The sequence below is a fragment of the Virgibacillus dokdonensis genome (assembly GCF_900166595.1).
In the GTDB taxonomy this organism is placed as follows: Bacteria; Bacillota; Bacilli; order Bacillales; family Amphibacillaceae; genus Virgibacillus; species Virgibacillus dokdonensis.
Genome location: NZ_LT745763.1, coordinates 1,153,430 through 1,211,100 on the forward strand (window position 1 = coordinate 1,153,430; position 57,671 = coordinate 1,211,100).

General features: G+C 36.9%; 40 protein-coding genes, 1 tRNA gene and 2 pseudogenes (2 of these 43 running past the window's edge). 35 read left to right on the forward strand and 8 right to left on the reverse strand.

The window, feature by feature from the left end; translation table 11 throughout:
• The 3 genes from B2C77_RS06935 to B2C77_RS06945 all read left to right on the forward strand — a co-directional run.
• Positions 1–155 carry the 3' end of a nucleobase:cation symporter-2 family protein gene (locus tag B2C77_RS06935; RefSeq protein WP_077702966.1) on the forward strand. The gene continues 1,138 nt to the left of window position 1, outside the view, so 155 of the gene's 1,293 nt are visible here — the last part of the coding sequence; its start codon lies off the left edge, out of view; it ends in the stop codon at positions 153–155.
• A 242-nt stretch (positions 156–397) separates the two neighbouring features.
• Entirely contained in the window at positions 398–1,828 is a 1,431-nt protein-coding gene (locus B2C77_RS06940) for a DHA2 family efflux MFS transporter permease subunit (protein WP_077702967.1), read from the forward strand.
• 256 nt (positions 1,829–2,084) lie between these two features.
• Positions 2,085–2,480: a hypothetical protein gene (locus tag B2C77_RS06945; RefSeq protein ID WP_141130701.1), complete on the forward strand. Its 396-nt coding sequence runs from the start codon at positions 2,085–2,087 to the stop codon at positions 2,478–2,480.
• 72 nt (positions 2,481–2,552) lie between these two features.
• Here the strand turns inward: B2C77_RS06945 and B2C77_RS06950 are convergent, their stop codons facing one another.
• Complete coding sequence (locus tag B2C77_RS06950; RefSeq protein ID WP_077702969.1) at positions 2,553–3,488, reverse strand: NADP-dependent oxidoreductase; 936 nt, start codon at positions 3,486–3,488, stop codon at positions 2,553–2,555.
• Between the two features lie 76 nt (positions 3,489–3,564).
• On the opposite strand from B2C77_RS06950, the gene B2C77_RS06955 reads away from it, so the two are divergent.
• The 13 genes and pseudogenes from B2C77_RS06955 to carB all read left to right on the forward strand — a co-directional run bounded on the left by B2C77_RS06955 (position 3,565) and on the right by carB (position 21,644).
• On the forward strand, positions 3,565–4,065 hold the full coding sequence (locus B2C77_RS06955) for a DNA-deoxyinosine glycosylase (RefSeq protein WP_077702970.1): 501 nt from the start codon (positions 3,565–3,567) through the stop codon (positions 4,063–4,065).
• A gap of 1,243 nt (positions 4,066–5,308) precedes the next feature.
• Entirely contained in the window at positions 5,309–6,154 is an 846-nt protein-coding gene (locus B2C77_RS06960) for an SAM hydrolase/SAM-dependent halogenase family protein (protein WP_077702971.1), read from the forward strand.
• A gap of 201 nt (positions 6,155–6,355) precedes the next feature.
• Positions 6,356–7,474 carry a sensor histidine kinase gene (locus tag B2C77_RS06965; protein ID WP_077702972.1) on the forward strand — a complete coding sequence of 373 codons (1,119 nt, stop codon included), beginning with the start codon at positions 6,356–6,358 and terminating at the stop codon, positions 7,472–7,474.
• Positions 7,452–8,093 (forward strand): response regulator transcription factor, encoded by a 642-nt coding sequence (locus B2C77_RS06970; RefSeq protein ID WP_073005962.1) that lies wholly within the window; start codon positions 7,452–7,454, stop codon positions 8,091–8,093. The genes B2C77_RS06965 and B2C77_RS06970 overlap by 23 nt, the downstream gene beginning before the upstream one ends.
• 192 nt (positions 8,094–8,285) lie before the next feature.
• Positions 8,286–9,217 (forward strand): annotated as a pseudogene (locus B2C77_RS06975) (ABC transporter ATP-binding protein).
• 11 nt (positions 9,218–9,228) lie between these two features.
• On the forward strand, positions 9,229–10,485 hold the full coding sequence (locus B2C77_RS06980; RefSeq protein ID WP_077702973.1) for an ABC-2 transporter permease: 1,257 nt from the start codon (positions 9,229–9,231) through the stop codon (positions 10,483–10,485).
• On the forward strand, positions 10,482–11,279 hold the full coding sequence (locus B2C77_RS06985) for an ABC transporter permease (protein ID WP_077702974.1): 798 nt from the start codon (positions 10,482–10,484) through the stop codon (positions 11,277–11,279). Before B2C77_RS06980 ends, B2C77_RS06985 begins: the two co-directional genes overlap by 4 nt.
• Positions 11,280–11,357: 78 nt before the next feature.
• Positions 11,358–12,551 carry an IS256 family transposase gene (locus B2C77_RS06990; protein WP_077701822.1) on the forward strand — a complete coding sequence of 398 codons (1,194 nt, stop codon included), beginning with the start codon at positions 11,358–11,360 and terminating at the stop codon, positions 12,549–12,551.
• A 303-nt stretch (positions 12,552–12,854) separates the two neighbouring features.
• A pseudogene (locus tag B2C77_RS06995) lies at positions 12,855–13,199 on the forward strand (ABC transporter permease); the annotation flags it as partial.
• 351 nt (positions 13,200–13,550) lie between these two features.
• Positions 13,551–15,746 carry a YhgE/Pip domain-containing protein gene (locus B2C77_RS07000; RefSeq protein ID WP_077702976.1) on the forward strand — a complete coding sequence of 732 codons (2,196 nt, stop codon included), beginning with the start codon at positions 13,551–13,553 and terminating at the stop codon, positions 15,744–15,746.
• 251 nt (positions 15,747–15,997) lie between these two features.
• A complete protein-coding gene (locus B2C77_RS07005) occupies positions 15,998–16,954 on the forward strand; it encodes an alpha/beta hydrolase (RefSeq protein ID WP_438272956.1) in 957 nt (318 codons plus the stop codon).
• Positions 16,955–17,325: 371 nt separating this feature from the next.
• A complete protein-coding gene (locus B2C77_RS07010; RefSeq protein WP_077702978.1) occupies positions 17,326–18,417 on the forward strand; it encodes a carbamoyl phosphate synthase small subunit in 1,092 nt (363 codons plus the stop codon).
• Positions 18,396–21,644 carry a carbamoyl-phosphate synthase (glutamine-hydrolyzing) large subunit gene (gene carB / locus B2C77_RS07015; protein ID WP_217697398.1) on the forward strand — a complete coding sequence of 1,083 codons (3,249 nt, stop codon included), beginning with the start codon at positions 18,396–18,398 and terminating at the stop codon, positions 21,642–21,644. Before B2C77_RS07010 ends, carB begins: the two co-directional genes overlap by 22 nt.
• 25 nt (positions 21,645–21,669) lie before the next feature.
• Here the strand turns inward: carB and B2C77_RS07020 are convergent, their stop codons facing one another.
• The 3 genes from B2C77_RS07020 to dat all read right to left on the reverse strand — a co-directional run bounded on the left by B2C77_RS07020 (position 21,670) and on the right by dat (position 25,261).
• Complete coding sequence (locus B2C77_RS07020) at positions 21,670–23,670, reverse strand: S9 family peptidase (protein ID WP_077702980.1); 2,001 nt, start codon at positions 23,668–23,670, stop codon at positions 21,670–21,672.
• Positions 23,671–23,935: 265 nt separating this feature from the next.
• The gene (locus B2C77_RS22010) at positions 23,936–24,130 is read right to left on the reverse strand and encodes a P-loop NTPase family protein (protein WP_237342714.1); all 195 of its coding nucleotides are present in this window, start codon (positions 24,128–24,130) and stop codon (positions 23,936–23,938) included.
• Positions 24,131–24,388: 258 nt separating this feature from the next.
• The gene (gene dat / locus B2C77_RS07030) at positions 24,389–25,261 is read right to left on the reverse strand and encodes a D-amino-acid transaminase (protein WP_077702981.1); all 873 of its coding nucleotides are present in this window, start codon (positions 25,259–25,261) and stop codon (positions 24,389–24,391) included.
• Between the two features lie 253 nt (positions 25,262–25,514).
• Here dat and B2C77_RS07035 point away from each other — a divergent pair.
• The 8 genes from B2C77_RS07035 (at position 25,515) to B2C77_RS07075 (ending at position 37,951) form a co-directional block, all read left to right on the forward strand.
• Positions 25,515–25,588, forward strand: a tRNA-Gly gene (locus B2C77_RS07035).
• Between the two features lie 248 nt (positions 25,589–25,836).
• On the forward strand, positions 25,837–27,540 hold the full coding sequence (locus tag B2C77_RS07040; RefSeq protein WP_077702982.1) for an ABC-ATPase domain-containing protein: 1,704 nt from the start codon (positions 25,837–25,839) through the stop codon (positions 27,538–27,540).
• An 11-nt stretch (positions 27,541–27,551) separates the two neighbouring features.
• The gene (gene queG, locus B2C77_RS07045) at positions 27,552–28,694 is read left to right on the forward strand and encodes a tRNA epoxyqueuosine(34) reductase QueG (RefSeq protein WP_077702983.1); all 1,143 of its coding nucleotides are present in this window, start codon (positions 27,552–27,554) and stop codon (positions 28,692–28,694) included.
• 77 nt (positions 28,695–28,771) lie between these two features.
• A complete protein-coding gene (locus tag B2C77_RS07050; protein WP_077702984.1) occupies positions 28,772–29,623 on the forward strand; it encodes an amidase domain-containing protein in 852 nt (283 codons plus the stop codon).
• 252 nt (positions 29,624–29,875) lie between these two features.
• Positions 29,876–30,349, forward strand: coding sequence for a tRNA (uridine(34)/cytosine(34)/5-carboxymethylaminomethyluridine(34)-2'-O)-methyltransferase TrmL (gene trmL / locus B2C77_RS07055; RefSeq protein ID WP_077702985.1), 474 nt, complete (start codon positions 29,876–29,878; stop codon positions 30,347–30,349).
• A 1,114-nt stretch (positions 30,350–31,463) separates the two neighbouring features.
• On the forward strand, positions 31,464–34,319 hold the full coding sequence (locus tag B2C77_RS07060) for a 2-oxoglutarate dehydrogenase E1 component (RefSeq protein ID WP_077702986.1): 2,856 nt from the start codon (positions 31,464–31,466) through the stop codon (positions 34,317–34,319).
• Positions 34,312–35,574, forward strand: coding sequence for a 2-oxoglutarate dehydrogenase complex dihydrolipoyllysine-residue succinyltransferase (odhB, locus tag B2C77_RS07065; protein ID WP_077702987.1), 1,263 nt, complete (start codon positions 34,312–34,314; stop codon positions 35,572–35,574). The genes B2C77_RS07060 and odhB overlap by 8 nt, the downstream gene beginning before the upstream one ends.
• Positions 35,575–36,763: 1,189 nt before the next feature.
• On the forward strand, positions 36,764–37,951 hold the full coding sequence (locus B2C77_RS07075; RefSeq protein WP_077702988.1) for a NupC/NupG family nucleoside CNT transporter: 1,188 nt from the start codon (positions 36,764–36,766) through the stop codon (positions 37,949–37,951).
• A gap of 196 nt (positions 37,952–38,147) precedes the next feature.
• On the opposite strand, the gene B2C77_RS07080 is transcribed toward B2C77_RS07075, so the two are convergent.
• The gene (locus B2C77_RS07080) at positions 38,148–39,506 is read right to left on the reverse strand and encodes an MATE family efflux transporter (RefSeq protein WP_077702989.1); all 1,359 of its coding nucleotides are present in this window, start codon (positions 39,504–39,506) and stop codon (positions 38,148–38,150) included.
• Between the two features lie 730 nt (positions 39,507–40,236).
• Here B2C77_RS07080 and murG point away from each other — a divergent pair.
• The 4 genes from murG to B2C77_RS07100 all read left to right on the forward strand — a co-directional run bounded on the left by murG (position 40,237) and on the right by B2C77_RS07100 (position 46,385).
• Positions 40,237–41,307 (forward strand): undecaprenyldiphospho-muramoylpentapeptide beta-N-acetylglucosaminyltransferase, encoded by a 1,071-nt coding sequence (gene murG, locus B2C77_RS07085; protein WP_077702990.1) that lies wholly within the window; start codon positions 40,237–40,239, stop codon positions 41,305–41,307.
• Positions 41,308–41,762: 455 nt separating this feature from the next.
• Positions 41,763–43,511, forward strand: a complete 1,749-nt coding sequence (locus tag B2C77_RS07090) for an ABC transporter ATP-binding protein (RefSeq protein WP_077702991.1) — start codon at positions 41,763–41,765, stop codon at positions 43,509–43,511.
• Positions 43,511–45,532: an ABC transporter ATP-binding protein gene (locus tag B2C77_RS07095; protein ID WP_077702992.1), complete on the forward strand. Its 2,022-nt coding sequence runs from the start codon at positions 43,511–43,513 to the stop codon at positions 45,530–45,532. Before B2C77_RS07090 ends, B2C77_RS07095 begins: the two co-directional genes overlap by 1 nt.
• 31 nt (positions 45,533–45,563) lie before the next feature.
• Positions 45,564–46,385 (forward strand): S1C family serine protease, encoded by an 822-nt coding sequence (locus B2C77_RS07100; RefSeq protein ID WP_077706852.1) that lies wholly within the window; start codon positions 45,564–45,566, stop codon positions 46,383–46,385.
• A gap of 218 nt (positions 46,386–46,603) precedes the next feature.
• Here B2C77_RS07100 and B2C77_RS07105 read toward each other — a convergent pair whose 3' ends face one another.
• Positions 46,604–48,181 carry a BCCT family transporter gene (locus B2C77_RS07105; RefSeq protein WP_077702993.1) on the reverse strand — a complete coding sequence of 526 codons (1,578 nt, stop codon included), beginning with the start codon at positions 48,179–48,181 and terminating at the stop codon, positions 46,604–46,606.
• A 1,292-nt stretch (positions 48,182–49,473) separates the two neighbouring features.
• Between B2C77_RS07105 and sigI the strand changes: the two genes are divergently transcribed.
• Positions 49,474–50,202 (forward strand): RNA polymerase sigma-I factor, encoded by a 729-nt coding sequence (sigI, locus tag B2C77_RS07115; protein ID WP_077702995.1) that lies wholly within the window; start codon positions 49,474–49,476, stop codon positions 50,200–50,202.
• On the forward strand, positions 50,199–50,942 hold the full coding sequence (locus tag B2C77_RS07120) for an anti-sigma factor domain-containing protein (protein ID WP_077702996.1): 744 nt from the start codon (positions 50,199–50,201) through the stop codon (positions 50,940–50,942). The genes sigI and B2C77_RS07120 overlap by 4 nt, the downstream gene beginning before the upstream one ends.
• 57 nt (positions 50,943–50,999) lie before the next feature.
• On the opposite strand, the gene B2C77_RS07125 is transcribed toward B2C77_RS07120, so the two are convergent.
• On the reverse strand, positions 51,000–51,236 hold the full coding sequence (locus tag B2C77_RS07125; RefSeq protein WP_077702997.1) for a YhdB family protein: 237 nt from the start codon (positions 51,234–51,236) through the stop codon (positions 51,000–51,002).
• Positions 51,237–51,545: 309 nt separating this feature from the next.
• On the opposite strand from B2C77_RS07125, the gene B2C77_RS07130 reads away from it, so the two are divergent.
• The 5 genes from B2C77_RS07130 (at position 51,546) to B2C77_RS07150 (ending at position 56,708) form a co-directional block, all read left to right on the forward strand.
• Positions 51,546–52,166 carry a YhcN/YlaJ family sporulation lipoprotein gene (locus tag B2C77_RS07130; protein WP_077702998.1) on the forward strand — a complete coding sequence of 207 codons (621 nt, stop codon included), beginning with the start codon at positions 51,546–51,548 and terminating at the stop codon, positions 52,164–52,166.
• A gap of 475 nt (positions 52,167–52,641) precedes the next feature.
• On the forward strand, positions 52,642–54,030 hold the full coding sequence (gene ltrA, locus B2C77_RS07135; RefSeq protein WP_077702999.1) for a group II intron reverse transcriptase/maturase: 1,389 nt from the start codon (positions 52,642–52,644) through the stop codon (positions 54,028–54,030).
• 198 nt (positions 54,031–54,228) lie between these two features.
• Entirely contained in the window at positions 54,229–55,596 is a 1,368-nt protein-coding gene (locus B2C77_RS07140) for a dipeptidase (protein WP_077703000.1), read from the forward strand.
• A gap of 103 nt (positions 55,597–55,699) precedes the next feature.
• Positions 55,700–56,458 carry a (S)-benzoin forming benzil reductase gene (locus tag B2C77_RS07145; protein WP_077703001.1) on the forward strand — a complete coding sequence of 253 codons (759 nt, stop codon included), beginning with the start codon at positions 55,700–55,702 and terminating at the stop codon, positions 56,456–56,458.
• A 142-nt stretch (positions 56,459–56,600) separates the two neighbouring features.
• On the forward strand, positions 56,601–56,708 hold the full coding sequence (locus B2C77_RS07150; RefSeq protein ID WP_073006017.1) for a YjcZ family sporulation protein: 108 nt from the start codon (positions 56,601–56,603) through the stop codon (positions 56,706–56,708).
• Between the two features lie 78 nt (positions 56,709–56,786).
• Here the strand turns inward: B2C77_RS07150 and B2C77_RS07155 are convergent, their stop codons facing one another.
• A protein-coding gene (locus B2C77_RS07155) for an IS30 family transposase (protein ID WP_077702006.1) crosses the window boundary here: on the reverse strand, positions 56,787–57,671 show its 3' portion. Its footprint extends 87 nt past the window's final position; 885 of the gene's 972 nt are visible here — the last part of the coding sequence; its start codon lies off the right edge, out of view; the stop codon is at positions 56,787–56,789.

The following is a 57,671-nucleotide window of genomic DNA, read 5'->3' on the forward strand; positions in this document are numbered from 1 at the left end:
AATTGTTTGCCAAATTTCCGGAGAGCATTCAAATATTAACAAGTAATGGCATTGTGGCGGGAAGTGTTACAGCTATTGTGCTAAATATTTTATTCCATATGCTTCCACAAAGAAAAACCAATGAGCATATCAGTTTGCGTGAGCAAGAAGCATAAAGAGATAGATTCCACATATGACGAGCCGTATTTATTCTCCCTTCAAAATCTAAAAAAGTGAAGGGAGGAAATAACGTATTTTGATTTCCACTCTGTTCCACTTCTCTTCGTTTAAGCACCTTTCCTATAACTCTATTGCGTGAAGTTTCACTTTATTTATTATCCAATAGACTTATGTTAGAATAAAAGATACTTTTCTATATAAGTCGTATTTGGTTGTTTTAAAAGAAAGGGGAAATAGGATGGTACGTCAATCCGTAAAAGAAGTAGAGAATATGAATAAATTACCAATCGTTATCGTGCTGATTACTGGAGCTTTTTTAGCCATTTTAAATCAGACATTACTCACCACAGCTATACCTCCTATTATGCAAGATTTACATTTAACCGAAAATACGGCCCAATGGGTAACGACGATTTTTATGCTCGTAAACGGCATTATGATACCTATTACTGCTTTTTTAATTGAAACCTTTACTACAAGACAATTATTTGTTACAGCTATGGGAACATTTTCTGTTGGTACATTTATTTGCGCCATATCACCAAGCTTTTTTCTATTAATGACAGGAAGGGTCATTCAAGCTGCTGGCGCTGGAGTTATGATGCCACTGATGATGACCATCTTCTTATTTATGTTTCCAATTGAAAAAAGAGGAACTGCCATGGGAATGGTTGGGCTTGTAATTGGATTTGCCCCTGCTTTAGGACCATCTATTTCTGGTTGGTTAGTTGAGCATTTCGATTGGAGGTCTATTTTTTATGTCGTTTTACCTTTAGCTATTATGAACGTTATCATTGCGTACTTTGTGATGAAGAATATAACAAAACGTACCTATCCAAAAGTTGATATCTTATCTATATTATACTCAACCCTCGGTTTTGGAGGAATACTTTACGGATTCAGTAGTGCTGGTAATAATGGATGGACCGATCAATTGGTGCTTGTGTCGTTAGCTATTGGGCTAATTACTTTAGCGCTATTTATTACTCGTCAATTCACACTCAAGGAACCAATTTTGGAATTTCGAGTATTTAAAAACAAAATATTTACCATTACGATGATCATTGGAATGATTGGATTTATTGGCTTAATCTCTGCAGAAACCATTCTGCCAATTTATATGCAAAATATGGCAGGGTTTACGCCATTTGAATCTGGCTTGATGATTTTGCCAGGCGCACTACTAATGGGAATTATGTCGCCGATTAATGGACGAATTTTTGACCGATTTGGTGCTAGATACTTAGTAATGATAGGACTGTTCTTATTAACGATTACGTCATTATTGTATACCAATCTATCTGTAGATACGTCATTTACTTATTTAACCATCGTCTTTGCGGTTCGAATGTTTGGTATCTCCATGATTATGATGCCTTCTACGACAGCTGGGTTAAATCAATTATCTTATCGTTTAATTCCACATGGTTCAGCAATGACGAATACAATGCGACAAGTTGCCGCCTCAATTGGAACAGCTTTGTTAATTACGATTATGACTGTGACGGCTTTGGGTACTGGTAAAGAAGCGACTGTTACAGGACAAATACATGGGGTGAACATGGCGTTTTATGTTGCAACAGCAACATCCTTCCTTGGTCTTATACTAGCTTTCTTCGTAAAAGACAAGGCGTCCAAAGAAAGGGTTTTAAAGCAACAGGAAGCTTAAGTGCAGTTTGTGCTATATAGAATAGAAAAAAGTATGAAAGTTTTCCGGCTTATCGTTTAAAAAGCTGCCATGGTAGTTTTGTGGAAACCACTTACTATTAAAGTAATTGCAGGCAATGAATTAACTAGCTACGTAGAATCATATTGGATATGCCATATGAATAGCTATTTTAGTACAAGTTTTTTCTTATATTATCCCCCTTTTTTTATGTTTAAGGGTGGTAAGTAAGTTGGGAACATACTTTAAGAGGTGATACTTGATGCATTTGTTTTCTACCGCGTTAGTCTTGATGTATGTTATTTTTATTGCTGTTACGTTTTTGCTTGCAATTATTTATAATTGCCGTGATCAATGGATTCCTTTTGCTTATGCATCTATTATTTTAGCTATTGCTTCGCCGTTAGTGGCTTTTCTATTTATTATTGGAAAACCAACCAAAATGAGTGGGTTCATGTATATTTTTGAACAAGTATTGGATGCTAATTTAATAGCTTTTATTATTGTATTGCTCCACCTCTATTTATTGTTTACATTAGGTTTATTTTTAAAAGATAGCGTAGGAAAAAAATTGTCTTCTTACTTTTATGCTTTGATAAATAAAATAAGAACTAGAAAGTATTTTCGTAACGATAGAAACAAGGAAAACTTTTAAAATCATGTACAGTGTATTAGATATGAAAAAAAGATGCTGCGGTCACGTTATTCATGATCGCAGCAACAATATTTATTTGGTGTTTATAATGATTTTTCCTTTAGCATGATGCGTTTCACTAAGCTGGTGAGCTTGTTGTACTCCTTCTTGCGTTAGCGGGAAGTTATGTCCAATAATGGATTTGACATGACCGTTTTCCATTAACTTTGCTATTTCCTCGAGTTGCTTTCCATTTTCTTGTAACCATAAAAATCCAGCTGTAATTCCTAATTCTTTCGCTAAGTCTTCATTTGGTGGTTGCACAATGGAAACTAATTTTCCACCTTCTTTTAACACATGCATGCTCTTTTCTTGAACTTCTCCACCAATTGTATCGATAACTAGGTCGTAGTCTTTAATTATTTCAGAGAAGTCTTCTTCTTTATAATTAATAAACCGGTCTGCTCCTAAAGATTCAACAAGTTCCTGATTTTTCTCACTTGCTGTAGTAGCTACATACGCCCCAAAATGTTTTGCAAATTGAATGGCGTATGTTCCGACTCCTCCAGATCCAGCGTGAATGAATACTTTGTCTTTAGCTTTGACTTGACCAAAGTCAAAAAGACATTGCCAAGCAGTTAAACCGGCTAAAGGTACAGCTGCTGCTTCATTGAATGTAATACTTTCTGGAAGAAGAGCTACTTTATCTTCGTCTATCGCGGTGTATTCTGCATAAGTTCCCTGTGCGCTTGTTGCTGGACGGGCAAATACACGGTCACCAGTTTTAAATTTGGTTACGCTTGAGCCAACTTCTTGAACGATACCAGCAGCATCCCATCCAAGGATAATAGGAAATTCAAGTGGGAGCATCTCCTTTAAATATCCTTCACGAACTTTCCAATCTATTGGGTTAATACTTGTAGCGTGCATCTCTACAAGAACTTGGTTATCCTTTATTTGTGGCTTAGGAACATCGCGTTCTTCAAGTTGATTTGCATGACCATATTGGTTTATAACAATAGCCTTCATGTTTTCCCTACTTTCTAAAGGTGTTAGTATTATAATCTCAGGGTTCTGTTCAGATTATGCATAAGGAGGTAGTAAGATGGAAAAACTATCATCTTTTCAACCTGTTTTACCTAAAGATCCTAAAGTGCTTATCCTTGGTTCCATGCCAGGAAAACAATCACTTCAACGGCAAGAGTATTACGGGAACCCAAGAAATCAGTTTTGGGATATCCTGCTCACTATCCTTCAAGAACCTAAGGTAATCGATTATACTCAAAAGTTGCAGGTTTGTAAAAAACATTGCTTAGCACTTTGGGATACGGTAGGGACTTGTTATCGAGCAGGCAGTTTAGATGCAAATATTAAAGATGAAACCCCTAATGATATTCCTTCTTTATTACATAAGTATCCTTCCATCAAATTAATAGCTTGTAATGGAGGGAAATCCTATCAACTGTTAAATAAGTATTTTAAGCAAGAGCATTTAGCTCAAGTAGATGTGGTTAAGCTACCTTCAACGAGCCCAATTCCAGGAAAATATACAAAGCGTTTTGTAGATAAGGTGGAAGCGTGGAAGGTGATTTTGAAATATATTTGACGAATAGCTTATGCTTTTTGTCGATTAGCAGTCAGGAAATAGGGTATACTGAATATAGTAGGAAGAAATAATTAGTTTAGAGTATAGTATGAATAAGTGTAACTGTTAACTAATAGTATAAGATGGATTGTTTTAATGAAATGGTATACTAGTTTTAGAGAGAAGCACTAAAGTGGTTTTTCAGTAGAAAGAGGGGCAGCAAAGGAGTCGTAAGCGGCAACTTACGACTCCTGCGACGGGTTATCCTTATGGCGACTTCGCTATAGGATAGCATGGCACATCATGTCATTAGTGGCGTCATCATTATCCTTTGCTAACTCCATCGGCAGAGTGGCTTTATTTGCTTTCGCGGCTATTTACAATTAACAATACAAGCGTTGCGAACGAAAACATCAGTTCTATCGTCTTGTCAATTGGTATCAATTCATTCAGCCCCTTTCTCTAAGGGATTACCAGTCGCCAAGCATGAAGAAATCTTCTTCACTTCTTTCGCCCTCTGCATAACCTGTCCCCCTCATTATACTATAATACGGCATTGATTTGTGGGAATTATTAGGAAATGGTATAAAATTCTCATTTTTCAATTAATTAAGCAATATTCCCTATGCTAAATTTGTTTTCTCGTAGGTTATAAACCTAGGTTTGTTCCTTTTCAAATTAGTTAAGTAGAAAATAGGTAATTCCCTGGGTAAATAGGCTATTGTTAGCATGAATACAAGCTTTGACAAATTGAAATATGGACAGGTTATGGTTTATGCTATAAACTTTATGGATTATTGTATAAGCCACTTTTATCATAGAGATTTGGCGACAAGACTGGTTCAGTAGGTATACAATGACCTCTTTAAGCATCGTTTTTAATAATTTGTAGACTTAGACGGTTTTTGTTGAGTAACCTAAGTATCAACTACAAACTATACTTGATGTAAGAATGTGGTCGCGCTTTTGGGTAAGCGTATTTAGAGAGCTGTATATGGTAGCTGCTGTACAATTAGGCGGTATGACGTAAATATAATCACGTCCTTATCCAGAGATGAAGATGGGAGCGTGTTTTTTGTACATAGGAAAGTAAAATTATAGGTGGCAACGCTTTCGCCATAATGACTGAATGATAAATGAAGATTTTCTAAACACATGAAACGGTACTTAAAGACATAAGTTAAATGAAAAAAGTGTAACAACTGTATACTCTAGTAGGATAAGTAAAGGGATATCCTTATGATAAAATATTGGAGGAATAGAAATGTTAAAACATGTTGTACTACAAACAGACTTTGGTTTAAGTGATGGGGCGGTAAGTGCCATGTATGGTGTTGCTAAATCGGTGGATCCATCCATTCAACTTTTTGATTTAACACATGATATTTCTCCATATAATATTTGGGAAGCATCTTACCGTTTGTATCAAACGATGTCCTATTGGCCAGAAGAAACGGTGTTTGTTTCTGTTGTCGACCCTGGGGTAGGAACGGATCGACTAAGTGTTGTTGTTAAAACAAATAGAAATCAGTATATTGTAACACCAGATAATGGAACATTGACGCATGTGAAAGGCCATATTGGTATAAAAGAAGTTCGAATCATTGATGAAAAAATAAACCGATTGCCGCGATCCGGAGAGTCACACACTTTTCATGGAAGGGATATTTACGCATATACAGCTGCAAGACTTTCTACTGGAGTTATTCGTTATGAAGAGGTCGGACCGAAGAGGGATGAAGACCGAATTACTTGTTTAAAAGAAGAAAACGCTGCAATTAATAAAGGAATCATTCGTGGATGTATCGACATACTTGATGTGCGATTTGGAAATGTGTGGACAAACATAAATCGTCGTTTATTAGTTGAAGCTGACCATCAATATGGTGATAGGTTGTATGTTACGATTTCCCATCATCAAAAAGATGTATACAAAAATAAGTTGTTATTTGTGCGTTCATTTGCTGAAACGCATTTAGGAGAGCCTTTACTATACATTAATTCATTAGATAAAGCAGCTATTGCGCTGAATCAAGGTTCTTTCGCTAAAGCGTATCATATAGGAACGGGTACAAGCTGGGGAGTGTTTATTCAGAAAGTTGACGAGTGAATGGAATGGTTTCTAAACTTGGCTTTTCTGTTACACTATAGGGAATAATCACCGCTTACCTGAGTTGATTTATCATGATTGTAGACGTTTTTATTTGAAAGTATCGGGTTTGTGGTAAAAGGAATTTGGAAAGTCAAACACTTAAATTTTGTTTTTTTTACTTGGTGCCAAGTGCATGTAGTAGGAGGGGGGAGTGAAGCTGTGGGGTTATTTTTTGGAAGGATTAGCTTGTTTAGTTGTTTATGGCTTATGCTTATTTTGTTTGATAGTAATTATATACCGTTTAGCATTAGTTTATTTGCAGTTTCTTTTGCCTTTTTTTGCTTATTATCGTTACAAAAGCATCATATCTATTTCTATGTTGTCTTGTCTGTTATTGCAATTCTACACATGTGGACAGTAGGGACTGAGCAATTTTATATCATCACTTATCTTTATTTTCTCGTTGTCGATGCTACTTTTAGGTTACAAGGATATTTATTAAAAGGCTATCTCATCATTAATTTTGTGATTTCCATTTTGTACACGATTTTAATAAAAGATTACATAATTGAAGTAATATTATTACATATTCTTTTTGTCAGTTTAATTTTAGTCGGTAATAGAATTTTTACAGAAAGGCAAGAGCTAAGGCAAATGTATGAGCAACTACTTGGCGAATTTCGAAAAAACAAACGAATGAATGCTTCAGCTGATCGAGAGGCGAGATTAGAGGAAAGGACAAATATTGCTCGCGACATTCATGATTCTGTCGGACACCGCTTAACAGCGCTTATGATGAAAATAGAAATTTTATCCATTCAAAATAAGGAACGTGACTATGAAGAGTTAAAAATAATGGCCAAAGAAGCTTTAAAAGAAACAAGAGAGGCTGTAAAGGCTTTACACCAGGAAGAGATTCAGGGTGTAGCATCTGTTGTTCAACTTATTCGAAAGTTAGAAGCAGAAAGTCAGCTAATGGTGAAGTTTACGATGAAGCAAGGTGTTCTATCAGTTGCGCTTACAAATAAGCAAAGTATTACTTTATATCGAGCGATACAAGAAGCTTTAACAAATGTCATGCGGCATTCCTCTTATCGAGAAGTACAAGTAGAGTTAGGAAAATCGGCAGTGGATGATGTCACTTTTGAGATTAGAAACCGAATTTTACAGGCTAGACAGTTTGTTGTTGGGTTTGGGTTAACAAACATGCGAAAACGAATAGAGGAGATACATGGTAAATTACATATTTATCAAACAGAGCAGCATTTTGTAGTTGTAGGAACTATTCCATGCGTTGTAAAGGAGATTGAAAAGCATGTGGCGAATTCTAGTTGTTGAAGATCAAGCTATTGTTCGGCAAGGTTTAAAAGTAATTTTACAGCAAGATGAGCAAATTAGCGTACCGTTTGAAGCTGCGAATGGAAAAGAAGCAATTAAAATTGTTGAACAACATGTTGTTGACTTAGTAATGATGGATGTTAGAATGCCGGTCATGAATGGTATTGAAGCTACTCGGATTATTAAACAAATGAACCCCTCTGTAAAAATTCTCATCTTAACAACGTTTAATGATGATGACTATGTTTTATCAGCTTTAAAAGAAGGGGCAGAAGGCTTTTTGCTTAAAACTACAGAGTCAAAAAAGTTGATTGATGCAGTACATAGCTGTATGCGTGGTGGAATGACGATTCATGAAGAGGTAGCTGCTAAAGTGATGCCGCGTTTACTAAAAGGTACAGAACAAAACAAGACAGAATTAGACGTTCCTTTATCAGAGCGAGAATTACTCATTACCAGATTAGTAGGGGAAGGAAAAACAAACAAGGAAATAGCTCAAACATTACATTTGTCTCTTGGGACGATAAAAAACCATTTGACACAAATTTTACAAAAAACTAACTTACGAGATCGGACGCAACTTGCTATTTTCGCTGTGAAACATCACTTAACGATGTAATGCTTCTATGAAAGTATGAACTTAAAACGATGAATAACTTATTTATTTTAGAAAAACTTTGTTTTTTATCTATAAATCATTTCTTATAGAGTAATAAAAGTGACCTCCGTCACTTTTATTTTTTTATTTTATGACTGAAGATACTGCAAAATAGAAAGTAAAACCGATAAGATGATTAAAAGGAGGAATGTTATGCTTGAATTAGTAAATATTTCAAAGAAATTTAAACAAACGTATGCAGTTAAGAATATGAATATGTTCATGGAACGTGGTGAAATTGTTGGCTTACTAGGGCCAAATGGAGCCGGGAAGTCAACAGCTATATCTATTATGTCTTCATTAGTGGAGCCAACAGCAGGGGAAGTCTACTTTGACAATCGAAGTATTTTAAAAAACCCTACGTCTTTTCGTAAAGTTGCTGGCATTGTACCACAAGAAATTGCGCTATACGAGGATTTAACTGCGGAAGAAAATTTACGATTTTTTGGTAGGATTTATCAGATTAAAGGAAAACAATTACAAAAACGTATAGAAGACGTTCTACAAATAATTGGTTTAGCAGATCGAAAGAAAGAAGTAGTGAAAACATACTCTGGTGGGATGAAGCGACGGTTAAATATTGGAGTAGCTTTATTACATGAACCAGAATTACTTATTATGGATGAGCCGACTGTTGGGATTGATGCGCAATCGAGAAAGTATATTTTAGAAACGGTAAAACGATTAAACAAAGAAATGAATGTCACAATTCTTTATACGAGCCATTATATGGAAGAAGTCGAGTATTTATGTAATCGCATTTATATCATGGATAAAGGGAATCTTATTGCAGCTGGAACAAAGGAAGAAATAAACCGTATTCTATCTGGTGAAAAATCAATCGTAATTAAAGCAAGCCATCTAACCAATCCATTTATTTATGAATTAAAAACATATCCACTTGTAAATAGTGTGGATGTAATGGTAAACAGATTACCGTCATGGTTTCTAAAGAGGTTAATCTATTTAAAGATTTAATTGCAATGGCAGATGAGGCAAACATCGAGTTAATTTCTGTCAATATAAAAACACCGACATTAGAAGATGTGTTTTTACATCTTACTGGTAGAGCGTTGCGAGATTAGGAGAGTGGCAGATGATTGGGCAAATTATTAAAAAACAATTCCTTCTATTATGGAGAAGTCCTGTAGAGCTGTTGTTACTTCTCGCTTTACCAGTTGTTCTTATTGTAATTTTAGGGTCAGCTTTAGGGAACTTTATGGATGGAGACTCGCCAGGTATGCATGCGAAAGTCGCTATGATAGAGCACAGTTCAGAAAGGGAGCAATTTGAAAAATTTAAACGTGATTTTGAAACGGACCTGGGATTGACGGAGGACACAGTAGCAAACATAGAAAAACGTTTACCTATTCAAACGTTAAAAACAATTTTTCATACAAAAGAGATTTCGAAAATGATGGAGTTAGAAGAAATTAGTGTGGAAGAAAAAAGTAAAATATTGCAGGAGGACACGTATACTGCAGTTATTGAAGTTCCAGAAGATTTTTCCTATCAATACCTTTCATATATTTTGTTAGATCGTAAGCAGGCTCCACAGTTACAACTGTATGAAAACGAAGAGAAACAACTTAGTGCAGGAGCTATTCAAAGTATTATTAAAAGCTTTCAACAACAGCTTACTTTAGAGTCATTACTTGAAGAAAAAGGAATGGAGCAAAACGAGGCAGATTTATCTACTATATCTGTTGAAGGCCAACAAAAAAATCTTGAGCAGAGAAAATCTATAACGGCAAAAGAATATTACACTGTTGGTATGGCTGTAATGAATGCACTATTTGTTGCTTCAACAATTGGGCTTATAGCATTTCGGGAAAAGCAAAGCTTTGTGTTTGCGCGCATTATTTTAGCTAATATGTCAAAATGGACCTATTTTACAGGTGTCCTATGTTCAGCTGTGATTTTTTCGCTCATTCAATTACTCGTTATTTACGGTTTTGCTTGGCTTATCTTTGATGTAACATGGGGTGATTTAACAGCTTTTATCGTAATAACGATTGCATTTTCCATTGCGGTTGGAGGTATTACTGTCTTATTAACAGCAATTAGTTATCGAATGCATTCCGAAACGGTAACCAATTTATTTTCAAGTGTCATTGTGTCCATACTCGCTTTAGTTGGAGGTAGCTTTTTTCCAATCGGAGAAAATGTTCAAGTCATTGAACTGATTGGTAATTTTACTCCTAATGGATCAGGAATGTCAGCCTATTTAGCAATATTAAGAGGGGAATCTATTGGAAAAATCGGTAATCATATTTTATTTCTTTCTGTTTTTGGTTTCGCCATGATTATGATTGCTGCAATGACATTTCCTAAAAGGGGGAAAATGGTATGACAGCAATCTTACTTGCTAAGCTAAAACATCTTTTACGTAATCCATGGACGTTTCTCGGTTTTACTGGAATATGTATTGTGTTTGCGCTTATTATGGGACTAACTGGTTTTGAGAGTCGAGCTAGTGTTCCCGTAGTAATTGCGGACGAGGAAGTAACAGGTTCTTCTATCCTTACAACATTGAATGATGAAGAAAGCATTTCCTTTAAAGAGATGGAAGAAGATGCATTGATTCAATCTGTGAAGGAAGGAAAAGCAGAAGTTGGCGCCATACTAAAGAAAGACACATATGAGTTAATCGTAGGTGTAGAATCAACAACGGTTACGTCCTTGGACAATATGATGCGTCAAGCTTATACAGAATATGGACAACGGCAAAAAATAATAGATCATATAGGTGATTTAAAACAAACGGAGAATGCTGCGTTGCAAAAGGAAATTGACGAAGCTTTAAAAAATCCCGTTTTCTCTGTTACTACAAGCAATTTTACTACTGGTCAGGAGATGATGTACGATCCAATTTATCAGTTTTTATTTGGCTTTAGTTTGTTTTTCGTTATTTATACGGTTGCTTATAATGTATTACCAATTCTTATTGAAAAGCAGGAAGGAGTTTGGGATCGGCTTATTTTATCTCCAGTTAAGAAATGGAAAATGTACGCTGGAAATATGATTTACAGCTTTTGTATAGGGTACTTGCAAATATTGATTATATTTTCGTTTTTCTATTTTGTTTTTGGTGTTGACTTTAATGGAGAGTGTAAAATATTTTGTGTAAATAGAAATACCAATTAAACAAGTTCATAGAAAAAGGAAGACCCTTTTTGTAGAATAAAGTTAGCACACAAAATTCACAGAAAAGAGGTCTTCCCTATGAACCATCTTACTACAGATTTAATTGAAGCACTAGCAAAAAAACAAGATATTGAAGAAGTTTTTCGCCGTCATCTAGAAGAAGCTATTAACCAATTACTAAAGCATGAATTAACTGTATTTCTGGATTACGAACCGTATGAACGCAAGGGAGTTCATTCAGGTAACTCTCGTAATGGGTTTTATGACCGTACTTTTAAGACGGAGTACGGTGAGCTACAACTTCGTATACCAAGGGATAGGAACGGAGAATTTCAACAACAAACAGTGGCTCCATATAAGCGTTCTAATGACACGCTGGAACAGTTTGTTATTCACCTTTATGAAAAGGGAATCACAACAGATGAAATCGCACATCTAATCGAACGAATGTACGGACATCATTACACCAAACAGACCGTATCTAACTTAACAAAATTGGTAGCAGAAGATGTACAAGCATTTCATGAACGTAAATTAGAAAACCGTTACGCATGCATTTACTTAGATGCTACTCAAATCCCTATCCGTCGTAACACGGTAGAGAAAGAGTCTGTATATATTGCAATTGGGATCACGGAAGACGGCATAAAAGAAGTATTAGACTTTACTATTGCACCAACAGAATCCGCACACGTATGGGAAGAATTGATGCAGGAACTATATCAGCGTGGTGTTGCAGACGTTCTGCTCTTCATCTCAGACGGTCTAACTGGCATGACAGATGCTATTCACCGTGTCTATCCTAAAGCAAAGCATCAGGTGTGCTGTGTCCATGTTGCCCGCAATATTGCTAAGAAGGTTCGTGTCAAAGACCGTGCAGAGATACTTAGTGACTTTAAAACGGTTTATCATGCCATAGACAAAAAAGAAGCCCTACAAGCGTTAGAACAGTTTCAAAGCAAATGGGAAAAGACATATCCACGTGTCATTGACGCAGTTGTAAAAAATGAACAATTATTAACATTTTATGAGTTCCCTGCCTCTATTCGACGGAGTATCTATTCGACAAATTTAATTGAAGCCTTCAATAAAGAAATAAAGAGATACGTCAAACGAAAAGAGCAGTTTCCAAACAAGGAGGCTTTAGAACGTTTTCTTGTCACGCGATTTCTAGAGTATAATCATAAATTCAGCATGCGCTGCCATCGAGGCTTTGATCAGGCAAAATCTGAATTAGTTGCCTTGTTCGAATCTCTGGAAAATGGGACTTAGAACCCGCCATCCTTGACCTTGTTTACGGTCGTGGTGTATATCTACTGGCGGGTGCAGAAAATATAGCCACATAAGGCTCCACCCGCTTTTTTATGGTACCACGACCGTACTCTTCTATACTCTCGCTGGCAGGGTCCCCTATGCCCAACACAGCGAATCACAAAGAAGAGGCACAAGGTCAAGGACAAGCAGCTAACGCTGTGGCTATAGAGATTTCCTGATTATTTATTCAGAGTTAACATCTACAAAAGGGGATTTACACAAAATTATTGACACACCCCTTTAAATGGAAAGTTTCCGGAAACATTATTATTTTTAATTCCCTATGTTTTTACTATTGTTGCATTAAGTATTTTGTTAACAGCAATAGTGAAAAATTCCCAACAATTTAATGCATTTATTACCATTCTAGCAGTTTGTATGGCTATGGTTGGTGGTGCCTATTGGCCGATCGAAATTGTAGAATCCAACTTTCTAATTGCCATATCAAAAATAAATCCATTAACTTATGGCATGGAAATTTTACATGGGGTTGTCAACTATGGTTATTCGTTGGAAGAACTTTTCTACCCGATGAGTATTCTGTTACTAATGGGAACTGTTATGATTGGTGTGGGCATACATTTAATGGAAAGGCGACATATATAATTCGTGCAGTGGTTGAATAGATCCTTTTGCAATAGTGTATAATTGCTGCAAGAGGGTTTATTCTTATTCCATTAGGGGATAGGAAATACTTATTCAATTTTGGGAGAATAGTATCTAACCAAGCTTGTTTTAAGAAAAACTTACATTTTGTAGTTTGGGTGGAGTGTTTTTTGGTAATAGTCCACTGTGGAATACCACTATAATTATTTTATTAGAGTATTAAGAATTAATTAATTTCTACTTATGGCTGGTATTGTTCTATTAACGTTGTTATAATCATCCATTATATTCGTTTTTTATCACTAAAAAATGAACAGTCATTCATTTTTGGTTAGAAGGTTGCGTGAAACTATGAAAAACAGCTTAAGAATATTTATGACAGATATAAAAAAATTGAGTAAGAACTGGGTAGCGCTCATTATCATTGGTGGGCTTATTTTCTTACCCTCTTTCTATGCATGGTTTAATATTAAGGCTTCTTGGGACCCTTATGGACAAACGGATCAGATCCCTGTTGGAGTAGTGAATGAAGATGAGGGCGCGACAGTGAGAGGGGAAAGCATTGACGTTGGGAAAGATCTTGTAGATACGCTTCAAGAAAATAAAGCAATGGATTGGCGATTTACAGATCGAAAGACGGCAATGGAAGAAGTGGAATACGGCAATTATTTTGCTGTTATTGTTATTCCTAAGGATTTTTCAAAACAACTGGGTAGCGTTATGGAAGACAATCCAGAAAAGGCAAACGTAGAATACTATGTGAATGAAAAAGTCAATGCGATTGCACCTAAAATTACGGAAAAAGGTGCCTCGGTTATTGTCGAGCAAATAAGTAGTCAATTTATTTCTACGGTCAATGGTGTAATCTTTGATATGTTTAACCAATTAGGTATTGAACTAGAGAAAGATTTACCTGATATTAAACGCTTTGAAAATTACGTATTTGAAATGGAAGAAAAGCTTCCGGAAATCAATGATTTGCTTAACCAATCATTATCTGACGCAAACCAGGCACAAGATATCGTTAACAAGGCACAAAACTTAATTCCTAATGCGCAAAAAGTAACCGATAATGGGTTAACAACCATTGATAATACGACGTCTTTTTTGAAAGAAGCAGAAGATCGATTAAATAAAATGGCTCCGCAAATTGAAACGGATTTACGTAAAGTGAAAGACGTTGCAAATAAAGCAAACAACTTTCTGCAAGATATACAGAAAGTGGATGTTGATTTTAGTGGTGGAAAAGAACTTGCTAATCAAATTAACCAACAGCTTGACGATGGCGCTAATAGAGTGGGGGCAGTGATCAGTTCGTTAGAGCAATTGAAGCAACAAAATGATCAAACGGATAACAACGAAAGTGAGCAAGGCAATAGCTCAAACGTGAATCGTGAACAAATTGATCAGGTTATTAAAAGACTGACGACATTACAAGAAGCCTTAACGAATATAAAAGAGACAAATAAAGAAGTTATCCAATTTATAGATGCGAAAGATAAAGATGTAGATCAAATGGTAAATGATTTGCAGCAAGTGGCTGAAAATACATCGACAAATATTGATGCTTTTGTTAAAGAATATAAAGCATCGATTGAACCCACAGTGATGGAGGAAATTAGTCGAGCAAAAAGTACGCTTTCAGAAGCCAGAGGGATCTTGGTAGATATTCAAGAGACAATACCAGAAGTAGAACGTATTCTTGGTAGTACAGAGAGTAATTTAGGGAAAGGAGAAGATGTTCTTAAGCAAGCCTTAGGTGAATTCCCATATGTGAATAGTAAGGTTAATGAGCTAGCGGACAGAATTCGTAGCATTAAAGGTGACACGGACATTAATGAAATTATTAAACTGTTGCAAAATGACCCAGAAGCTGAGAAAGGTTTCTTTGCGGAACCTGTTCAGCTAAATCAGAATAAGCTGTTCCCAATGGAGAATTATGGTACCGGTATGACACCATTTTATACAGCTTTGGCAATATGGGTTGGTGGGTTACTGCTCATTTCTTTACTAGCCACCGATGTGCACGACCAAATTAATTATACAGAACGACAAATGTATTTCGGACGGTTATATACATTTATGGGAATTGGTTTTTTACAAACGATTATTGTAACAGCAGGTGATTTACTCTTACTTGGAGTCGACGCGGCTGCGCCATATTGGTTTATGACGTTTGGGATATTTATTAGTTTTATTTTTATGCTTATTATTTATACGGTTGTTTCCGTGTTTGGTGATGTCGGAAAAGCAATGGCAATTGTATTTCTAGTTCTGCAAATTGCTGGATCGGGAGGAACCTATCCTGTTGTATTGTTACCAGAGTTTTTCCAAATGATTAATCCATTTCTTCCGTTTACCTACGCAATTGACTTATTACGAGAATCTGTTGGCGGTATTGTTTGGGAGAGAGCGAGCAAGGATATTTTATACCTCAGCTTTTTTGGGGTTGCAGCTATAGTACTAGGTGCGTTCTTTAAACCAATCATTAATCGGCATACAAATAAACTGAAGAAAAAATCCAAAGAATCTGGTTTATTTCACTAAAACAAAGAAGCCCCATTTGATGCGAAAGACGTGTCAAATGGGGCTTTTTAACTATTCGTTTAGAGGCAATTACGTGTAAAAGAATAGTTTAGAGACTTCATATTCAGGAAGTTCTACCCTAAGTATTTTTCATTAAATAACATTTCACGTCGTATAATTACTTGTAAACAAGTACCAGCTGCGTGTTAGTTTTATATAAGGCTTTTTCCCTATATAATTAATAAGAAAGATGTGAAAGGTGGAAAAGACTGTTGAGGAAAAAAAGAGTTTTGTATATAAGTGTTAGTGTCATTATTTTATTATTTATTATTGATATAATCGCTAGCTTCTATTTTTATCATTTAGCAATTGCACGTAATCAAAAGGATTTTTTGCAAGGAAATGAAGATCTTGAAGTTTCTGCGCAAGCGTTAGACGAAATGCTTGAAGGAGATTGGCGAGATTGGGTCCGTGAACAGAACTTTGAAACGTGGAATATGACATCTTATGACGGGCTAAAACTACAAGGCTATTATTTACCTGCAAAGAAAGAAACAAATAAAACAGTTATTTTCGCACATGGCTATTTAGGACGTGGCTTAGACATGGGGATGTTTGGTCAACACTACTATGAAGAACTTGGTTATAATATGTTTACAGCGGATTTAAGAGGTCATGGTGAAAGTGAAGGAGGTTATATTGGGTTCGGCTGGCATGATCGCCTGGATTACGTAGATTGGATTCATAGAGTAATTGAAGAACAAGGAGAAGATGCAGAAATTGTGTTACACGGGGTTTCTATGGGGGCTGCGACTGTATTAATGGCAAGCGGTGAGAAACTCCCTAATAATGTAAAAGCAATTGTAGCAGATAGTCCTTATACGAGTGTGTATGACATGTTTGCTTACCAAATGGATCGAATGTTCCATTTACCTTCATTTCCGCTGTTACCTAGTACAAGTGCGGTGACGAAAGTACGTGCAGGGTATGGTTTAAAAGAAGCTTCCGCAGTAGAACAAGTGAAAAAAACAGACATACCTATTTTGTTTATTCATGGGAGTGCAGATACATTTGTACCTACTCGTATGAGTGAAGCGTTATATGCGCAGACAAATAGTGATAAAGAATTGATTATATTCGATGGGGCAGGGCATGGTGAAGCTTTTGTTACGCATAAAGAAGATTATATAGAAAAGTTACATGAGTTTTTACACAATAGGAATTTATAAAGTGAATCTTTAATACGGTAGGGACCTGCTTTTATTCCACGCGAGTTGTTTCGTACGAAAAATGGATGAAGGTGCTGTACTCTCCCAAGTAGACTTGGTCAGCTTCCATTTTTGAATTTTTAAAGTGGAAGACTACAGCACCTTATATCTGGGGTGAAATTTTAAGGTTTAGTATAAGAATAACCACAAGTTTCGCCATAATATTTGCCGAAAAGCAAAGTTTTTCTAAAAGGCCATGTTCTATATTAAGGATAACGGTAACCTTTTTTGCATAAATATAAATAAAATTTTATAAATATACTTGAATTAACAAAGTAGTACCTCTATAATATGGAATAATTAGAATTCAATCTAAGAGGTGAATGAATAACATGACAAAGGGACAGCTCGTTTTAGAAACTGGGGAGGTATTTTCTGGAGAATGGATAGGGTATAGAGGAGAGTGTGTAGGTGAGGTCGTGTTTAATACGAGTATGACAGGTTATCAGGAAATGTTGACAGACCCATCCTATGCTGGGCAAATTATTACACTAACCTACCCTATAATTGGGACTTATGGAATAAATCAGGAAGATTCAGAAAGCAATCATCTCCAAGTAGCAGGTGTTATTATGAATGACCTTTGTGAAGAACCAAACCATTTTCAATCGCAGGCAACTGTAACGGAGATATTAAAGAAACATCGTATTTCAGGATTAAAAAATGTGGATACGAGATCACTAGTTGTTGCTATTAGGAAACATGGAACGATAAAAGGGAAGCTGGTGTTAGAGAAACCTTTTCCAGACTATAAACATGAATTTATTTTGTCGGATGCAAAAAAGCTCGTTCAACAAGTAGCTGTAACATCTATGGTGCAAACAGGTGCAGGTAGTTGTCATATTGTCATCGTTGATTTTGGTTATAAAAAATCGATGGTACATTTCCTTGTGAATGAAGGATGTAAAGTAACAATTGTACCTTATCATTATGATATTGAAACAATTAAAGCACTAAACCCAGACGGCATTTTGATTAGTAATGGTCCAGGAAATCCTAGTGAGCTACAAATTTATTTTCCGAAAATTAGAGCAGTTGCTGAATCCTTTCCAACACTGGGAATTTGTTTAGGGCACCAACTTATTGCCTTAGCATATGGTGCGAAAACAGAAAAATTGCCATTTGGACATAGGGGAGCAAATCATCCAGTAAAAGATTTACAAACAGGAAAAATAAATATAACTGCGCAAAATCATGGATATGTAGTAAATAGAGAAAGTGTTAACGAATCTGTTTTTCAACTTACTTTCCAACATGTTCATGACAATTCTGTCGAAGGGATGAAACATAAGCAATTGCCAATTACGACGGTGCAATTTCATCCAGAAGCTCATCCAGGTCCAAGGGATACGACATACATTTTGACTGATTTTGTTCAACAGGTCAAACAGTTAAAGGAAGAATACTTATGGGAAAAAGTTTAAGAAAAGTGCTCGTAGTAGGTTCTGGTCCAATTGTCATCGGTCAAGCTGCTGAATTTGATTATGCTGGTACACAAGCGTGCTTAGCACTGCAAGAAGAAGGAATAATAGTTATTTTAGTAAATAATAACCCAGCAACGATGATGACAGATAAAGAAATTGCGGATCGTGTTTATATGGAAGACATTACGGTAAAAAATGTGGAGAAAATTATAGCGAAGGAAAACCCAGATGGGTTCATTGGCACGCTTGGAGGACAAACGGGGTTAAATGTAACGATTGCGTTGTATGATCAAGGTATTCTGGATAGATACAATGTAAAAGTGCTTGGAACGAGTGTAGAATCGATTCAAAAAGGCGAAAGTAGAGAGGCATTTCGTCAGTTAATGTTTGATATAAATGAGCCCGTTTCCCAGTCAAAAGTAGTAAAAAATGTAAAGGAAGGAATTCTTTTTACTGAAGAAATTGATTTTCCTGTTATATTAAGGCCTGCTTATACGCTTGGTGGAGAAGGTGGAGGCTTTGCCAATAATGAAACAGAACTTGTAGAAAAATTACAAACTGCTCTTGCGCTTAGCCCCATTCATCAAGTCCTTGTCGAGAAAAGCATTAAAGGGTGGAAAGAAATTGAATATGAAGTGGTGCGCGACGTAAACGATACATGTGTCATTGTTTGTAATATGGAGAATTTAGATCCTGTTGGTGTGCATACAGGCGATTCGATGGTAGTTGCTCCTTCGCAAACGTTAACCGATCAGCAGTATCAGATGTTACGTTCCGCTTCTTTAAAAGTAATCCGTGCTCTTGATGTAGTAGGAGGCTGTAATATTCAATTTGCTTTAGATCCTAAATCGAATACCTATTGCATTATTGAAGTGAATCCAAGGGTAAGTAGATCGTCGGCACTCGCCTCTAAAGCAACAGGTTATCCAATAGCATGTGTAGCTACGAAATGTGCCATCGGATATCATTTAGACGAAATTATTAATCCGGTTACGGGTACAACTTCAGCGGCATTTGAACCTGCGTTAGATTATGTCGTTGTTAAATTACCACGCTTTCCTTTTGATAAATTTACCGAAGCAGACCACACACTGGGGACGCAAATGAAAGCGACTGGTGAAGTTATGGCAATTGACCGCACGTTCGAAGGAGCCCTAAATAAAGCGGTCCGTTCATTGGAAATGGGTATATATAGCTTGTTTTTACCTAAATTAATCCATGTAGCAGATGAGGTTTTGCATCAACAAATTACAGAGGCGAATGATTTGCGTTTATTTGCAATTGCTGAAGCAATACATCGCAACTGGCCTATTGATGATCTCCATGAGCTAACTCAAATAGATCTTTGGTTTTTAAATAAAATAAAACGAATAGTAGCTTTAGAAAAAGAATTAACAACCTATCGTTTGGACGAGATTCCAAAAGATTTATTATTGCAAGCAAAGCGATTCAATATAAGTGATCACCAGATTGCTAACTTAATTGGTGTAAAGCCATATGAACTAAGAAATAAATATAAACAGTTACGTATACAGCCTGCTTATAAATTAGTAGATACTTGTGCAGGAGAATTCACTGCTACGTCCCCTTATTATTATTCTACTTGGCACGGAAAAGATGAAGTGAAAGTAAGTCAAGGGAAGAAGAAAAAAATAGTAATTGTAGGATCAGGACCAATTCGGATAGGGCAAGGAGTTGAGTTCGATTATTGTTCTGTTCATGCTGCTGTAGCAGTGAAGCAACTTGGGTACGAAGCCATTGTCATCAATAATAATCCAGAAACGGTAAGTACGGATTACACTGTTGCGGATAAACTCTATTTTGAACCTTTAGTACTTGAAGATATTTTGCATATTATTGTTAAAGAAAAAGTATATGGTGTGTTGATTCAATTTGGTGGTCAAACAGCGGTGAACTTGGCGACAGAATTGGACGAACAAGGAATACAAATATTAGGAACTAGTCCACAACATATTGATCAAATGGAAGAGAGGGAGCAATTTTATCACATGTTAGATGAATGTTCCATTCCACACATGAATGGATTTATGGTCTACAATCTCGCTCAATTAAGCGGTGCAGAGGAACAATTAGGGTTCCCTGTGTTAATTCGTCCTTCTTATGTCATTGGAGGCCAGTCCATGTTTATAGCTTATAATCAGGAAGAACTTAATGGGTATGTATCACGCATTCAAGAGGATACAAATGATCACTGTTGGCCACTGCTCATAGATGCATATTTGCCTGGAAAAGAATGTGAAGTGGATGTTATAAGTGATGGGGAAGACGTTCTTATCCCAGCTATTTTTGAGCATATTGAAAAGGCTGGTGTGCACTCCGGTGATAGTTTAGCTGTTTTTCCTCCGCTTACATTGATAGATGTAGAAAAGCAAAAAATCAGCGCAATAGCTAAAAAAATTGCTCAAACGGTACCGATTATTGGGATGATGAATATCCAGTTTATCTTACAGGATGGTGAAGTGTATGTGTTGGAGGTGAACCCTAGAGCATCAAGAACAGTTCCAATAATAAGTAAGATAACAAATATACCAATGGTGAAATGGGCAGTTCAAGTACAACTTGGAGCTGCATTAAAAGATATTACGACAAAAAGCAATCTATTTCTTGAACCGTCATTTCATATAATGAAGGCACCTGTTTTTTCTACTGGAAAGTTAAAAGGAGTGGACGCTGTATTAGGACCTGAAATGAAATCAACAGGGGAAATTATTGCTATATCGCGTCATCAAGAGGAAGTTTTTGCGAAAATCGCTACTTCGATTCTTGGTGAAGTAAAAGAAGGCAAAGACCTCACTTTGATCGTATCTATTGCAGATCGTATGAAATCATCTAGTCTGCAAACGATTCAAGCTGCTAGTAAAATGGGCATGTCATTGATTGCGACAAAAGGAACGGCTCAATTTTTGCGAGAAAATGGTATTTTGACTACGAATGTGATTCATCACAAAGATGATCTCTCCATTATTATGGAAAACAATCGACCTGATATGGTGTTGAATTTGCCAGAACAAGGAAGAAATAATAGTAGCTTTGGCTTCAACCTTCGGGAATGGGCAGTACGCTACCAAATTCCTTGTTTTACGAGCATAGAAACATTTGCAACTATTGTGATAAAAAACACAAGAAATTATTGCCGGCTAGAAATATTAGCATTACAAGATTATCAGGCCTTATTAGTAAAAGATCACCAAATACTCGAGAGCTGATACCCACTCAGCTCTCCGAGTCCAACTAAAGATATGTGTCAAACCATCTCAGCATATGTTGCAACCGCTCCATGCGCATGTTTGGTTCACCGCTTCTGCTAAGCTCGTGATTTGCGTTAGGGAAGCGAATGAATTCTACTTCTTTTTTTAAATGCTTTAACGTAATAAATAGTTGCTCCCCTTGCTCAATGGGACAACGGTAGTCTAATTCACCATGAAGAATGAGGAGTGGTGTTTCGACATTTGCTGCATATTTTAATGGGGAGAATTCCCATAGCTTTGTTGGATCATCTAACAAGTTCACTCCATGCTCCCATTCTGTAAAGAAAAATCCAATATCGCTTACACCATAAAAACTGAGCCAATTTGATATAGAACGTTGTGTCACAGCCGCTTTAAAACGATTGGTATGCCCCACAATCCAATTTGTCATGAAACCACCATAACTTCCTCCTGTTACGCCGAGGCGCTGTGTATCAATAAAGCTAAATGTTTGAATGGCGTCATCTACAGCTGTCATCACATCACGATAATCTCCCCCACCATAATCGCCTCTACATGCGTTAACAAATGATTGTCCATATCCATGACTTCCACGGGGGTTCGTATACAAAACTACATAGCCTTTTGCGGCTAAGAGCTGCATTTCAAAGAAAAATGTCTGGCCGTACATGGCATGAGGACCACCATGTATTTCCAGTATGGTTGGATATTTCTTTCCTTCTATAAACGCATAAGGACGTAAAAGCCAACCTTGAACTTGCCAATTATCTTCTGTTTGGATGGACAATTCCTCAGGTTCTTGAAGCGCTATTTCTTGTAAGAAGGAACGGTTATGGTCTGTAAGGGCCTCTAAAGAACCATTGTCATGCAATAAATAAAATTCACCTGGATTAGTCGGGCTGCTTATGCCGAGGATGAAGCACTGACAGTGTTTGTTATAAGCAAAACCGAAAATATGGTTATTATCTTTATATATTTCCTCTTTTTTGCCATAAATCGATGCAGCATGTAACCCTGTAGATCCTTGATCTGTTACAATAAAGAAAATTTTTGAACTATCTTCATTCCAAACAGGGCCAATTTGGGATTCACCAAGGCGCGTATCGCCAATCATTGCATCACCAATCTCTATATCCCAGTCAGAACTTAGGCAACTTCTTTCTTTTGTTTTTATGTCAAATAAATACAGTTGAGTAAGGGAAGCGCCTTTATAGGCAAACTCATGTCCGAAACAGGCGATTTTACTACCATCAGGGGAAAAACGAGCATCGTGATAAACACCTTTCCCATCTGTAAGTTTGTTTGTTTCTTTTGTAATAATTTGGAAACAGTAGAGGTCATTATTTAACTCATAATCTGCATGATCACTTAGATTAGCCGTGTATAAAAGCGTTGTGCCATCAGGTGAGATATCCTGCAAACGATAGTCGGCATCACCGTCTGTTATTTGCAGTAAGGAAGAATCATCTATTGACAGTCTAATGATTTGTGAGCGTGTATCATTATGAAAACCTTGTGCATCTGATTTGTATTTTAAACGGTTGATCATGAATGGCTGTTTTTTCTTTGCTTCTTTTTCTTTCTTTTCTTCCTCTATCGAAGGCTCTGTTTGATTATGTATATCATCATCGTGTTCGAGGGAGGCGGTAAAGAAAATATGTTGGCTATCTCTTGACCACATGGGATTCATAGCACCATGGCGGAAGGTTGTTAACTGTTCTGCTTCTCCTCCATCTGTGTGGAGTAGCCACAATTGTGGACGTCCACTTCTAGTAGATTGAAAGACAGCTCGTTTTCCGTCAGGGGGAAATCGTAGTTTGCTATTTTTAGATGAGTGAAAGGTCCAAGGAATAGTCTGTTTTTCCTTTAACTTTTGATACATCAACTGTGATTCGTACTCATTTTGTTCATTAATAGTAGTCAGAGTGTATGTGAAAGCTTGACCATCTGGTGTGAATTGTGGGTCACTGACAACGTTCAGTTGCAAGATATCTTCTGTTTGCAATGCTCGTTTATAACTCATGAAAAACCCTCCTTTACGAATATGTAACCATAGTTTAAACTATTTCGATTCCCGAATCAATTAGCTAATGAAAAATAATTTAGATTTTTCATTAGAAATTATAATGGTTCGTGTTTTAGGGATCTTAGCTACTATCTTGAAGAAATTTTTGTAACTGGGATCTATTTTTGAAAATAATCTGCTGTTTGTCTGGATAGTTCGTTAGAAGTTCGTAGATGTGCGGAGCTTTCTGCTTATTAAACTTGCGAACATATTGAAAGAATTCTCAATCCAGTTTTTCGGGGCAGCCTGCAGCTAAGTCAGGGCGTTTTTGTTTATGATACTGGATGCGCCGTTTCGTAATTCCATACAAGCAACAAATGGTGGAGAAATGTAAAAAGATAATCGTGTCAGCTTCTTTCAAACGTATATCCATCGTTGCACTGTAATTGCCGTCAATAATCCACGTGTCTTTTTCCATTAGCTTTTTAGTTTCCTTAATAAGTTTTTCCCGTTTTATTGGTACCCAGCCAGGTTGCCAAAAAATGGTGTCCATAGGATAAGCGGGGATATGCAATAATTCGCTTAAATGTCTAAAGTTGATTTTCCTGAACCAGGGCTTCCTATAATCATGACTTTTTTCAAAATAACCCCCCCTTGTAATGAGATGACAACCGAACAGTTTAGCTGAGAATGTTAGAAAAAAACGAAGCCTTAAACGACTTCGTATGATAATACATTAAGCTTGGGTAATATTATTTTCTGTAATAGCAGCATCTAATTCATAAGCTTTTTGTAGTTTTCGCGTAATTGCCCCAGGTTTTCCATCTTGAATGTGCTGATTATTTACTCGAACGACAGGCATTACTTCCGATGTGCTACTGGATAGGAAAACTTCATCTGCCTGAAAAATAGCTTCTTTATAAAAAGCTTGCTCATGAAACGGTATGGAAAGGTCGTTAGCAAATTTTTCAATACGCATACGTACACAACCGTGTAGGATGCGGTTTGTTGTTGGATGCGTGTAAATTTCTCCATTTTTAACTATGTAAATGTTGGATGAACTACATTCGGTAACAAGTTCCCCTCTGTGTAAGATAGCTTCATAGCAATTATTTTCCTTTGCTTCTTGTTTAGCAAGAACGTTCGGAAGCAAATTCAAACTTTTAATGTAACAATTTTCCCAACGAACATCTGGGGTTGTAATCGTGCAAATCCCATTCTTTAATTTTTCGCTAGGACGTGGCAAATCTTGGACATAAGCATATAAATTTGCAGGCGTATCTACTGGGAAAACGTGATCTCGAGGTGCTGACCCCCTAGTTGCCTGTAAATATACTTTTCCATCCGTGGTCATTTTATTCTTTTCTAATAATTTGAGTAACAGACGAGTGAGTTCTTCTTTCGTTATATTTAGATCAATTTTAATCGCTTCCGCTGAGCGAAATAAACGATCCATATGTTCTTTTAAAAGGTAGTAGTTCCCTTTATAAATTCGAATGACCTCATAAATACCATCACCAAATTGCAACCCTCGTTCCTCAAACGGGTAATGCAAGCTATCTTGGTGCGTGAAATTTTGCTGTGCTATGACGATTGGATATACAGTCATGCTTTCTCTCCTCCCTAAATCTTATGACTATTCTATAACTTCTTTCCTAAATTGTAAATATACAAATCACCTAACTACATAAAGCTATCATTGTAATACTAAAAGTTTGTATCAAAAATGGAATAGGATTGTTTTATAAAGCTAATGTAAATAATTTGTAAACTTTTTGTCGAAAAAAGTGAAATTCCCCCTTGATTTATAACAAAGTAATTGCTATAATTATTTTTGCAGTCAAAAAAACACATTTTTTGATGCGGGTGTAGTTTAATGGTAAAACCTCAGCCTTCCAAGCTGATGACGAGGGTTCGATTCCCTTCATCCGCTCCATACATATGTCTTAACGCAGTATTTCGTATTAGTAAGGGTACGAAGTATTGCGTTTTTTACGTTGTACTATAATAAATGACAATGAATCTTTCAAGTTGCACGGAAAAAAGGCAATAAACCATGCTTTTCTAATATCATTCATTGCCAAACATAAAGTAAGTGTTTGTTTTACTTCTAACCTGGGAACATGTAAAATTTAACGGTAGAAAATAATAAAACTGTATGATGTATTTAATGGAGGTGTATGTATGCATAACTTATTACAGCTTTTAAGACAATTGGACGGAAAAGGTTATAAAGGGTATAAGCGTATTCAAGGAAATTATCAAGCAGATCATTATAAATTAGCGATTGATTACGTACAAGGTGACCCGTTTGCTTCACCTTCTAAAATACGCATTATTATTCCTAATAATGAACGGCCCATCCGATCAGCTTGGCTTCAAACCTATTCAAGAAAAGTTGCCGCAGAAGACGTATTTGCACGTTGGATAGGAAATGCAGTCGCTAAACAAACCACGTTTATCAAAGGATCGGGAAAAAGTGGGTTAATCTTATTTGATCGTCCTGGACAAGAAAAGTTAGAGCGGACGGCTGTGCAAATAAATGCTACATCCATAACGGTCTGTATTTCAATTGGACTACCTGCTAATGGAAGAAAGATTAATGGAAAAGAAGCAGAAAAGCTATTTACACAAGCGTTACCGTCTATTATGAAACGATCTGTTTTTGCTATGAAGGATGAAACAGTGAATCAGTCTATACAACTTGCTGATCAGCAAGAGGCAATTCGTCAGAAAATGAAACAAAATGGCTGGGTAGCTTTTTTGGCGAATGGTTCTACATTGCCTAGAGAGAGCGGTATTAGTAATCGTCCATTAAAACAAGCGATACCTTTTCAAAGTCCCCCTGAAAATGAGGTCACTATCGACATTCCACATACGGAAGAGCCAATGAAAGGTATGGCGATTAAACAAGGGATTACGTTAATTGTTGGCGGTGGATATCATGGGAAAAGCACATTATTACAGGCCATTGAACGTGGTGTTTATAATCATGTGCAAGGAGATGGTAGAGAGTATGTATTAACAGACCCTGCTGCGGTGAAAATACGAGCTGAAGATGGTCGAAAAGTAACCGGGGTAGACATTTCCCCATTTATTAATAACTTGCCTTATTGTCAAGATACGACATTTTTCTCAACGGATAATGCAAGTGGAAGTACTTCCCAAGCTGCAAATGTCATGGAAGCGTTAGAAGCGGGAGCAACTACATTACTCATTGATGAGGATACGAGCGCGACCAACTTTATGATTCGTGATCATCGCATGCAGTTACTTGTTCATGCTGACAAAGAGCCAATTACGCCATTCATTGATAAGATTCAGCAACTCCGAGATGAATTAGTAGTATCGACTATTATTGTTATGGGTGGCTCTGGAGATTATTTTGCACATGCGGATACAGTAATTCGTTTAGAAAATTACATTCCTGATAATGCTACAAAGGAAGCAAAAGCAATTATAGAAAAATATCCGTTAGAAAGAAAGGAAAAAGTGGACGTTCTGATTCGAAAAAGTGAGCAACGCTATTTTCAACAACAGACTTTACAAACGAGAAAAGGAAAACGATCAAAAGTTCAAGCTAAAGGCTTGAATCATATTATAATGGGAACAACAGATATTGCTTTTTCGGAGGTAGAACAGTTGGTGGATGCTTCACAAACAAGGATGATTGCAGAAATTCTCCAACACTTAGATAATCAGAATAAGCTAACGAATCAAGCATTACCCGAGCTGTTAGATAAGGTGGAAGGGCAAATGAATAAACGAGGACTTGCTTCTTTTACCGCATTTCCAGAGCAGCATCCAGGAGACTTAGCAAGACCACGTAAGTTTGAAATTGCAGCAGTGATTAATCGCATGCGTACAGCTGTTGTGAAGCAGCATTAGGAGGAGACGACATGGACACAGATAAACTAAAGCAGGAGATAATTGAATACAGTAAACAGATTGGGATTGATAAAATTGGTTTCGCTTCAGCTGATGTGTTTACCGAATTAAAAGAGAGACTGCGCAGACAGCAAGAATTGGATTATCAGTCCGGCTTCGAAAAAGGCTCCATAGAAGAAAGAACGGAGCCTACTCGCTTATTACCAGAAGCGAAATCAATTATTTCTATTGCTTTAGCGTATCCCTCCCGCATGAAAGGTGCACCAAGAAGTACAAAAGAAGAACGTCGTGGATTATTTGCTAGAGCTTCTTGGGGCGTTGATTATCATATTGTCATGCGAGAACGATTAGAAAAGCTCACGTCTTTCATTCAAGAAAGAGTCCCAAATGGAAAAAATAAAGTGATGGTGGACACGGGTGAACTATCTGATCGGGCTGTTGCAGAGCGGGCAGGTATTGGTTTTAGTGGGAAAAACACCTCAATTATAACTCCAGAGTTCGGTTCATTTGTTTATTTAGGAGAACTCATAACCAATGTCCCGTTTACGCCAGATGAGCCTGTTGATGATAGCTGTGGATCTTGTACGAAATGTATAGATGCTTGTCCTACAGGAGCGATTGTGCAAGGTGGGCAGCTTAATGCCAAGCGATGTATCGCCTTTTTAACGCAAACAAAAGATTTTTTACCAGATGAATTCCGATCAAAAATTGGTAATCGTGTATATGGCTGTGATACATGCCAGATGGTTTGTCCGAAAAATCTAAAAGTAGACTTTCATCATCATCCTGAATTTGAGCCAGGGCATGAGGTCGCAAAGCCAAAGTTAATTCCCATGTTAAAACTATCAAACCGCGAATTTAAACAGACATTCGGCCATATTTCAGGTTCGTGGCGTGGTAAAAAGCCAATTCAGCGTAATTCACTCATTGCTTTAGGACACTATAAAGATACAACGGCTGTAGCAGACATGATAACAGTAATGAAAAATGATCCTCGGCCTGTTATACGTGGAACCGCAGCTTGGTCCTTAGGGAAAATTGGCACAAAAGAAGCTTTCCAAGCTATAAGGGAAGCGATGCTAGAAGAAAAGGATGAACAGGTGCTAGTGGAAATGGAAAAAGGACTTGCTTTTGAAAATGTATATCATTCATGAACGTAGCCCCTACCATGTAAAAAATGATGATGTGTCAAGCTTTCCCTCCATATACTTTCATATGGAGGGGATTTTTCATGGAACAACTTAAAAGATATTGGCAAGATTTTTTTGCAATAGATCGAAATGAAAATGATTGGTGGGCAAGGAAGCAAGCATTATTCGCTGAGCGAGGTGCTGAAATTATTCAAATTAAAGGAAATGGGCATGTATACAGTAAATTACGTTATGAACAAGAGAATTTTCACCAGTATCATCTACATGTCCAGTATCTTATTAAGCAGCAAGAGCAACTATATTTAGAAGAGTCTGTCACTCCATATGTGTTTAAAAAAGACCACCAAGGTAATATGCAAGCGCATCGTCGCCATGACTACAAACAGGAAGACCTCGTTAAGACGGACATGTTTAAGCAAAGCAATAGCCCTTCTTTAAATAGGAGAAGTAAATACGATCGTCAGGCTGCGGTACAATATGCAGAACGTTGGTGGAATGATTATAATCCTGCCTATCGTCGATTTCCTGTAGATTGTACGAACTATGTATCACAATGTTTATATGCGGGTGGTGCGCCAATGTATGGTGCTCCTGTTCGCGAGCGGGGATGGTGGTATCAAGCTACCAATTGGAGTTTTAGTTGGGCAGTTGCACATTCACTACGCTGGTATTTAGCTGGAGCGACAAGCGGATTAAGAGGGGAAGAAATGGAAACTGCTGAACAACTTATACCAGGTGATGTTATTTGTTATGATTTTTCCGGAGATGGGAGATGGGACCACAATACAATTGTAGTCGCCAAAGATGCAAATGGGATGCCACTTGTCAATGCACATACAGATAATAGCCGTAACCGTTATTGGTCGTATGAAGATTCAACAGCGTGGACACTTGACATTCAATATAAGTTTTTTCGTATTCACATAGAATAACTTTCCTTGTACCCGAAGTTTAGGTAATATAAGTAGAGTAATATTTTATTTGCACTGCCGTTTTTTGAGGCGTGATCACAAGCTGTATTTTTCTAATACTATAATAGAGAGTATTTTACGTAGTGTTTTTCGTCATAAGATTTGACTTTAATTTTTTCTAAGAAAGTTACTACTTCTTACGGATAGCTTCACCAATGAAAAAAGTAGTGCTATACTAAACACTGGATTAAGAAGTAAGGAGAATAGAGAATAGTGAGTTTACATGTCGTATTATACCAACCAGAAATTCCAGCTAACACTGGCAATATCGCAAGAACATGTTTAGCAACCAATGCAACACTTCATTTAATTCACCCGCTTGGGTTTTCGACAGATGATAAAATGCTACGTAGAGCAGGATTAGACTATTGGCATGATGTAGATATCCGTGAATATCCGTCCATTCAAGCTTTATATGAAGCATATCCAGAAGGAAGTTTTTATTATATTGAAAACTTTGGGACGAATCATTATACCGATTTTGATTTTAGTGACGAGGGTGAACCGTTGTTCTTTGTGTTTGGCAGGGAGACAAATGGCATACCAAAGCAATTATTAGAAGGGAAAGAAGACCGTTGTTTACGCATTCATATGGGGGATAAAGTGAGGTCATTAAACTTATCCAACACTGCGGCGATTATTATTTACGAAGCTTTAAGGCAACAAGGATTTCCTGGGCTATTCTAATATGGAGAAAGTCCAGCAAGGTAAAGTAGTTGTCTCCCCGTTGTACTTTATTGCTTCCTGCTTTTTAAATAAAAGTTGGGTGTTATTCCACAGACATCACTCTGAACATTGCAATCCTATCATTTTTGTGTAGCGCGTTTTAAACAAAAAAAATTTAAATGTGTCAAAAGGCGTAGTAACCACCCTAGTTACTACGCCTTTGCTTCACTTCTTTTACACTATAGAAAAGTATAAGATTTTTAGGGTTTATAATATAACAAAAAATGCGGCTATCGTCATAAAGACTTCGGTGATAGACCGGTTTTTCTACCAAAATAAGATAGTATAAAATGAGGTGCTTGGAGATAAGGAAATAACGGAATAACCATGTCCGGCTCCATCGCCAGCAACGAGGCGACTTACTACACGAATGCCCTAAGCTAAGTCATCATCGGTTCGTCGCTAAGAGGAAGGCCGACTAAAAACGGGTATGCTGACGTCGGTCGGTATACCCCCCTGTTTTAGTGGCATAATTACTTTATCTTTCGTTGATGCGTTCCATTCGCTACGTCGCTAACGGACGCTTACGCCTTTGTTCAAATAGAGGTGTCCTATAACCTCGCAATAGGAATGTTATGTCCTTTGTTGTTTTCTCGGCATACCTGGTTTTGATTCGTACCCCGCAGTGAAACAAGAAGTTATAAATACAATAGCTACCCCTAATATTAATGCTAACTTCATCTTGTCATCCTCCTTTTGTTTACAGACAGTATAATTTCTAGTGATTCTATTATAACGAATGATTAGTGAAAATGAAACAACATGTATCGTAAACGAATATTTTTCTCCATTTAATATTGTTTATAAAATGTACGTTTGTGATGGTCGCAAATGAATGAATTTTGAAATATAAATGTAATGAACAACGGTTAAATTCGTATAGCAAAAATATATCGCTTTTATTAAAGAAATCATTAGAAAATTTAAATTATATAAAACGTTCGAGCAGGCTGTTGTTTCCGCTAACAAAATAGGGTATATTAGTTGAAGTAATAGGTACGCAGTTCTATAATGAACAGTGAATAATGTATACCGTTTCATACGGATAACGTAACTTTTAATGGGGGTATAAAAGGTGGCACAAAATGAAGAATCCAATGAGCGATTCTGGTCAGAATTTCATGGTCCTAACATGGGGTATGTAGAAGAACAATATGATTTATACAAAGCGGATCCAGAGGCAGTAGATCCATCCATTAAAAAGATGTTCGATGAGCATGGAGCCCCTCAATGGTTATCCCAAGCAGGTGTTTCAACTGTAGCAGAAGCTCAAGCTACATCCATAGACGATGTGAAGAAACTTACCTCAGCAATGAAACTTGTTGAGGCTATTCGACGTTTCGGGCATCTCGTGGCAGATATTTATCCAGTTGGAAGAAGTGAACGAACGTCTAACTTAGTAGATGCAGAAAGCTATGGATTGACACAAGAAGACTTGATGAGCATTCCAGCTTCTTGGTTATGGGAAAAAGCTCCTAGCCATGTAAAAAATGGATTAGATGTAGTAAAAGAGTTGAAAAAGTATTATTCTGGCACAATTACGTTTGAATTTGATCATGTAAATAACGAAGAAGAACGCAATTGGTTAATGGATCTAATTGAAACTGGTAAGGCAAGGCTTAATCTACCAAATGACGAGAGAATTCAGTTGCTTGACCGACTTGCTCAAGTAGAAGGGTTTGAAGGATTTTTACAAAAGACCTTTGTTGGTCAAAAGCGTTTTTCTATTGAAGGGTTAGAAGTCATGGTCCCTATGCTTGATCAGATTGTAAAAAATGCAAGCGCGGACAAAGTAGAGAATATTATGATGGGGATGGCTCATCGTGGTCGCCTTGCTGTTTTAGCACATATTCTTGGAAAACCATATGATAAAATTTTCTCGGAGTTTCACCATTCGCCAAATAAAGAATTGATACCTTCTGAAGGTTCAACCGGCATTAATTATGGCTGGACAGGTGATGTGAAATATCATTTCGGTGCAACAAAGGAACCAGATGTGAAAGAGGGAGCGACACGGATTCGTTTAGCACACAACCCTTCACATTTAGAATTTGTTAACCCGGTTGTAAAAGGCTTTGCACGTGCAGCGCAAGATTCTCGTTATGAAAAAGGCTATCCTAAGCAGGATATAAATAAAGCGATTCCTGTATTAATTCATGGAGATGCGGCGTTTATTGGCGAAGGTGTGGTTGCAGAGACTTTAAATTTAAGTGGTTTACCAGGCTATACGACTGGTGGCTCCTTGCATATTATTGCTAATAATTTACTCGGATACACTACCGATCAAGAAGATGGTCGTTCTACTCGATATGCAAGTGATCTCGCGAAAGGTTTTGAAATTCCCATTATCCATGTGAATGCAGACGATCCAATTGCTTGTATTTCAGCTATTCAAATTGCTTACGAGTATCGCCAGAAATTCCATAAAGATTTTCTTATTGATTTAGTTGGTTATCGTCGCTATGGTCATAATGAAATGGACGAACCAAGAATGACTCAGCCAGATTTGTATAGTTTAATTGATAATCATCCTTCCGTTTCACAAGTTTTTGCAAATGACTTGGAACAAAAAGGGATTATTAATGATGGACAGTTGGAAGAAATGAAGCAAAAAACAGAGTCCAAGCTGCGGGACATTTATAATAATATGAAAGAGAATGAAACAGGAGATTGCGAACCAAAGCCAATGCCAAAAGCTTTGAAAAATGGTTTGGATCAGTTTGAAACAGCTATTGATTTAGAAACGTTACAATCCCTAAACAAAGGGCTGTTGAAACGACCTGAAGGTTTTAACAGCAACAGAAAGCTAGAACGTATTTTAAAACGACGTGAGAATGCGCTTAATGATGGGGAAAAAGCGGATTGGGGAACTGGAGAAGCTTTAGCATATGCTTCTATTTTACGAGACGGCATCCCAATTCGACTAACGGGACAAGATTCAGAAAGAGGAACTTTTGCGCATCGTCATCTTGTGTTACACGATGTGGAAACAAATGAAAAAGTTAGCCCCCTGCATATTATAGATGATGCAAAAGCTTCTTTTGACATTCGGAACAGCCCGTTGTCTGAAGCGGGTGTGCTAGGGTACGAATATGGGTATAGTGTTGAAGCAACAAATACACTTGTTATTTGGGAAGCGCAATTTGGAGATTTTGCCAATGCGGCTCAAGTTGTATTTGATCAATTTATTTCTTCTTCTCGGGCGAAGTGGGGAGAAAAATCGAATATGGTCATGTTGCTTCCACACGGTTATGAAGGTCAAGGTCCAGAACATTCCAGTGCTCGCTTGGAACGCTTTTTACAAATGGCAGCAGAGAATAACTGGATTGTAGCATATGTTACTTCATCTGCTCAATTTTTCCATTTAATGCGCCGTCAAGCTGCATTGCGGAATCGTGAAGAAGCTAGACCGTTAATCATAATGACACCAAAAAGTAGTTTAATACGAAATGAGCGAATGGCTTCATCAGCAGAAGAATTTACAAATGGTAAGTTCCTATCGTTACGAGATCAACCTAACTTAAAAGTAAGCAAGAAAAATGCGAAACGCTTACTTCTAGGTAGTGGTAAGATAATGGTAGATATCGAAGAAGAAATAGCACATTCAGAAGAAAAATTTGATTGGTTGCGGGCACTCAGGGTAGAACAAATATATCCGTTCCCTAAAGAACAATTAGCGAGCGAAATAAAGCAGTTGCCAAATTTAGAGGAAATTGTATGGGTCCAAGAAGAGCCGAAAAACATGGGGGCTTGGGACTTTGTTGACGATTATTTAAGAGATTTGCTACAAGACGGGCAGAAGTTGCGCTATATTGGTCGCCCAGACCGTTCATCTCCAGCAGTAGGTGAACCGAATGTGCATAAAACAGAACAGAAGCAGATTATTCAGGAAGCAATAGCCCCATCACAAGGAGGAGATTCTAATGAATGAAATAAAGGTACCAGAGTTAGCTGAATCTATTACAGAAGGAACAATTGCGGAATGGTTAGTGAAACAAGGGGATAAAGTAGAAAAAGGCGATCCAGTTGTTGAGCTAGAAACAGATAAAGTGAATGTGGAAGTAAACTCTGAATATTCTGGTGTAATTACAGAAATAATTCAAGTCGAAGGCGATGATGTAGAAGTTGGCGATGTCATTGCAAAAATTGACGAAAATGCAGAAGCAGGAAGTGTAAATACAGAATCTGCTCAAGGTCAAGCTGATGCAAAAGAAGAACAGCAGACAGAAGCCTCTCCTAAACAAGACATAAAGGAAGAAGCGAAAAAAGACTTCAAAGAAGAGACACAAACAAGCGTTGACGTAATCGCTTCACCAGCTGCTAGGAAGCGTGCTAGGGAGCTAGGTATTGACCTAAGTAAGGTGAGCCCACGTGACCCATTAGGTCGCATTCGCCCAGAAGACGTGGAAGATGCTGCGAAAGGTACAGCAAAATCAAGTGAGCAAAAAGAAGAGAAGAAGCCTATCGAGAAAATAGAGTTTGATAAGCCTGTTGAAAGAATTAAAATGTCCCGTCGCCGTCAAACTATTGCTAAACGTCTAGTTGAAGTACAACAAGAAGCTGCTATGCTTACAACGTTTAATGAAGTAGATTTAACCAATGTTATGAAGCTGCGTAGTGAACGTAAAGAGAAGTTTATTGAAAAGCATGGTGTGAAGTTAGGCTTCATGTCTTTCTTTACAAAAGCTGTCGTTGGTGCATTAAAAGATTTTCCATTGCTTAATGCAGAAATTCAAGGTAATGAAATAGTGATGAAGAAATTCTATGATATTGGTATTGCAGTATCTACAGAAGATGGTTTAGTAGTTCCTGTAGTACGAGATGCTGATCGTCTCGATTTTGCAGGAGTGGAAAAAGAAATTGGTAATTTAGGTAAGAAAGCGCGTGATAAGAAGCTAGAAATGAGTGACTTACAAGGTGGTTCATTTACGATTACAAATGGTGGAACATTTGGCTCTATGCTTTCCACACCAATACTAAATGCACCTCAAGTAGGGATTCTAGGAATGCATAATATTCAAAAACGTGCCGTTGTGATGCCAGATGATAGTATCGAAGTACGTCCAATGATGTATTTAGCGCTATCCTATGATCACCGTATTGTAGATGGCAAAGAGGCGGTACAATTCCTTGTTCGTGTTAAACAATTATTAGAAGATCCTTACGATTTATTATTAGAAGGATAATGGAAACTAAAATCAAACCCCTGTTTCTTTGCGAAACGGGGGTTTTCTAGGTGCGCCCTGCATGGGCGAAAACTTGGTGGTGAAAGTCCACTACAGGCATGGCAGTAGGAACTGTTAGCGAAAGACAAGGTGGCTATCGCGAGGTAGTGGCTGAAGGAAGTCGGACGCAAACTCCTGAACTGACGAACAGAAACTAGATAGAAGGCTGAATTAGGTCGGATAAGGTTGCCTAACAAACTGAAGTCCAATACTGCCCGAAACCTATACAGTAAATCTAGCAGTTACATGGGAGGAAAGTTTTCGCTCTTACCGGGGGAGGTCTTGTGAGGGTGCAGTGGGAGTTGAATGATAACAAACCAGCACAACCAAGACGATGACGTCTTGGTGAATCACAAGAAGTCAGCAGAGGTCATAGTAATGTTACTTGACGAAACATGAAGGACCGAACAATAGTCGTTTTGAAAGCTCTAGGAGGTGTGTAAGGTGCGACAACTGCAGAAAACAGGAGAATCTGGCTATCGGCAGAGAGATAGTGTGGAACATGAAGGGTATGTCGAAGCGCATAGTGGCTTACATGGTGAAAAGAACAATCAAAATGGTGTATCCAATCTGTTTGAAAGAATCCTGTCAAGGAACAATCTCAATCAAGCTTACCTTCAAGTCGTCAGAAATAAGGGGGCAGCCGGTGTAGACGGTATGACGTGCGACCAACTACTTCCATACTTGAAGGAACATAAAGAGGAACTATTACTCCAGNTTTCGAAATCCTTATAAGCAAAGGAAAAAAATTAAGATATTACGTAAGAGGGAAATAGAGAAGTAAATGCTAGTATTTCGTTAATACCTTTTGCGAGCAAAAGAGCTTTAAGATAAGATAAAAAACCTAATTTTTAATGAAAGCATTACTTTGTAAAGCTGTTTAACCCGATGGTGAGTTAAATGAAATATAAGGTTAATAAATAGGGAAACTAGGGAAAATATTTGCGTGGAAATAATAGCTAATAAGTTTTGTTATAGAGATGACGCTAATTTGCTAATTTTGCTAATTGCTGTCGGATTTTCAATAAATACATATAAAAATGGGTGATTTGACAGAAAAAACAATCACTTGCATGACGTCAGACAACTTGTTAGAATGGATTTAAAAGAAGTTATGAAAACAGTTACAAAATAAGGGAGGAAAAACACCTTGCATATTTTACTAGGTTTATTAGCCATTGTCGTTGTACTTGGGTTAGCATTTTTAATGTCGAATGATAAGAAAAATGTTAATTATAAAGCGATTGGAATTATGTTGATTTTTCAAATTTTAATTACACTGTTTATGTTTGAAACGGGTGTTGGACAATGGATTATTAAAAAGATTTCAGATGGATTCAATAAATTAATTGAATTTGGTAATGTGGGAATCAGTTTTGTTGTAGGAGGATTTGAACTACAAGAGGGTGGCGTCTTTTTCTTTAACGTTCTACTTTTAATCGTCTTTTTTGCTACCTTGCTTTCTGTTCTAACATATTTGAAAATTTTGCCACCAATTATTAAATATTTAGGTTGGCTGATTTCTAAAGTTACTGGACTGCCTAGAGTAGAATCATTTAATGCGGTAAATAGTATCTTTTTCGGGCAATCTGAAGCCTTGATTGCAATCCGGTCTCAATTTCATCATTTAAATGCTAATCGGCTCTATATTGTAAGTGCTTCCGCGATGGGATCTGTTTCAGCATCAATTGTTGGTGCATATTTACAAATGCTTCCACCACAATACGTGCTAGTCGCACTTCCGTTAAATATGTTCAGTGCTTTAATGATTGCTTCTGTTATTGCACCGGTCAATGTACCAAAAGAAGAAGACGTTGTAGACATAAAAAACGTTAGTAAAGAGAAAAGCATTTTTGAAGCAATGGGAAATGGTGCGTTAGAAGGTGGAAAAATTGCCCTTATTGTTGCAGCTATGCTAATTGCTTTTATTGCTTCCCTTGAGTTAGTGAACTGGCTTATTCAATTGATCTTCGCTGGTGTAACATTACAAGAAATACTAGGTTATATATTATATCCTATTGGTTTATTGATGGGAATTTCTCCTGGTGAAGTTATTCAAGCAGGTTCTATTATGGGTACGAAAATTGTGACAAATGAATTTGTCGCTATGCTGCAATTTCAACAAGCGATGGGGGATATGTCGGAAAAAACAATCGGTATTGTTACGGTATTTCTAACCAGCTTTGCTAACTTCTCTTCTATTGGTATTATTGCTGGTACTGTAAAAGGAATTGATGAAGAAAAAGCTGTTAGCGTGTCTCGTTTTGGAATGAAACTTTTAATTGGAGCAACACTAGCCTCTATTTTATCCGCTTCTGTTGTAGGAATGTTTTTATAAAATAGAAGTTTACTACACCTGCAGTTTTGTTATTAAAAACTGTCCTAAGCTTTATTGCTAGGACAGTTTTTGTACTATTAATAAGATATAAGCGTATAAACAAAAGGATGGTTTTCGTCATAAAATTTAGCAATAAGTCAAGTTTTTTGCTAAACAAGGAAAGAGCATCCCGAGCTACAAGTTAGCAAAAGAAAATCTACGCATGCATCTTTTTCTTACACTTACGCTGTAAATACAATAAGCGTGTTAATAATGCTATAGCTCCGCATGATAGTCCAGTAATAATTCCGACCCAATAACCAAAAGGTTCTAAAGCAGTGTAATTCGCTAGCAGCCAACCAACAGGTAAGCCAATTACCCAGTAGGAAATGAAAGCGATCACTAATGTAGCGTTCACGTCTTTGTATCCTCGAAGCGCTCCTTGAATAGGCGCACCGAAGGCATCAGCTAGTTGATAGAAAATAGCGTAAATCAGAAAATGCTTAGTCAAATGAACTACTTCTGGATTAGAGTTATAAAGTAGAGCTACCCAATCTTTCGTAAAATAGATCACCAAGCCAGCAAATAATGCGATGAAAATTCCACCGCTTATTCCAATATACCCATATATACGCGCTTGATCGAAACGCTTAGCTCCAACTTCAAAGCCAATTGCAATTGTTAATGCCATGCCAACGCTAAGGGGAATCATATATAAAAGGGAAGCGAAGTTCATGGCTGCTTGATGAGCTGCAATGGTATACGTGCTGTATGCGCTCATTAATAAAGTGACGGCAGAAAAAATGCTCGTTTCAAAAAACATCGCAGCTCCAATAGGCACGCCAATTTTTAATTGTCCCCACCATGCTTTAAACGATGGTTTGATCCAATAAGATAAAATAGAAAATTTGCGAAATGGATACAGTCGATGAATAACAACGAACGCTATAAGACAAATAAGCCAATAAGTGATTGATGTAGCGATTCCCGCACCGATACCGCCATAAGTAGGTATACCAAATTTACCAAAAATAAACATGTAGTTAAAGATTAGGTTTAATGGTAAGGACAGTAGGATGATAAACATAGAGATTCTGGTTTGACCAAGCGCGTCGATAAAGCTTCGTAATGTATTAAAAATAAACAACGGAATAATACCTGTACTGAGTGCTACTAAATAAAATTTTGCTATGTGTTCAACGTCGTTTTCAAGATCCATTATTTGCAAGATGGGGTCAAGAAGTATGGCTCCAAATAGAAAGACGAAAAGGGCAAGTGTAATAGAAAGGTACAACGCTTGCTTCACTTTCTTACTAATTTGTTCTTCTGATTTTGCTCCTAATAATTGGGCAATAATGGGAGTAATAGCTAATAATATGCCATTAACTCCTGTAAAAATAGGGACCCATAAACTGGAACCGATTGCTACCCCAGCTAAATCTGCTGCACTTGCGCGACCAGACATCATCGTATCAAAAATATTCATTACATACATACTTACTTGGGTAATTAAAATGGGAATAACAATCGTAATAAATAAGGTTAATTTTTCGCTTAAACTTGTTGTATGATACATATAATTCTCTTCCTTTTTTATGTGATTTTTATTAGGATAGAAGAGGACGTAAATTTTCTTCCAACGTTTTATTTATACGATAGGAAAGCGCAAAGCTTTATTGTATAAGCATAACGGCGCCGTTCTCGCTCCATAAAAGCTTGGCAATAGCCATATTTTGATGAAAAAGACCATGAGAAAAGGTGATTTAGTATATAAATGAAGACTTGTGCTACGAATCATTTAATAACAAAGGACAAAAACTTAACTTTTACTAAATTTGTATAAACGATTTTCTTTTTCATTCAAGCGCAGTTTTTCTAAGAGATAAGAAAGTATAAAATTGTTGCTTTGGGATACAGATTTAACGGAATAGCCACGTCCGGCTCCAGCGCCCAGCAACTATAGGCAACTTCACGAAATCACACTAAGCTAAGTCACCATCGGTTCGTGCTAAATAGGAAGGACAACTAAAAACGGGCTTGCCTTAGTGCGTCGGCATACCCCTGTTTTAGTGGCAGGCTTCCTAAAACTTTAGTTGATTCGATTCCAGTCGCTATGTTGCTAAATGGGCGCCCTGAGTCTTTGTTCCACTATAGGAAAGTATAAAAATTATTATTGATTATAGTATAAGAAAAACGAAGGCTTCCGCTATGAGACTTGGCGGCAAGCCAAGTTTTTCTAAAACACACACATATAAGAGACATTATAACGCTTTATGAATGACTTGGAAAGGAAGGATATTCATCTTATGACACATAAACGTATTTTATTTACTGGTGGTGGAACCGCTGGGCATGTAATCGTTAATCTAGCTTTAATTCCGTATTATAAGGAGAAAGGCTGGGAAATTGATTATATTGGTTCAAAAACGGGCATTGAACGTAAGCTAATTGAAAAGCTGGAAGGGGTGACCTATCACCCTATTTCTACGGGAAAATTACGACGTTATGCTTCTGTTGAAAATATAAAGGACCCATTTAAAGTTTTAAAAGGAACGTGGCAAGCAGTAAGAATTATAAGGAAACAAAAGCCAAAGGTCATTTTCTCCAAAGGAGGGTTTGTATCTGTACCAGTTTTATTAGCAGCAAAATTAACAGCTGTTCCAGCGGTCATCCACGAATCTGATTATACACCAGGCTTAGCAAATAAAATTGCTATGCCTTTTGCGAAAAAGGTATTGGCGACATTTCCGGAAACAATGAAGTATTTACCAGAAAAAAAATCAGAGTATGTCGGAGCGGTTATTCGAGATGAACTTTTTCAAGGAGAAAAGGAACGTGGGCGCACTATAGCTGGTTTAAATAGCCAGAAACCTGTGCTTCTTATTATGGGAGGTAGTGGTGGTTCACAAAAGATTAATGAAACAGTTCGTCAAAGTTTACCAAAATTACTTTCTACTTTTCAAATCATCCATATTTGCGGAGAGGGAAAGATAGATCGTAGCATTAATAAACTAGGTTACACGCAATTTGAATATGTGCATGATGAATTAAAAGATATATTTGCAGCAAGTGATTTTATTCTATCGAGAGCTGGTTCGAATGCAATTTTTGAATTTCTAGCTTTACGGAAACCAATGTTACTCATTCCTTTATCACGACAAGCGAGCCGTGGTGATCAAATTATTAATGCCAAATCTTTTGCAGAAAAAAGGTACGCTCGTGTATTGGAAGAAGAATCTTTAACAGAAGAAACATTAGTGAAAGAACTTGATTTATTAAGAGAACATGCACCAATTATGCTAGATACAATGAAGCAATATCAAACAGAGCAGTCCCGTGAAAGAGTATTAGCTATTTTAGAAGAAGTGGGGAAATAAGAAATATGAAAAATTATATTGACTTTCAACATATATCCATCTATAATTAGTTAAAACTGGAAGGGAGGTCACAATGATGAAAAAACAATTATTTCAAACAACAACAAACCAACATACGTATTATTTTGTGGCCTCAAGCGGAGTCTGTTTAACAATCAACTAATAGACTTATTTACGAAAAAAGGTCACGTCTATCTGTGACCTTTTTATGTGAAAAGTGTATTCGTATGCTTTTCAAAAATGCGCATTCGTCATAGATGAATGCGCATTTTTTTGCACTATAGGAAAGTATCAAAATTTTACATTTTTATAGTATATGCAAAACAATAACCACTGCCTTAAAATTTAAAAATAAGCTAAATTTTTCTAATGCTGTAAAAACTACTATGGGTTTTGTGTGGGGGAATTCGCTTGAGGTAACATTCTAAAAGCCTTGGAAAGAAAAGAGGAGTATTATGTTTCGTGTTTTTAAAAAATTAAATTGGTTTTTTAGGTACTATTGGAAACGGTATGTATTTGCTATTATTTCACTAATTATAGCTAGCGCTATTGGGTTGATCCCGCCCAAAATTGCTGGTTATACCATTGATCAAATTCAATTTGAAACATTAACATTACAATTGTTGACAGCTATTATTGTCGGCTACGTACTTTTAATCATCATTCATTATTCCATTTCATTTTTATGGGATTACACACTATTTAGTGGCGCTGTCATTTTAGAAAAATGGATGCGTAGTAAACTGATGCAGCATTTTTTATCCATGACACCAATATTTTTCAGTAAATATCGAACTGGAGATTTAATGGCACGCAGTACGAACGATTTAAAAGCAATTAGTTTAACAGCTGGTTTTGGTGTGCTTACATTGGTCGATTCTAGCATTTTTATGCTTATGATCATTGCAATGATGGGCTTTACAATTAGTTGGAAGCTGACGCTTGTCGCGCTTATTCCATTGCCGATTATGGCTATAGTGATGAATAAATATGGCGCTGCTATTCATAAACGATTTTCCACAGCACAAGCAGCATTTGGAGAAATGAATAACGAAGTATTGGAATCCATTAGAGGCGTTCGGGTAATTCGAGCATTTGTGCAGGAGAAATATGATGCGAAGCGCTTTGAACAACGCACAAAAGATGTATATGAAAAAAATATTGCTGTAGCTAAAATTGATGCTTTATTTGAACCGACGATGAAAATTCTTGTCGGGTTGTCGTACACGATTGGACTTGGGTATGGAGCTTTGCTTGTTTTTGAAAATGTATTAACATTAGGGGATTTAGTAACATTTAACGTATATTTAGGCATGCTTATTTGGCCTATGTTTGCCGTAGGGGAGTTAATTAATGTTTTACAACGAGGAAATGCTTCCTTGGATCGAATAAACCATATATTAAATTATCAAGCGGATGTAACAGAGTCGGATGTGCCCGTACATGTAGAAAAAGTAACATCTATCACATTTGACCATGTTTCGTTTGCTTATCCGAACACGGATAAAAATCAATTAGAACAGGTGTCTTTTCAAATTAAACAAGGAGAGACGCTTGGGGTAGTTGGGAAAACAGGGGCGGGAAAAACAACTTTATTTAAATTATTATTACGTCAATATCCAGGAGTTAAAGGAGAGATTCGTATATCAGATGTAAATGTGAGTGATTTATCTTTGAATACGATTCGCTCTTGGATTGGGTATGTTCCTCAGGATCAAATGATGTTCTCGAAAACAATTCGAGAAAATATTCAGTTTGGTAAAGAAGACGCAACCGATGAAGAAATATTTCGAGTGATGGAGCTCGCCCATTTCTTAAATGATATAAAACAGCTCCCAAATGGGTTAGATACACAAGTTGGAGAGAGCGGTGTTACTTTATCAGGAGGTCAAAAGCAAAGAGTCGCCTTGGCGAGAGCTTTTATTAAGCGTCCTGAACTCCTTATACTAGACGATTCTTTATCAGCTGTGGATGGGAATACAGAAGCAAACATTTTAGAGCATTTACGAGCAGAGAGGCAAAATAAAACGACAATTATTGCCGCTCACCGACTGTCTGCTGTAACCCATGCAGATCATATTATCGTGCTCCAAGAGGGGAAGATTGTTGAGCGGGGAACACATGATGAGTTGATGCAGCTGCAAGGTTGGTATTACACCCAATATGTACAACAGCAGCTTCATGAGGTGGAGGTGACAGGCTAATGTCTACAGAAAAACGATTAGCTGCATATGCTTTTCCGTTTAAGAAACAAATTTTAATTGGCTTATTATGCTTAATTATCGCCGTCGTTCTTGAACTTGCGGGGCCATTAATTGCTAAGCGGGTTATAGATGAGCATATTTTAGGCATAGAAGGAACTTGGAATCATGTAAGAGAGCAAGATGACCGCTATACAGTGGAGTATAAAAGCAAACATTTTAAACGATCAGACCGAATGGAAAGAGGTGAAGCAACTTCAGAAGGTATGGTTACCATTTTAGCAGTAGGATCAAGCTATTATTTTATTAATGATGTCGTACCGCTTGAGGGAGAAAGGCAAATTCAAGATGATACGCTCACGGTAAAAACTGCCGAATCTGAGCAACAATTTACTGCTAATAAATTGTCCTTAGCAGAGATCTATCCATTTTTTAAGCCAGAACAAAGACCTATTCTTTATTTGCTTAGCTTATATGTGGGATTATTAGTTATCGCTGGTTTCTTTCAATTTTATCAAACTTTTTTATTGCAAAAAGCTTCTAATCAGATTGTCAGAAAGATGCGAAATGACTTATTTGAGCATACACAGCGCATTCCCATTAATTATTTTGTCGATCAGCCTGCTGGTAAGATCGTAGCTAGAATTACAAATGATACCGAGGCAATTCGAGATTTATATGAACGTGTATTATCGATTATAGTTACAAGTGTTATCTATATGGCAGGAATATTTGTAGCCTTGTTTATATTGGATGCGCGACTTGCTTTATGGTGTTTACTATTAATACCGTTAATTTGGGGATGGATGAAGTTATATAAGCATTTTGGTACGAAATACAATCAAGTGATCCGTTCAACGATAAGTGAAATTAATGGAAATATTAATGAAGCAATTCAAGGTATGCCAATTATTCAAGCATTCCAAAGAGAAAAAAAGACAAAGCAAGAGTTTGAGAAGTTAAATCAAAAACATTTTATCTATCAGCGTAAGTTGGTGAAATTAAGTGCTTTAACTTCGTATAACTTGGTGACTGTATTTCGAAATATTGCTTTTGTTGGTTTTATTTGGTATTTTGGTTCTGCATCGTTAGAACCGACAAGTGCTATATCTGTAGGTCTGCTTTATGCGTTTACCGATTATTTAACGCGGCTATTTGAACCGGTTACTGATATTGTGAATCAATTACCTCTAATTGAGCAAGCAAGGGTTGCAGGAAGTCGTGTATTTACTTTATTAGATCATAAAGGGGAAGATGTAACTGACGACAAAGTGGAGCGTTATAACGGGCATATTCGTTTTGATCACGTATGGTTTGCTTATAAAGAGGAAGATTATGTGCTCCGGGATATTTCATTTGAAATAAAACCTGGCGAAACAGCAGCTTTTGTTGGGTATACGGGTTCAGGAAAAAGCTCCATTATGAATGTGTTGTTTCGGTTTTATGATCCACAACAAGGAATAATCACCATTGATGGCTATTCAACACTTGATTGGTCCAGACAACAAACTCGAAGTTATATGGGAATTGTGCTTCAAGACCCTTTTTTATTCTCGGGAACAATTATTTCTAATGTAACGATGAATGATCCTGCCATTTCAATTGATAAAGCAAAACAAGCGTTAAAGGCAGTTGGCGCTGACACATTTATTGAAAAGCTTCCAAATCAGTATGAAGCAGAAGTTGGTGAGGGAGGCACGACTTTCTCATTAGGAGAGAGGCAACTAATATCCTTTGCACGTGCACTCGCTTTTGATCCTGCAATTCTTATATTAGATGAAGCTACCGCTAATATTGATACGGAGACAGAAGCAATGATTCAAAAAGCTTTAGAAATTCTTAAAATAGGGCGTACGACATTGGTGATTGCACATCGATTATCAACCATCCAACAAGCTAATACCATTTTTGTATTAGATCATGGTACGATAAAAGAAAAGGGAGATCATAATACTTTGTTACAAGCAAAAGGTATCTATTATCACATGTATCAGATGCAACAAAGTAGTAAATCTGCTGTTTAAAATAGGAATCATTCATGTTATGGGGTGGCTTATGGATAAAAATGAAGAGCAAAAGCATGATATTATAGATGAAGATTTATATGAAGAAATAGATGAAGAAGAACTATATGAACTTGTGCAGAAGGAAAAAGAGAAAGCACTGGCAAGAGAAAGAGAAGCTAAAGAGAACAAACGCTCAAAGCGTCCATTTCCTAAATGGGTGTTCTGGCTAATTGCATTGATGCTATTATTAAATGTTGTTGCTCTTCTTCCTCAGACGTTTTCTATTCCGGCGATAGATTTTCTTTACAAGTCAGCCAAGCTCTCGTTACAGGATGATGTACAAACGTACAAACAAGCAGTTGTAACGATTGAAACAAAGGACTCTAAAGGTACAGGCTTCTCCATAACATCAGATGGGATCATTTTAACAAATTACCATGTGGTAGAAGGGGAAGAGAAAGTTGCCGTTGCTTTTCCAGAAGATGGATTACATGAAGCAGAAGTAAAGGAAACGCACCCAACTATTGATTTAGCCGTTTTGCAAGCAGATGTAAAAGATATCCCATTTTTGAAATTGGCCAAAGAGACAGCTGTGCAACCAGATCAACCGATTCGTTTTATAGGTAATCCGCTAAATTTTAATGGAATTGCCAACGAAGGGAAAATTATTGATTACGCATCGCTTAGCACATGGGAAGAAAAAGTAATAATGATCGAAGCTCCGGTGTATCGTGGAAATAGTGGCAGCCCTGTATTAAATGAATCTGGAGAAGTGATTGGAATTATCTTTGCGACATTAGATGATGAAAAGCATGGAAAAGTAGGTTTGTTTTATCCGATTCATTATTATTATGAATATACAACAAATTAGGAGGTAGCTCATACGGATAGATGCATAAAAACAAAATGAAAGTATGTATATAATCCCTCGTTCATGCTTTTTAAAAAGATGTCTTAAGATCCCCTTAAGGTAGACAGATTAAAATTTAAAATCTGTTATCACCTTCAGGGGAGTTTTTTTATGTATAAGAAAAACGAAGGTGTTTTTCCGCTATAAGGTTTGGCGAAAAGACCCGTTTTTCTAACATGTTATTGCTTTTCTCTTTTTTCTTTTCCAGTGATGAAGATGGTTGGAGACTTAAATTCCCTCGACATACGCAAGTCATAATTAGAAGCTTTAACAAATGACCACGCTAATAGAAACATGATGAAAATTAGTGGGAAACCAGCAACAATACTAGCTGTTTGCAATGTTTCTAAATCGCCGATAAACATTAAGACAAGCGGTAGTAAACAGAGCATAAATGCCCAAAATAAACGGTTCCAACGTAATGGTTCTCCCGTTACTTGTTTTTGAACAACAGATGCCAAAATATAAGATGAGGAGTCAAATGTAGTTGCTAAAAATAGAATAGCTAAAATAGAGAAAGCAGCGACAACAATATTGGACATAGGCAACTGGTGAAGGACTTCAATAATGGCTGCTGGAGCACCGTATTCATTCATAAAGCTAATAACATCGAACGCCCCCGTTAGTTGAAGATAGAGACCGAAATTGCCAAGTATACCAAAGAATAGGACACATCCGAATGTGCCGTATATCATCGTTCCTAAAACCATTTCTTTAATAGTGCGCCCTCTGGAAATACGGGCGACAAATAAACCTACAAATGGTGCATATACAACCCACCAAGCCCAATAAAAAACAGTCCATGACTCAGGGAAACCTGTTTCAGTAAATCCGCCAAAATCTCTAAATGGTTCTAACCATGTAGCCATTCGAAAGAAATTATCAGCTAGAATTCCTAGACTATTAAAAGTTGTTTCGCTAATAAACAAAGTTGGTCCAAATATAAAAACAAATGCCATCAAGAGAATGGTTAACCAAATACTGATATCACTTAGCACTTTAATCCCCCGGCGTAATCCAGAATAAGCACTAATTGCAAAAATAATTGTACATAATATCATAATGGCTGCTTTTAAGCCTAATGTAACAGGGATACCTGTTAAGTCATGGACACCTTCAGCAATCATAGGAGTTCCTAAAGCTAATGTTGTACCTGCGCCACCCATAAGGCCAAATATAAATAAAATATCAATAATATTGCCTATCGGTCCATCAACAAACTTTCCTAAAACAGGTCGCACTGCTTCACTTACTTTTAACACAGGTTTTTTTCGTACATAGTAAAAATAAGCAATTGGTAAAGCAGGTAATGTGTAAATAGCCCAAGCAATAGGTCCCCAGTGAAAGATTCCATAAGCAGAGGCCCATTCTACAGCTTCATTTGATTTCGGAGTTGCACCAAATGGGGGTCCTTGGTAATAGTAAGCCCATTCTATCATTCCCCAATATAGAATACTGGAACCAATACCAGCTGCAAATAACATAGCAGCCCAAGAAAATGTGCTAAATTCTTTCTTATCCTCTCTATTTCCTAACTTTATACGTCCGTTTTTACTAAAAGCGACATAAATTAAAAAAAGGAAACAGAAAAGCCCGATTAATAAATAAAGAATTCCAAAGTTACTTGTCATAAAGTTATTGGCTAAACCTATAACTTCAGCTCCAGCCTCTGGGAAAAATATAAGCGGTAGGGAAACCCCTAATAAAATCACCAGTGCCCCTAAAAATGTTGGCCAATCAATTAGTTTAAATCGCATTCAAAATCAAACACCTTTCTATTATTAATGTCATATTTTGCCGATTTTTAAGGACTCTATTAGCTTAACAAAGTAGGCATAAACAAACAACTGGCAAAAAAGTTCATAAAATAATTATTTTAAATGATTTATAAGATTTACGTTTGAGAATAGTTCATTTCCTTAGATATACTTTTATTTACTGCTAATACGTAGCAGTATATTCGATAAATTACGTAAGACGTTATCTCTATCATCTTTGCACTGTAAGAAAGCATAAATTTCAGTTTATATAATAAGCTGATTTTACTAAAAAGTGAAATGTTTTTTGGTGGAACAAAAAAAGTATGCAAGTATGAGGCATATTCTTAATAAAATGTACGACTAAGCTGGTGTTATTTGCACTATAGGGATAATGTAAGGAATTATAAAATGAGTAAACGGACAGCTTTTATGACTATAAATCAATATGTCCAGGTCTTCTACATAAAGCTAATGCTGAATGAAAAAGCTGCGGGGACCAATCATTTGGAGACAACGCATGTGATCTTGTTACATAATAGTCATGCCTATTTAAACAAATTGTAACGATTTTGTGATAGCTAATAGACTAGCGATACGTTAAGATATAGTAACTTGTCTGATTAAAGATAAATTTATTTTTCACTGTAAGAAAGCATAAAATTTTTAGGGTTTATAGTTTAAGAAAAACGACGCGTTTTATCGTCATAAAGACTTTGGCGATAGCCAAAGTCTTCTAATGTACTATATGAAAGTAGAAAATTTTAAGATTGATAGTCTAGTCTTAACTACGGTTTTACCATAAACATGTGGAAATAAGGACTTTAAAAATAAAACAATAAATTTCGCTTTAGATTCGTTAAAGGCTATGTTTTTAAGATAAATAAAAAGTTTAAAATTAGATGCTTAGGGATAACGAAAAAACCGAACAACCACGTCCGGCTCCATCGCCCAGCAACTAGGCGACTTCACTCCATTGAATCGTTCTATTCGCTACGTTGCTAAACGGGCTCCCCGAGCCTTTGTTCTGAAAACGGCGAAAATTGTCGAATGCAGATGTATTTTAATCAATATTTGCTTAATAATATTTATAAAGATGGTGAAAACATCATGAAATATATAAAGGCTTTAAATAATTTTAAAAAATCGGCACTCATTTTTCAAAAACGAAGTAAAAATTTAACTATAAACAAATGTAGGGATCTTTTTGGACAACTTCTGATGAAGGAGAATACGCCCAAAAAAGTTTGTAGCAAAACGAAATTTATATTATTCAAGGGGGCTTTTCCTATATGTTAAATCATATAAAAAAAGACGCACCTCTTGAAGAACTGGTTGTAATGGCACAACATGGTGAGCAATCCGTTCAAAATTATTTACTTAAAACGTATCAGCCATTTGTCGCAAAATGTGTTTCAGAAGTGTGTAAACGTTACATAGATATAGCAAACGACGATGAATTTAGTATAGGGCTCTGGGCATTTAATGAGGCAATTAAATCATATAATAGGGAAAGGGGGAGCTCTTTTTTAGGGTTCGCGAAACTAGTTATTAAACGAAAAGTAATTGATTATATTCGCTATACACAAAAGAATCCTACTGTGTTATCGTTAGATGAAATATACGACGCAGATTTATTAGAAAATCCCACCGAAATACTAGCCGTAAAGAAACAATATCAATTGGCACAAGATTCTTGGCATAGAAAGCAGGAAATTTTAGATTTTAAAGAGAAACTAAAAGTGTACAAGCTAAGTTTAGCTGAGCTAACGGAAGTAGCTCCAAAGCATCGAGATGCGAGAGAGTCTGCCATTCATACAGCTAAGGTATTGTATGAAGATAAACCTTTAAGAGATTACGTATTAGCAAAACGTAAGTTACCAATTAAACAACTTGTTAAAAAAGTCGATATAAGTAAAAAGACAATTGAGCGAAACAGAAAGTATATTTTAGCTGTTTTTATTGTGCTTACAGAAGATTATTTATATTTAAAGGACTATTTAAAGGTGGTGAAGCAGTGAATAAAGGAATAATTATGGAAAAGCGCCGTGAGTATATGATTGTACTGACTAAAGATGGCGCTTTTCATAAAGCTATACCAATAAAAAGTGTAGATATAGGTATGGAGGTGTGTTTTGACCCACTTTCAGATCAAAGGAAGCTGATGTTTATGCAACGAAAGAAGCAGCATCATAACTTTTTTAGCTTCCTTGCCTTTGTAAGTATGATATGTTTATTTGTATTGCCTTTTTATTTTGTAGCGGATAATAATAGAGTTTATGCTTATGTAGGAATTGATATCAATCCTAATCCTAGTATTGAATTTAAACTGGATGAGGATTTACATGTACAAGGAATACGTTCAATTAATGACGAAGCTAAACGAATATCTCAACACTTAATGAATTATAAAGACAAAAATGCAATCGATGTTATTCCATTATTTATTGAAAAGGTAGAACAAGCAGGTTTGACCAATAAGAATAAGCAGGTGATTATAGGAATTAGTTCGTTACAAGAAACAGACGTAACTTTGTTTGAAGAATTAAAGGAAAAATCAGTTTCTTTACAGGGATGGAAAATAACTACTGTGAAAGTCCCAAATGAAATTAGAAATGTAGCAGAAGCGCAAAACTTATCTATGAATGAGTTAATGGCAAAAGAACTTGCAGAAAAAAACCCCATGCGTATCCAGTTTAAAAACGTGGAAGAATTGAAAGAGGAAGACAGAGCAATTATACAATCATTTTATAATTACTAATTAACAACAATTACGTTGTTAATTATAAGAGAGCTGCTGTTTATAACAGCAGCTCTCTTATAATTTCATAACTGTCGAAGGGTCATACTTCATAGCGTGGTCTAGATAGTAAAGTAAATTGTCATGCGATTCCATTATTTTTCTTTCATCAAGGGAGTAGTGGAAAGCATGTAAAAATAATTGGATTTTTTTCGACAACATGTCATCATTTGTTCGAACCATAAGTACGAGCAAATCGTCCCAGTATCCCCAAAGTGTATAGTAAAGTGCTTTATCATAGTCAGGTATATCCATATTTTTTCCCCTCCTTAAAGATAAGGGTTACTTCCCCCATATAAATCCTACGCTTTTTTCTTGATGGGAAAAAAGCGAAGCAGTAATTCATTCAAAACCAGTTAAGCAGGACCTATCATAAAGGTATTAAGATGGAGTGGAGATAAAAAATCTCAGCATAGAGGATTTCCTTCTTTTTTAGCATTCCCGTATTATATATATATTGTCTAAAAGAAAAATGGTGTATTTGCCATAAAAAGGTGGTTAGAGAACGTATAATCCTTTTATTTTGCTCCATACTAAGGGCAAAACAAAGGAGGTAGAACATAGATGAAACTGAAACTATTTACTTTCATCGCGATTCTTGGTTTAGTATTAGCAGGATGTATGAATGGTAATGACACCAATAAGGAAAATGATACGGCTAATGATAATGTAGAACAGACAAGGTACAATAATACGGGGGATGGCATGACTGGTGACCGAGATTACGACATGACAAGACAAGCGGAGCGTGATCAAGAAAGAAACAATAACCGTAATAATGAAAGCCGTTATGAAGTATCAAAGGAGTCTGCTGAGAGAATCACAGAAGAAATTGATGAGATTGACACAGCATATGTATTGACAATGGATAACAATGCATACGTTGCAGCAGGGTTAGATACCAATGATACGAACGTAGAAAACAAAAACAAAGGAAACAATACGGCAAATAATATGAACAATGTAGATGAAGGTAATGATCTCACAAATGATGTGAAATCTAGAGTGAAGCAAATTGTTCAATCCGTTGATGCTGATATTGACAATGTATATGTCTCGACAAACCCAGACTTCGTTAATTTAACACAAAACTATGCAAACGATGTGGAGAATGGTGAACCTGTTGAAGGATTTTTTGACCAATTTGGCAATATGGTAGAACGATTATTTCCGCAAAACCGCTAATTAAAAGGAGTAAGCCTTAAAAAGAGGTTTACTCCTATTTAAGTGCGCCCTGCATGGGCGAAAACTTGGTGGTGAAAGTCCACTACAGGCTTGGCAGTAGGAACTGTTAGCGAAAGACAAGGTGGCTATCGCAAGGTAGTGGCTGAAGGAAGTCGGACGCAAACTCCTGAACTGACGAACAGAAACTAGATAGAAGGCTGAATTAGGTCGGATAAGGTTGCCTAACAAACTGAAGTCCAATACTGCCCGAAACCTATACAGTAAATCTAGCAGTTACATGGGAGGAAAGTTTTCGCTCTTACCGGGGGAGGTCTTGTGAGGGTGCAGTGGGAGTTGAATGATAACAAACCAGCACAACCAAGACGATGACGTCTTGGTGAATCACAAGAAGTCAGCAGAGGTCATAGTAATGTTACTTGACGAAACATGAAGGACCGAACAATAGTCGTTTTGAAAGCTCTAGGAGGTGTGTAAGGTGCGACAACTGCAGAAAACAGGAGAATCTGGCTATCGGCAGAGAGATAGTGTGGAACATGAAGGGTATGTCGAAGCGCATAGTGGCTTACATGGTGAAAAGAACAATCAAAATGGTGTATCCAATCTGTTTGAAAGAATCCTGTCAAGGAACAATCTCAATCAAGCTTACCTTCAAGTCGTCAGAAATAAGGGGGCAGCCGGTGTAGACGGTATGACGTGCGACCAACTACTTCCATACTTGAAGGAACATAAAGAGGAACTATTACTCCAGTTATATCAAGAAAAATACAAACCGCAACCCGTCCTGCGGGTTGAAATCCCGAAACCAGACGGTGGAAAGAGAAAACTGGGGATTCCGACAGTCATCGACCGGATGCTTCAACAAGCGATTAACCAAGTGCTCCAACCAATATTTGAACCAAAGTTCTCCGATAATAGTTTTGGGTTTCGTCCAAAACGTAGTGCACATCACGCCATCATACGGGCGAAATCGTACTACGAACAAGGGTACAAATATGTGGTGGATTTGGATATGAAATCCTACTTCGATACGGTAAATCATGACAAACTGATGTATTTCGTGGAAAAACAGATAGATGATAAGCGCGTGCTTCGCTTGGTAAGACAGTACTTATTGAGTGGAATTATGATAAACGGTATCTTTGAGAAATCGGAAGAAGGAACGCCGCAAGGTGGAAACTTATCGCCGTTACTCAGTAATATTTATCTGAATGAATTAGACCAACGATTAGAAAAGCGTGGTCACAGATTCGTCCGCTATGCGGACGACTGTAATATCTATGTGAAAAGCAGGAGAGCAGGATATCGGGTAATGGATAATATAACGAACTTTCTTGAGAAGGATCTGAGTTTAACTGTTAACCGAGAAAAGAGTGCGGTTGGAAGTCCTTTGAAACGTAAGTTTCTTGGCTTCTGCTTATTAGCTACGAAGAAGGGTGTCAAAATTCGTCCGCATAATAAAGCGAAAGTGACCGTCAAAAGGAAACTCAAGCGGATCACCAAACGCAATCGTGGACGACATCTCGAAGTGATTCTTAAAGAAATCCAACAACTTATGACAGGTTGGATAAACTACTATGGCATAGGGGAAATGAAAGGATTTATAAAGAATCTCAATGGATGGTTGAAGCGAAGAATTAGACAATATCTCTGGAAGCAGTGGAAAAACCCACGCACAAAAAGGAAAAATCTAATTCGCTTAGGTATCGATAAACATAAAGCTTATGAATGGTCGAATACAAGAAAGGGCTACTGGGTTATATCCAGTAGTTATGTACTCCATCGTTCATTAACAGATAAAGAACTGGCATCGAGAGGATATAAAGACATCGCTCTACAATACCAGTTCGTACACTCAAACTATTGAACCGCCGTATACCGAACGGTACGTACGGTGGTGTGAGAGGGGCGAAAAGTTACTTAACTTTTCCCTCTACTCGATTTAGTACAAAATTTCCCGGGAAATGATAATGCTGTATAAATACGGAATAAAAAATGTGCCCCCTTTAGTAATATAATGAGAATATGCTAAAATATATATAATTATCCTAAAGGGGGCTCCGTCATGAGTGAGCAAGTATTGCAATACTTGAAGACTAATCGAGCGTATTTTCTGAAACGGCTTTTTGAATTTTTAGAGATACCTAGCATTAGCACAGATAGCAATTATAAGAAAGATATGGAAAAAGCAGCAGACTTCATTGTTACATATTTGCAAGAGATTGGCTTTGGCTCAGCTGAGAAACAGCCAACAAATAACCATCCGCTTGTTTATGGTGAATACAATGGTGCTGGAAAAGATGCGCCGACAGTGTTGTTCTATGGACATTATGATGTGCAACCAGCTGATCCAATGGAATTATGGCATAGTAACCCATTCCAACCAGAAATTAGAGACGGAAGGCTATATGCACGAGGTGCAAGTGACGACAAGGGACAAGTATTTATGCATTTGGCCGTATTTGAAGCTTTTTTAAAAACAGAAGGAAAACTACCTGTGAACGTTAAAGTATGTATTGAAGGTGAAGAAGAAATTGGTAGTGAGAATTTATATAACATATTGCAAGAACACCAAGAACAGTTTTCGGCAGATTTTGCAGTGATATCTGATTCGGGGATGGTTGCTAAAAATCAGCCAACCATTTTGTATGGCTTAAAAGGATTCACAGGATTGGAGATTACCGTAAAAGGGCCGGACCATGATTTACATTCTGGCATGTATGGTGGGGCAATTAGAAATCCAATTATGGCATTAAGCCACATTTTATCCTCCATGAAAAATGAAGAAGAGTTTATTACAGTCGATGGCTTTTATGATGATGTAGAGCCTTTATCAAGTAAAGAGAGAAAAATGATGGCAGCTGCACCTAGTGAAGATTTTGCTAAGTCCGCTGGTGTAAATCAAACTGTTTCCGAAAAAGGATATACACCCGTCGAACATACAATGGGCCGTCCAACTTTTGAAGTGAATGGAATATTTGGTGGTTACCAAGGAGAAGGAACGAAGACAATTATTCCCTCTTCTGCAACAGCTAAAATTACTTGCCGCTTAGTCCCAGGGCAAGATCCTGAGATAGTCCAAAAATTATTGGAAGATCATATTTATAAGGTAGCGCCTTCCGGTGTGGAAGTTCATGTGGAAAAAGAAAAGTTATCCGCTAAAGCTTATAAAGTAGAACCAGATCATCCGTTAATAAAAAAAGCAGCAGAAGCATATTCAAAAGCTTTTCAAGCTGAGACAGTGTATGTAAGAATGGGAGGTTCCATACCTGTAGTAGAGTGGGTGGAAGCAATATATGGGATGCCTATTGTATTACTAGGTTTTGGAACGCCAGAAGATCGTCTCCATTCACCTAATGAAAGTTTTCCTTTGGATAGCTTTGATAAAGGGATGGAAACCATTGTCTATTACTGGAATTCAGTAGGTAATTAAAGGAGACTTTGTTAACTGTCTAATTAAAGTAGTTATCTCAACTAAATGAATAATTTTTGCAAGTAACATATGTAAACATTTTTTTACGAGAGGGGGATAGGTCATGGATTATGCAATTGTTACAGGAGCTTCACAAGGATTGGGAAAAGAAATAGCTAAGTTGCTATTGAGTTATGGAGTATATGTAATCGGTATCTCCCGAAGTAAGATTACTGATTTACACAGTGTAGCTGATAAATATAAGGTTACCTTTCAAAGTATTGCTTATGATTTAGTGGATGTAGCGAATCTAGAAGTTCTTCTTGATACAATCACTACAAAGCATATGAAAAATGACGTTAGAAAGCTTTATCTTGTGAATAATGCAGCTGTTATTGAACCGATTAATCAGGGAACTCATATATTACCTACGTCTTTAAATTACCATTTTCAGATTAATGCTGTCGCGCCAATGGCATTAACGAATTTGTTCTTACAGTTTGCGAATCAAAAACAAATTCCACTAACTTGTTTAACAGTGACTTCTGGTGCTGCTGAGAAACCGACGTTTGGATGGACTGCTTATTGTAGTTCTAAGGCTAGTGTAAACATGTATACAAAAACCATTGCTAAAGAGCAAGATGAGCTAAATACGAAACATACTATCATTGCTTTCAGTCCAGGTGTTATGGATACGGAGATGCAAGCACAAATTCGTTCCAGTGAAAAATCTGCATTTCAAGCAGTAGACACATTTAAAGCGTACTATGAAAATAAACGGTTGCAACATGCAGAAAAAATCGCCTCTATAGCTACAGAGATCATGTTAGACAATAACATAGAAAACGGACGAATATATTATGCACGTGATTATTTATCTTAAAGGCTAACGTCAAGATTTTGGAAGAAGTTTAAGTCAAGTTTTTCTAATCATGAATATATGCTGCCCATATTTTACTGTTTCTCTCCCATTTTTTATTAATTGTCATATAATACATTAGTTAGTGAAAAGAGGAGGGGACTGAATGGGTAAAGAAGGTTACGGCTATGGCGGAGGTTTCGCCTTATTAGTTGTACTATTTATTTTATTAATTATTATCGGTACTGCTTACACTGGATATGGATGTTGCTAAAAAAATGCAGAGAATACTCTCTGCATTTTTGTACTATAGGAAAGTATAAAAGTTTAAAGGTTTATAGTTTTTGATTTGTCAAATTAAGCGAGACAACATGCTTTTATCAAAATCCTGACCGACATAATCTATGAAACACTCCATTGGTGTTTTGTATTTCAATGATTTCCTTGGTATGTTATTCCGTCGGAGTGCAACCTCAGAAATATACTCTTGTGACACAGGATTAAAGTCCATTTCTTTTGGTAGCCCATTCTTTCTCAGAAGACCGTTGGAATGCTCATTTAGCCCCCTTTGGGATGGCGTTCCAGGATCTGCAAAATAAATATCAACATCTTGTTCATTGCTGATGGATTTCCAATTGGAAAACTCTTTCCCGCAGTCAAAGATAATGGACTTAAATAAGTGTTTTGGTAATCGCTCAAACCATTGATTGAGCGATGTTTCAATATTGGTTGCCTGTCTACCAGCTGGTTTAATTGCGATGATGCATTTTGTTAAACGCTCAACAAGCGTGATGACAGCGCTCTTGTGATGACGTCCCACAATGGTATCTCCTTCTAGATGACCAAATTCTTTCTTGTAATTTGGGTGATCGTGATCACGATCAAGGATGGTGCGGCGAAATTTTTGTTTTCCTCTTCTTTCCTGGTGACCATTTGGTTTGCGTTTGCCTTGCATAGGTAAATCATTTTGGTTAAATTCGCCTGATGAAAACTTTCGATAAAGCGTGCGCATGCTGCAGGAGATAGTCTTTTCGTTTCGTCCGATTATTACATCAGGCGTCCAGCCATCGCGGACTTTTTCATGAATATAGGCTTTTTCGTTAGGTGTTAATTGAATCTTTTTACGACCACATGTCGCTTTATTCGCTTGATATTGTAGATAAACGTCTATCGCAGTAAGTCCTTCTTTCAGTTGTCTAATAACACGATAAACAGCTTCATGGCCGCGCTTTAATTT

Bases quoted from the DNA above. Each gene is read 5' to 3' on its own strand.
- B2C77_RS06990 (WP_077701822.1), top strand. From the start codon at position 11,358: ATGAACCATCTTACTACAGATTTAATTGAAGCACTAGCAAAAAAACAA.
- dat (WP_077702981.1), bottom strand. From the start codon at position 25,261: ATGACTGTATATCCAATCGTCATAGCACAGCAAAATTTCACGCACCAA.
- B2C77_RS06985 (WP_077702974.1), top strand. From the start codon at position 10,482: ATGACAGCAATCTTACTTGCTAAGCTAAAACATCTTTTACGTAATCCA.
- B2C77_RS07125 (WP_077702997.1), bottom strand. From the start codon at position 51,236: ATGGATATACCTGACTATGATAAAGCACTTTACTATACACTTTGGGGA.
- B2C77_RS07090 (WP_077702991.1), top strand. From the start codon at position 41,763: ATGTTTCGTGTTTTTAAAAAATTAAATTGGTTTTTTAGGTACTATTGG.
- B2C77_RS06940 (WP_077702967.1), top strand. From the start codon at position 398: ATGGTACGTCAATCCGTAAAAGAAGTAGAGAATATGAATAAATTACCA.
- B2C77_RS07010 (WP_077702978.1), top strand. From the start codon at position 17,326: ATGACAAAGGGACAGCTCGTTTTAGAAACTGGGGAGGTATTTTCTGGA.
- murG (WP_077702990.1), top strand. From the start codon at position 40,237: ATGACACATAAACGTATTTTATTTACTGGTGGTGGAACCGCTGGGCAT.
- B2C77_RS07100 (WP_077706852.1), top strand. From the start codon at position 45,564: ATGGATAAAAATGAAGAGCAAAAGCATGATATTATAGATGAAGATTTA.
- B2C77_RS06960 (WP_077702971.1), top strand. From the start codon at position 5,309: ATGTTAAAACATGTTGTACTACAAACAGACTTTGGTTTAAGTGATGGG.
- B2C77_RS07140 (WP_077703000.1), top strand. From the start codon at position 54,229: ATGAGTGAGCAAGTATTGCAATACTTGAAGACTAATCGAGCGTATTTT.
- B2C77_RS07040 (WP_077702982.1), top strand. From the start codon at position 25,837: ATGCATAACTTATTACAGCTTTTAAGACAATTGGACGGAAAAGGTTAT.
- queG (WP_077702983.1), top strand. From the start codon at position 27,552: ATGGACACAGATAAACTAAAGCAGGAGATAATTGAATACAGTAAACAG.
- B2C77_RS07150 (WP_073006017.1), top strand. From the start codon at position 56,601: ATGGGTAAAGAAGGTTACGGCTATGGCGGAGGTTTCGCCTTATTAGTT.
- B2C77_RS07020 (WP_077702980.1), bottom strand. From the start codon at position 23,670: ATGAGTTATAAACGAGCATTGCAAACAGAAGATATCTTGCAACTGAAC.
- B2C77_RS22010 (WP_237342714.1), bottom strand. From the start codon at position 24,130: ATGGAAAAAGACACGTGGATTATTGACGGCAATTACAGTGCAACGATG.
- B2C77_RS06950 (WP_077702969.1), bottom strand. From the start codon at position 3,488: ATGAAGGCTATTGTTATAAACCAATATGGTCATGCAAATCAACTTGAA.
- B2C77_RS07000 (WP_077702976.1), top strand. From the start codon at position 13,551: ATGAAAAACAGCTTAAGAATATTTATGACAGATATAAAAAAATTGAGT.
- B2C77_RS07130 (WP_077702998.1), top strand. From the start codon at position 51,546: ATGAAACTGAAACTATTTACTTTCATCGCGATTCTTGGTTTAGTATTA.
- B2C77_RS07145 (WP_077703001.1), top strand. From the start codon at position 55,700: ATGGATTATGCAATTGTTACAGGAGCTTCACAAGGATTGGGAAAAGAA.
- B2C77_RS07050 (WP_077702984.1), top strand. From the start codon at position 28,772: ATGGAACAACTTAAAAGATATTGGCAAGATTTTTTTGCAATAGATCGA.
- B2C77_RS06955 (WP_077702970.1), top strand. From the start codon at position 3,565: ATGGAAAAACTATCATCTTTTCAACCTGTTTTACCTAAAGATCCTAAA.
- B2C77_RS06970 (WP_073005962.1), top strand. From the start codon at position 7,452: ATGTGGCGAATTCTAGTTGTTGAAGATCAAGCTATTGTTCGGCAAGGT.
- B2C77_RS06980 (WP_077702973.1), top strand. From the start codon at position 9,229: ATGATTGGGCAAATTATTAAAAAACAATTCCTTCTATTATGGAGAAGT.
- B2C77_RS07095 (WP_077702992.1), top strand. From the start codon at position 43,511: ATGTCTACAGAAAAACGATTAGCTGCATATGCTTTTCCGTTTAAGAAA.
- sigI (WP_077702995.1), top strand. From the start codon at position 49,474: ATGTTAAATCATATAAAAAAAGACGCACCTCTTGAAGAACTGGTTGTA.
- B2C77_RS07105 (WP_077702993.1), bottom strand. From the start codon at position 48,181: ATGCGATTTAAACTAATTGATTGGCCAACATTTTTAGGGGCACTGGTG.
- odhB (WP_077702987.1), top strand. From the start codon at position 34,312: ATGAATGAAATAAAGGTACCAGAGTTAGCTGAATCTATTACAGAAGGA.
- B2C77_RS07080 (WP_077702989.1), bottom strand. From the start codon at position 39,506: ATGTATCATACAACAAGTTTAAGCGAAAAATTAACCTTATTTATTACG.